Annotated in this window: 49 protein-coding genes, 2 tRNA genes and 3 pseudogenes (2 of these 54 running past the window's edge); 33 read left to right on the top strand and 21 right to left on the bottom strand. The window is 67.4% G+C overall.

Annotated features, from left to right (window positions below; all coding sequences use genetic code 11):
- A protein-coding gene (locus ACZ522_RS04855) for a hypothetical protein (RefSeq protein ID WP_379695409.1) crosses the window boundary here: on the bottom strand, positions 1-489 show its 5' portion. The gene continues 483 nt to the left of window position 1, outside the view; 489 of the gene's 972 nt are visible here — the first part of the coding sequence; it begins with the start codon at positions 487-489; its stop codon lies off the left edge, out of view.
- Between the two features lie 90 nt (positions 490-579).
- Between ACZ522_RS04855 and ACZ522_RS04850 the strand changes: the two genes are divergently transcribed.
- The 3 genes from ACZ522_RS04850 (at position 580) to ACZ522_RS04840 (ending at position 5273) form a co-directional block, all read left to right on the top strand.
- On the top strand, positions 580-2715 hold the full coding sequence (locus tag ACZ522_RS04850) for a DEAD/DEAH box helicase (protein WP_379695411.1): 2136 nt from the start codon (positions 580-582) through the stop codon (positions 2713-2715).
- A 149-nt stretch (positions 2716-2864) separates the two neighbouring features.
- On the top strand, positions 2865-5159 hold the full coding sequence (locus tag ACZ522_RS04845; RefSeq protein ID WP_379695413.1) for a DNA methyltransferase family protein: 2295 nt from the start codon (positions 2865-2867) through the stop codon (positions 5157-5159).
- 40 nt (positions 5160-5199) lie between these two features.
- Positions 5200-5273, top strand: a tRNA-Tyr gene (locus ACZ522_RS04840).
- A gap of 227 nt (positions 5274-5500) precedes the next feature.
- Here ACZ522_RS04840 and ACZ522_RS04835 read toward each other — a convergent pair.
- A complete protein-coding gene (locus ACZ522_RS04835) occupies positions 5501-5899 on the bottom strand; it encodes a hypothetical protein (protein WP_379695415.1) in 399 nt (132 codons plus the stop codon).
- Positions 5900-6138: 239 nt separating this feature from the next.
- Here ACZ522_RS04835 and ACZ522_RS04830 point away from each other — a divergent pair, with 239 nt between their 5' ends.
- The 6 genes and pseudogenes from ACZ522_RS04830 to ACZ522_RS04805 form a co-directional block, all read left to right on the top strand.
- Entirely contained in the window at positions 6139-7479 is a 1341-nt protein-coding gene (locus ACZ522_RS04830) for a DUF389 domain-containing protein (protein WP_379695417.1), read from the top strand.
- A 77-nt stretch (positions 7480-7556) separates the two neighbouring features.
- Positions 7557-7955: an acyl-CoA thioesterase gene (locus ACZ522_RS04825; RefSeq protein ID WP_379699822.1), complete on the top strand. Its 399-nt coding sequence runs from the start codon at positions 7557-7559 to the stop codon at positions 7953-7955.
- A 74-nt stretch (positions 7956-8029) separates the two neighbouring features.
- Positions 8030-8524, top strand: a complete 495-nt coding sequence (locus ACZ522_RS04820; RefSeq protein WP_379695419.1) for a 6-pyruvoyl trahydropterin synthase family protein — start codon at positions 8030-8032, stop codon at positions 8522-8524.
- Positions 8524-9294, top strand: a complete 771-nt coding sequence (locus tag ACZ522_RS04815) for a 7-carboxy-7-deazaguanine synthase QueE (RefSeq protein WP_379695422.1) — start codon at positions 8524-8526, stop codon at positions 9292-9294. The genes ACZ522_RS04820 and ACZ522_RS04815 overlap by 1 nt, the downstream gene beginning before the upstream one ends.
- Before the next feature lie 157 nt (positions 9295-9451).
- Entirely contained in the window at positions 9452-10105 is a 654-nt protein-coding gene (gene queC / locus ACZ522_RS04810; RefSeq protein ID WP_464391829.1) for a 7-cyano-7-deazaguanine synthase QueC, read from the top strand.
- 5 nt (positions 10106-10110) lie between these two features.
- Positions 10111-10422: pseudogene (locus ACZ522_RS04805) on the top strand (DMT family transporter); the annotation flags it as partial.
- A gap of 225 nt (positions 10423-10647) precedes the next feature.
- Here ACZ522_RS04805 and ACZ522_RS04800 read toward each other — a convergent pair.
- Together ACZ522_RS04800 and ACZ522_RS04795 are read right to left on the bottom strand one after the other, a co-directional pair.
- A complete protein-coding gene (locus tag ACZ522_RS04800) occupies positions 10648-11127 on the bottom strand; it encodes an SRPBCC family protein (RefSeq protein ID WP_379695426.1) in 480 nt (159 codons plus the stop codon).
- A 357-nt stretch (positions 11128-11484) separates the two neighbouring features.
- A complete protein-coding gene (locus ACZ522_RS04795) occupies positions 11485-16029 on the bottom strand; it encodes a DUF7997 domain-containing protein (RefSeq protein ID WP_379695428.1) in 4545 nt (1514 codons plus the stop codon).
- A gap of 208 nt (positions 16030-16237) precedes the next feature.
- Between ACZ522_RS04795 and malA the strand changes: the two genes are divergently transcribed.
- Together malA and ACZ522_RS04785 are read left to right on the top strand one after the other, a co-directional pair.
- Complete coding sequence (malA, locus tag ACZ522_RS04790) at positions 16238-18295, top strand: alpha-amylase MalA (protein ID WP_379699824.1); 2058 nt, start codon at positions 16238-16240, stop codon at positions 18293-18295.
- A 136-nt stretch (positions 18296-18431) separates the two neighbouring features.
- Positions 18432-18683: a hypothetical protein gene (locus tag ACZ522_RS04785; protein WP_379695430.1), complete on the top strand. Its 252-nt coding sequence runs from the start codon at positions 18432-18434 to the stop codon at positions 18681-18683.
- 41 nt (positions 18684-18724) lie between these two features.
- On the opposite strand, the gene ACZ522_RS04780 is transcribed toward ACZ522_RS04785, so the two are convergent.
- A complete protein-coding gene (locus tag ACZ522_RS04780; RefSeq protein WP_379695432.1) occupies positions 18725-21049 on the bottom strand; it encodes a DEAD/DEAH box helicase in 2325 nt (774 codons plus the stop codon).
- A gap of 107 nt (positions 21050-21156) precedes the next feature.
- On the opposite strand from ACZ522_RS04780, the gene ACZ522_RS04775 reads away from it, so the two are divergent.
- The 4 genes from ACZ522_RS04775 (at position 21157) to ACZ522_RS04760 (ending at position 24350) form a co-directional block, all read left to right on the top strand.
- Complete coding sequence (locus tag ACZ522_RS04775) at positions 21157-21588, top strand: DCC1-like thiol-disulfide oxidoreductase family protein (RefSeq protein WP_379695434.1); 432 nt, start codon at positions 21157-21159, stop codon at positions 21586-21588.
- Positions 21585-22160, top strand: coding sequence for a GIY-YIG nuclease family protein (locus tag ACZ522_RS04770; protein WP_379695436.1), 576 nt, complete (start codon positions 21585-21587; stop codon positions 22158-22160). Before ACZ522_RS04775 ends, ACZ522_RS04770 begins: the two co-directional genes overlap by 4 nt.
- A 224-nt stretch (positions 22161-22384) precedes the next feature.
- A complete protein-coding gene (locus ACZ522_RS04765) occupies positions 22385-23179 on the top strand; it encodes a helix-turn-helix transcriptional regulator (RefSeq protein ID WP_379695438.1) in 795 nt (264 codons plus the stop codon).
- 46 nt (positions 23180-23225) lie between these two features.
- Positions 23226-24350 carry a pyridoxal phosphate-dependent aminotransferase gene (locus ACZ522_RS04760; protein WP_379695440.1) on the top strand — a complete coding sequence of 375 codons (1125 nt, stop codon included), beginning with the start codon at positions 23226-23228 and terminating at the stop codon, positions 24348-24350.
- 11 nt (positions 24351-24361) lie between these two features.
- On the opposite strand, the gene ACZ522_RS04755 is transcribed toward ACZ522_RS04760, so the two are convergent.
- On the bottom strand, positions 24362-27499 hold the full coding sequence (locus tag ACZ522_RS04755) for an FAD-binding and (Fe-S)-binding domain-containing protein (RefSeq protein ID WP_379695442.1): 3138 nt from the start codon (positions 27497-27499) through the stop codon (positions 24362-24364).
- Between the two features lie 102 nt (positions 27500-27601).
- Positions 27602-29332, bottom strand: coding sequence for an L-lactate permease (locus ACZ522_RS04750; RefSeq protein WP_379695444.1), 1731 nt, complete (start codon positions 29330-29332; stop codon positions 27602-27604).
- Between the two features lie 334 nt (positions 29333-29666).
- Here ACZ522_RS04750 and ACZ522_RS04745 point away from each other — a divergent pair.
- Together ACZ522_RS04745 and ACZ522_RS04740 are read left to right on the top strand one after the other, a co-directional pair.
- Positions 29667-30004, top strand: a pseudogene (locus ACZ522_RS04745) (LUD domain-containing protein); the annotation flags it as partial.
- A gap of 204 nt (positions 30005-30208) precedes the next feature.
- On the top strand, positions 30209-30505 hold the full coding sequence (locus tag ACZ522_RS04740; protein WP_379695446.1) for a PRC-barrel domain-containing protein: 297 nt from the start codon (positions 30209-30211) through the stop codon (positions 30503-30505).
- Positions 30506-30512: 7 nt separating this feature from the next.
- On the opposite strand, the gene ACZ522_RS04735 is transcribed toward ACZ522_RS04740, so the two are convergent.
- Positions 30513-31967: a DHH family phosphoesterase gene (locus ACZ522_RS04735; RefSeq protein WP_379695448.1), complete on the bottom strand. Its 1455-nt coding sequence runs from the start codon at positions 31965-31967 to the stop codon at positions 30513-30515.
- Between the two features lie 151 nt (positions 31968-32118).
- Between ACZ522_RS04735 and ACZ522_RS04730 the strand changes: the two genes are divergently transcribed.
- Positions 32119-32192, top strand: a tRNA-Lys gene (locus ACZ522_RS04730).
- Between the two features lie 483 nt (positions 32193-32675).
- Here the strand turns inward: ACZ522_RS04730 and ACZ522_RS04725 are convergent.
- Positions 32676-33026 (bottom strand): hypothetical protein, encoded by a 351-nt coding sequence (locus ACZ522_RS04725; RefSeq protein ID WP_379695451.1) that lies wholly within the window; start codon positions 33024-33026, stop codon positions 32676-32678.
- 134 nt (positions 33027-33160) lie between these two features.
- On the bottom strand, positions 33161-33652 hold the full coding sequence (locus tag ACZ522_RS04720; RefSeq protein WP_379695453.1) for an Lrp/AsnC family transcriptional regulator: 492 nt from the start codon (positions 33650-33652) through the stop codon (positions 33161-33163).
- A gap of 205 nt (positions 33653-33857) precedes the next feature.
- Between ACZ522_RS04720 and ACZ522_RS04715 the strand changes: the two genes are divergently transcribed.
- The 5 genes from ACZ522_RS04715 (at position 33858) to ACZ522_RS04695 (ending at position 38994) form a co-directional block, all read left to right on the top strand.
- Positions 33858-34817 carry a DMT family transporter gene (locus ACZ522_RS04715; protein ID WP_379695455.1) on the top strand — a complete coding sequence of 320 codons (960 nt, stop codon included), beginning with the start codon at positions 33858-33860 and terminating at the stop codon, positions 34815-34817.
- 290 nt (positions 34818-35107) lie between these two features.
- Positions 35108-35746 (top strand): NAD(P)-dependent oxidoreductase, encoded by a 639-nt coding sequence (locus ACZ522_RS04710; RefSeq protein WP_379695457.1) that lies wholly within the window; start codon positions 35108-35110, stop codon positions 35744-35746.
- Positions 35747-35839: 93 nt separating this feature from the next.
- Complete coding sequence (locus ACZ522_RS04705; RefSeq protein ID WP_379695459.1) at positions 35840-37114, top strand: MFS transporter; 1275 nt, start codon at positions 35840-35842, stop codon at positions 37112-37114.
- Between the two features lie 71 nt (positions 37115-37185).
- Entirely contained in the window at positions 37186-38619 is a 1434-nt protein-coding gene (locus tag ACZ522_RS04700) for an alpha/beta hydrolase (protein WP_379695462.1), read from the top strand.
- 231 nt (positions 38620-38850) lie between these two features.
- Positions 38851-38994 carry a hypothetical protein gene (locus tag ACZ522_RS04695; RefSeq protein WP_379695465.1) on the top strand — a complete coding sequence of 48 codons (144 nt, stop codon included), beginning with the start codon at positions 38851-38853 and terminating at the stop codon, positions 38992-38994.
- Between the two features lie 161 nt (positions 38995-39155).
- On the opposite strand, the gene thrS is transcribed toward ACZ522_RS04695, so the two are convergent.
- Both thrS and ACZ522_RS04685 read right to left on the bottom strand, forming a co-directional pair.
- A complete protein-coding gene (gene thrS, locus ACZ522_RS04690) occupies positions 39156-41081 on the bottom strand; it encodes a threonine--tRNA ligase (protein WP_379695467.1) in 1926 nt (641 codons plus the stop codon).
- Between the two features lie 96 nt (positions 41082-41177).
- Positions 41178-41723 carry an iron transporter gene (locus tag ACZ522_RS04685; RefSeq protein ID WP_379695469.1) on the bottom strand — a complete coding sequence of 182 codons (546 nt, stop codon included), beginning with the start codon at positions 41721-41723 and terminating at the stop codon, positions 41178-41180.
- Positions 41724-41928: 205 nt separating this feature from the next.
- On the opposite strand from ACZ522_RS04685, the gene ACZ522_RS04680 reads away from it, so the two are divergent.
- The 5 genes and pseudogenes from ACZ522_RS04680 (at position 41929) to ACZ522_RS04660 (ending at position 46308) form a co-directional block, all read left to right on the top strand.
- Complete coding sequence (locus ACZ522_RS04680; protein WP_379695471.1) at positions 41929-42861, top strand: endonuclease/exonuclease/phosphatase family protein; 933 nt, start codon at positions 41929-41931, stop codon at positions 42859-42861.
- An 84-nt stretch (positions 42862-42945) separates the two neighbouring features.
- Entirely contained in the window at positions 42946-44433 is a 1488-nt protein-coding gene (malQ, locus tag ACZ522_RS04675) for a 4-alpha-glucanotransferase (RefSeq protein WP_379695473.1), read from the top strand.
- Between the two features lie 79 nt (positions 44434-44512).
- Positions 44513-44686, top strand: a pseudogene (locus ACZ522_RS04670) (mechanosensitive ion channel family protein); the annotation flags it as partial.
- Positions 44687-44762: 76 nt separating this feature from the next.
- Complete coding sequence (locus ACZ522_RS04665) at positions 44763-45674, top strand: DNA-3-methyladenine glycosylase family protein (RefSeq protein WP_379699826.1); 912 nt, start codon at positions 44763-44765, stop codon at positions 45672-45674.
- 208 nt (positions 45675-45882) lie between these two features.
- Positions 45883-46308 (top strand): DUF555 domain-containing protein, encoded by a 426-nt coding sequence (locus ACZ522_RS04660; protein ID WP_379695475.1) that lies wholly within the window; start codon positions 45883-45885, stop codon positions 46306-46308.
- 192 nt (positions 46309-46500) lie between these two features.
- Here the strand turns inward: ACZ522_RS04660 and ACZ522_RS04655 are convergent, their stop codons facing one another.
- Entirely contained in the window at positions 46501-46737 is a 237-nt protein-coding gene (locus ACZ522_RS04655) for a UPF0058 family protein (RefSeq protein ID WP_379695477.1), read from the bottom strand.
- A gap of 206 nt (positions 46738-46943) precedes the next feature.
- On the opposite strand from ACZ522_RS04655, the gene ACZ522_RS04650 reads away from it, so the two are divergent.
- Entirely contained in the window at positions 46944-47351 is a 408-nt protein-coding gene (locus ACZ522_RS04650; RefSeq protein WP_379695479.1) for a translation initiation factor IF-2 subunit beta, read from the top strand.
- Positions 47352-47461: 110 nt separating this feature from the next.
- Here the strand turns inward: ACZ522_RS04650 and ACZ522_RS04645 are convergent, their stop codons facing one another.
- The 7 genes from ACZ522_RS04645 to ACZ522_RS04615 all read right to left on the bottom strand — a co-directional run bounded on the left by ACZ522_RS04645 (position 47462) and on the right by ACZ522_RS04615 (position 52103).
- Positions 47462-47641, bottom strand: coding sequence for a DUF7836 family putative zinc-binding protein (locus tag ACZ522_RS04645; protein ID WP_379695481.1), 180 nt, complete (start codon positions 47639-47641; stop codon positions 47462-47464).
- 285 nt (positions 47642-47926) lie between these two features.
- The gene (locus tag ACZ522_RS04640; RefSeq protein ID WP_379695483.1) at positions 47927-48919 is read right to left on the bottom strand and encodes a transcription initiation factor IIB; all 993 of its coding nucleotides are present in this window, start codon (positions 48917-48919) and stop codon (positions 47927-47929) included.
- A 231-nt stretch (positions 48920-49150) separates the two neighbouring features.
- Positions 49151-50149, bottom strand: a complete 999-nt coding sequence (gene corA, locus ACZ522_RS04635) for a magnesium/cobalt transporter CorA (RefSeq protein ID WP_379695485.1) — start codon at positions 50147-50149, stop codon at positions 49151-49153.
- Positions 50146-50316 carry a hypothetical protein gene (locus tag ACZ522_RS04630; RefSeq protein ID WP_379695487.1) on the bottom strand — a complete coding sequence of 57 codons (171 nt, stop codon included), beginning with the start codon at positions 50314-50316 and terminating at the stop codon, positions 50146-50148. Before ACZ522_RS04630 ends, corA begins: the two co-directional genes overlap by 4 nt.
- Positions 50317-50410: 94 nt before the next feature.
- Positions 50411-51055, bottom strand: coding sequence for a DUF6517 family protein (locus tag ACZ522_RS04625; RefSeq protein WP_379695489.1), 645 nt, complete (start codon positions 51053-51055; stop codon positions 50411-50413).
- Between the two features lie 33 nt (positions 51056-51088).
- On the bottom strand, positions 51089-51520 hold the full coding sequence (locus ACZ522_RS04620) for a hypothetical protein (RefSeq protein WP_379695491.1): 432 nt from the start codon (positions 51518-51520) through the stop codon (positions 51089-51091).
- Between the two features lie 43 nt (positions 51521-51563).
- Entirely contained in the window at positions 51564-52103 is a 540-nt protein-coding gene (locus ACZ522_RS04615) for a DUF8009 family protein (RefSeq protein ID WP_379695493.1), read from the bottom strand.
- Between the two features lie 568 nt (positions 52104-52671).
- Here ACZ522_RS04615 and ACZ522_RS04610 point away from each other — a divergent pair.
- On the top strand, positions 52672-53277 hold the full coding sequence (locus ACZ522_RS04610) for a twin-arginine translocation signal domain-containing protein (RefSeq protein WP_464391795.1): 606 nt from the start codon (positions 52672-52674) through the stop codon (positions 53275-53277).
- A gap of 19 nt (positions 53278-53296) precedes the next feature.
- Here ACZ522_RS04610 and ACZ522_RS04605 read toward each other — a convergent pair whose 3' ends face one another.
- Positions 53297-54559: an arylsulfotransferase family protein gene (locus tag ACZ522_RS04605; protein ID WP_379695497.1), complete on the bottom strand. Its 1263-nt coding sequence runs from the start codon at positions 54557-54559 to the stop codon at positions 53297-53299.
- 235 nt (positions 54560-54794) lie between these two features.
- Here ACZ522_RS04605 and ACZ522_RS04600 point away from each other — a divergent pair, with 235 nt between their 5' ends.
- The 3 genes from ACZ522_RS04600 to ACZ522_RS04590 form a co-directional block, all read left to right on the top strand.
- A complete protein-coding gene (locus tag ACZ522_RS04600) occupies positions 54795-55643 on the top strand; it encodes an NOP5/NOP56 family protein (protein ID WP_379695500.1) in 849 nt (282 codons plus the stop codon).
- On the top strand, positions 55640-56293 hold the full coding sequence (locus ACZ522_RS04595; protein ID WP_379695502.1) for a fibrillarin-like rRNA/tRNA 2'-O-methyltransferase: 654 nt from the start codon (positions 55640-55642) through the stop codon (positions 56291-56293). The genes ACZ522_RS04600 and ACZ522_RS04595 overlap by 4 nt, the downstream gene beginning before the upstream one ends.
- A gap of 109 nt (positions 56294-56402) precedes the next feature.
- Positions 56403-56835, top strand: the beginning of a protein-coding gene (locus ACZ522_RS04590) for a glutamate--cysteine ligase (protein ID WP_379695504.1). The gene runs 644 nt beyond the window's last position; 433 of the gene's 1077 nt are visible here — the first part of the coding sequence; its start codon is at positions 56403-56405; the stop codon falls past the right edge of the window.

Below are 56835 nucleotides of genomic sequence, written 5' to 3'. Positions count from 1 at the left end.
GGCGTACCGCCCGCCGTCGAGTGCGACTCGCCCGGGGCCGTCGTAGAACGTCCGCCGCCCCAGTTCGTCTTCGTCGCGGACGAACGGCGGCGACTCCAAGACGTCCGTGCACGCGCGTGCGCCCGCGTCGTCTTCCACGACGAACAGCGTGAACCGCCCGTTCGAGGCGTCGTTCGACAGGCGCGAGAGGACGAACGTCGGGTCGGCGTCGGCCGTCGGTAACGGTTCGACGCCGACGCGCAGGCCCGTGTCCCCGTCTCCGTTGCCGTCGCCGCCGCCGCCATCGTCACCGTCGCCGCCGCCGCCATCATCACCGTCACCGTTGCTGCCACCCTCGCCACCGTTGCTGCCGCCGCCGTCTCCGTCGCAAACGCCGATTGCGTCCGGGAGCGCACCGCTCATCGGTCGTTCAACCCTGTACCCGGCCCGTTCCAGCGCGGAGACTCCGGATTCGAGGAGTCGCCGCTCGGTTTCTGTGTCCGTCGCCATCCGTGTGGTGTACGGTCCCGAGGACCAATACCGTTGTGCGCCGGTCGGACAGTCGCAACCCGTTTCCGCGGCGGGTTCGTATCGCGCCCAATGACCGAAGACGATGGTCGCGACGCGCCGCCGGCCGACCGCGACGCCGACGGACCCTGTCCGTTGGACCGCCGAGGGAACCTCGGCGACGCCGGTCACGACGCCGCCGAGGACGACCGACCGACCGCGGAGGACCGCGAGGAGTCCGGCGAGGTTCCGACGCCGACGGACGCCGTTCCCAACACCGTCCGCGACGTCCGCGACCGAGACGGTGCCGCCTCGGACGACGAGGAGGACGCCGACGCCGCCGAAAACGCGGACTCTGACCCTTCTGACGACGCTAACGCCGACACCGACGCTGACGCCGACACCGACGACTCTACCGACGAGGACGACATCTCTCTGGACTCCTTCTACGACGCCCTCGAAGCGGAGGGTCGCCCGGTGGTCACCGCCCAACAGGTCGCGCGCCGCCTCCAAACAACGCAGGCCGCGGCGTCCGAGGCCTTAGACGCCCTCGCGGACGCCGGGTCGGTCCAACGGGTGAACGTCGAGACGGACCCGGTCGTCTGGTACCCGACCGAGTGGGGGAAACTGGCGACGCGCGAACGCGTCGTCCTGTTCCCCGAACGGCGCGAAATCGTCGTGGACAGTCCGACGCAGTACACCCGCGCGCGCCTCTCGCAGTTCGCCCACCTCGTGGACACGACCGGTCAGAGGCAGTCGGGCACGCGCGGCTACCTCTACAAGATACGGCAGGAGGACGTCTGGCAGGCCCCGTTCGACGAACTCGGGAACCTCATCGCGATGCTGCGGTCCGTCCTCCCCACCCGGTCGCCACACCTCGAAGAGTGGATAGCGTCCCAGTGGAAGCGCGCCAACCAGTTCCGCCTCTACACCCACGAGGACGGCTACGTCGTCCTCGAAGGCGCGTCCGAGAGCCTCATGGGCAACGTCGCCCGGCAGAAACTCGACGACGAGCAACTCGTCGCGCCCATCTCCGACACGGAGAGTTGGGTGCGCGACGGGGCCGAGGCGCAGATAAAGCGCGTGCTCTACGAGGCGGGCTACCCGGTGAAGGACGACCGGGAGTTAGACGCCGGCGACCCCCTCGACGTGGACCTGCGCGTCGAACTCCGAGACTACCAACGCGATTGGGTCGAGAAGTTCCTAGACCAGAACTCGGGCGTCCTCGTCGGGCCGTCCGGCGCGGGCAAGACCGTCACCGGAATCGGCGCTCTCGCGGAAGTCGGCGGCGAGACGCTGATTCTCGTCCCGAGTCGGGAACTCGCCGCGCAGTGGCGCGAGGAACTCCTGCGGCACACCACCCTCTCGGAGGAACAGATCGGCGAGTACCACGGCGGGCGGAAGGAGGTTCGCCCGGTCACCATCGCCACGTACCAGACGGCGGGGATGGACCGCCACCGGTCGCTGTTCGACTCCCGCGCGTGGGGACTCATCATCTACGACGAGGTCCACCACATCCCCTCGCGCATCTACCGCCGGAGCGCCGACTTGCAGGCCAAGCACCGCCTCGGCCTCTCTGCGACGCCGGTGCGCGAGGACGACAAGGAGAAGGAGATCTTCACGCTCATCGGCCCGCCCATCGGCACCGACTGGTCGAAACTGTTCGACGCCGGCTACGTGCAGGAACCGGAGGTGGAGATTCGGTACGTCCCGTGGGGCGACGACACCGCGCGCAACGAGTGGGCCAGCGCCGACGGGCGCGAACGACACAAACTCGCCGGGATGAACCCCGGCAAGGACGAGGAGGTGCGCCGCCTCCTCCGGGAGCATCCGACCGCGAAAGCCCTCGTGTTCGTCGATTGGTTGGACCAGGGCGAACGCCTCGCCGCGGAACTCGACGCGCCGTTCGTCAGCGGCGAGATGCCGCACTACCGCCGCGAACGCCTGTTCGAGGACTTCCGCGAGGGCGACTTACGGACGCTCGTCATCTCGCGCGTCGGCGACGAGGGAATCGACCTGCCGAACGCCGAGTTGGCCGTCGTCGCGTCCGGTCTCGGCGGGTCCAGACGGCAGGGCGCCCAACGCGCCGGGCGGACGATGCGCCCCGCGGGGAGCGCCCTCGTCTACGTCCTCGCCACCCGCGGCACGAGCGAGGAGGACTTCGCGCAGCGACAGATGCGCCACCTCGCCGAGAAGGGCGTCCGCGTCCGCGAGAATGACCTCGTCTGAGACGCGCCGGGTCGGGCCCGCGCCTCCGTCCCCGTCCGGCCCGTTCTCGCTCCGACCCCGCGAACGGGTACCGTTAAGTCGTTCGTGGCGAATGTCTGTGTCGTATCTCCGTCGTCCCGCCGAGGGACGACTTCGTTCGACTCACTACCATGACAGACGCCGCACGGACGCTCCTCGCCGAGAACGCGGTCCAGCAGTACCGCGCGGCGCTCTCGGACCGCGTTCGGGCGGGCGAGGAGACGGTCGAGGCGACGGCGGCCGACTGGCGGCGGTTCGTCCGGCGGCGGCACGGCGACCTTTTTTCGGCCATCGACGACGAACGACCGGAGGCGGCGGCGCGCGACCTGTTCGTCCAGACGCTCGCCCTCGATTTCCTCCTCGCGGAACTCCTCGACGCCGCCGAACGGACCTTCGACGCGTCCGTGCCGACCCGTCCCGGCGACGGCGCGGCCGTCGAGTTCGACGCCGACTTCGACGCCGTCCACCGCGCCGTCGCCGCCGACCTCTCGGCGACGGACCGCGACCGGTTCCGCGACGCCGCGGAGCGATTCGTGCGGACGGCGGCGTCCGAAGACGTCGCCGCCCTCCACCGGGAGTCGGTCTCGCGTCTCGGTCGGCGGGCGTTCGGCCGGTACGACACCCCGCCGGGACTCGCCGAACTCGCCGTCGAGACCGTTCGCGAGGGCGGTGCGGGCGGGTCCGGCCCGTTCGCGTTCGCCGACGCGACGGTGCTCGACCCCGGGTGCGGCGCGGGGGCGTTCCTCGCCGCGGCGGCCGACCGCAAGCGCGCGGCCATCGCGGACTCCGACTCGGACCGTGACCCCGCGTCGGCGGCGACGCGGATCGCCGAGAGCGTCCGCGGGTTCGACCTCAACCCGGTCGCCGTCCGCGCCTCGCGCCTCTCGGTCCTCCTCGCACTCCGACCGCTTCTGGACGCCGCGGCGGAACCCCTCGATCTGGACCTCCCTATCGTCCTCGGCGACGCACTCGACGCGACGGCCGCGGACCCACCGCTCGCGGGCGCGCGCGCCGACGTCCTCCTCGGGAACCCCCCGTGGCTCACGTGGGACTCGCTCACGGAGCGACTGAAAGACCGGTGGCGCGACGGGCCGATGGCCGACCCGAACCTCGACCTGTTCTGCCACGACGGCCGGAACGCCCGCCTCGGGCACGCCAACGACGACGTGTCCGTCCCGTTCGCGTGGACGTGCCTCCACCGCCTCCTGCGCGACGGCGGCCGCGCGGCGTTCGTCCTCAAGCGCGACCTGTTGACCGGCCCCGCGGGGGAACTCCTCCGCCGCCGCCGCGTCGGCGACCGGCCGATTTCGATGCGTGAAATCCACGACTTCGGAACGCTCGCGCCGTTCGGCGACGAGGTGGACGCCGGGACGGCCCTCTACCGACTCGACGCGGGCGTCGCCGGGGGCGAACCGCCTGCCGTCGATGTGGCCGACGACGACGGTTCGGAGGGCGTCCCGACGACCCGGTGGACGCGGGGAGGAGGCGTGGATGAACGCCCGGCGTTCGACTCCCTCGCGGCGATGCGCCGAACGCTCGACCGCGCGGAGACGACGTACCTCCCGGCGAACCCCGACTCGCCCGCCGGGCCGTGGGTCCACGCCGACGCGGAACGCCGGGCGCTCGGCCCCGCGGACTACCGCATCCGCCACGGCGTGAAAGACGACGCCAAGGCGGTGTACGGACTCGACAGGGACACCGTCGAGTCGCGGAACCTCGAACCCGACCACGTCTACCCGTATCTGAAGTCCAAACACGTCGTGAAGTACGGCCTGTTCGGGTACGACCTCCACCTCGTCCCGCAACGGCGCGCCGGGGAGGAGAACGAGTCGGCCGTCCGCGAGGGGACGCCGAACACGTACGCGTACCTCAACGACCACCGCGAACGCCTCGACGACCGCGGGTCGTCGTGGTTCGACGACGGCCCGTTCTACGGCCTGTTCGGCCTCGGCCCGTACACGTGGGCCGACTACAAGGTGGTCTGGTGCCGCCTCGGGTTCAAGCCGCACTTCGCCGTCGTCTCGACCGTCGAGGACCCGATGCTCGGCGAGAAACCCGTCGTGCCGGGGGACCACTGCATGTTCGTCGCCACCGACGACGGGGCGGAGGCGCACTACCTCTGTGCCCTCCTGAACTCCGCGCCGTACCAGCGGTGTCTCCGGGACGTCTCCTCGGGCGGGAAGTCCAGTCTGTCGAAATCGACCGTCTCGGAGCTCGCACTGCCCGAGTGGGAGGCGACGCCGTACCAGACGGAACTCGCGGAGGCGTCGATGCGGGCGCACGAAATCGTCCCGAACCACGTCGACTGCTCGAAGCGCGCGTACAACGCGAAGACGATTCCCGAACTCGACGCGGTGCAGGCCGGTATCGACCGCGCGGTCGAGCGATTTCTCGCAGACGGCGGCCCCGACGCGAACGCCCGATGAGTAATTCTTAAGTCGGGTGACGGCGGTAGGTGTAACTGGACCGCCCTTAGCTCAGCCTGGTAGAGCAGCCGACTGTAGATCGGCTTGCCCCCCGTTCAAATCGGGGAGGGCGGACTTTTCCTGCGAACGAAGCGAGTAGTGAACAGTCCGTCTCGACTCGATTTTGAGCAGCGAGCGAACGGAGTGAGCGAGTGAGTTCAAATCGGGGAGGGCGGACTCGCTTTCGCGCCGACTGCGACCGAGTGAGTCAGCGGCGAATCTCGATTCATACCCGAGAGTAGCGTCAAAAAAGGCGATACGGCCCGGAACGGCGGATAAAATAGGCGATTCGGGAACGTCCGTTACAGGTTCGTTCTGACCGTGTCGGTCAGGTCGAACGACCCGCCCTGCGTCGTCGACCCAAGTACGGTGACGGCGACCTGATTTCCTTCGATGTCGACGACGTCGCTGATGGAAATCTTGACGACGTTGTCGTTGAGGATGTTCACGTCGCCCACGTCCACGTCGAGGACATCGCCGCCGATGGACACCGTGATGTCGTTCAGCGCCGTGAGGTTGACGTTCTGGACCACCACGGTAATCAACCCGCTCGCCAGAACGCCGCCGCTCTGGCGGGTGAAGTTGAGAGCGTCCCCGATGACTCTCGAACCCTGCCTCTCGCTCCGTTGCGCCGCCGCACCGCCGGCGAACGCCGTCGCACCCGTCGCCGCCGCCCCTACGGCTACAGTCTTTTTCAGCACGTTGCGCCGTGTCTCCTCTGTTTGGTGTTCCCTGGTGACGCACGTCACTAGTGAGAGAGTGTATCACTAAGTGTGCTCCTTGCATTTCCAGCGGGGGAGTTCAGTCACCGTCGTCTGCCCCGAGTCACCCGTCAGAGCGGCGGTCTGAGAGATAGACACCTTTCTCCGAAAGTCACGATACCGGCCGTTTCAGACCATCTGCCCCGAAGCCCTATTCCGTTGTTGTTCGTACGTCCCCTGTGCGACGTATCCAGGTGCTCGTCTCTGACGACCAGTTAGCGGACGTCACCGACGTCTTGGACGACGAGGAGATCGATTACGTTCGGTACCGGGCGCAGATGGGCGACGACGAACAGGAGTGGTTGCTCGAAGTTCCCGTTCCCACCGACGCCATCGGGTACGTGATGGGTCGCCTCGAAGAGGCGGGCCTCGACAGCGACCAGTACACGACCGTCGAGAGCCTCGAAAGCGCGATGTCGCCGCGGTCCGAGCAACTGCAGCAACGCTTCGCGGGCGACTTCGACCCGTTGACGGAGGCGGAACTCCGCTCGAAGGTCCGCGACATGAGCTACGACCCGAAGTCGTTCGTGGCGATGATCTCCCTGAGTGCGGTCATCGCCGCCGGGGGGTTGCTCATCGACTCGCCGGCGGTCATCGTCGGGTCGATGGTCATCGCGCCCATCGTCGGCCCCGTGTTGACGGCGTCCGTCGGCGGGGTGACCGGCGACCGACAGATGCTCGCCAACAGCGTCTGGCTTCAGTCCGCCGGCCTCGTGACCGCCGTCGTCGCGGCGGGCGCGTTCAGCTTCCTCCTCCAGTTTCTCGGGTTCTTTCCGACGACGCTCGACGTCTCGTCCATCGAACTCATCAGCCTCCGCATCTCGCCGGGGTTCGTCACGCTGGTCGTCGGGTTGGCCGCCGGCGCGGCCGGCGCGTTCGGCGTCACGACCAAGGGACCGACGTCGCTCATCGGCGTGATGATAGCGGCCGCCCTCATCCCCGCGGCGGCCACCGTCGGCATCGCCCTCGCGTGGAGCGAGTACCGCGTCGCCGTCGGGGCGGCGCTTCTGCTCCTCGCGACTATCGTCCTCATCAACCTCGGCGCGTTCGTCGTCCTCGTGCAGTTCTACAGTCCCGGCGAGGAGGGCTGGCTCTTCTCCGAGCCTACCAAGCGTGCCGCACTCGTCGCCACGGCAGTCGCCGTCGTCGTCGTCGTCGGCGTCGTCGGCGTCGCCGCCGGCCAGCAGATACTGTTCGAGCGAACGGTCAACGAGGTGGTCGAAGGAACCCTCGCCCAGTCCGAGTACGGGGACGTAAAGCCGGTGTCCGTCACAGTCGAGTACAGCGACGGATTCCTGTCCCGTTCCCCGGAGACGGTGACGGTCGTCGCGAGTCGGACGGCGAACGGGGGTGACCCGCCCTCAGTGGCCGACGAACTCGACGGGCGAATCACCGAGGTGACCGGTCGGCAGGTCCACGTCCGGGTCCGCTTCCAGGAGTACCAACGCTCCGACGCCGGCAACTCCTCGTCGCTCTCGGCCCCCTCGGCCCCGTCGCCGGCGACCCCTCGACCGGCCTGAGGCGTCGGACCGCCGCGAAAGTCCCCCCGACCGTCGAAACTTAACCGCTCGCGGGAGATGGCTCCCCCATGAGCGAACTGCCCTACCGGGCCGAAGTCGACGTTCGGTTTCAGGACTTAGACGCCGTCGGACACGTGAACAACGCCGTCTACGCCACCTACTGCGAACAGGCGCGCGTCGACTTCTTCGAGGACGTCATCGGCCTCCGGAGCACCGACCTCAACATCGTCCTCGCTTCCCTCGAACTCCAGTACCGCCGCCCGATTGAGGGCACCGGCACCGTCTCCGTCGAACTCGACGTGCCCGAGGTGGGCAACTCCTCGTTCACGATGGCGTACGAACTCACGTACGAGGGCGAGGTGGTCGCCACCGGCGAGTCCGTCCAGGTCGTCGTGGACCCCGAGACGCGCGAGTCCGTCCGCGTCCCCGACGCGTGGCGCGAAGCCGTCGGAGCCGAGACGGGTTCCGAGGACTGAACCCTCTCAGGGCTGTTCTCCGCCGCCCGACTCGATGAGTGCCTTTTTCTCTCCCCGACAGGTAATACCGCGAGATGACTGGAAGAACACCCCCGTCTTCTCGGAGCGATACTCGCGGCGGTGACGGAGGCGACGCCGACTCGCCGGTCGCCCGCGCGGGCGAACGCGTCCTCCGCATCGGTTCGGATCGCCCCGTCCGGATCAGCGCGGGTCACAGGCTCCTCCACCACGACGGCAAGTGCAGTCGGCCGCACGGCCACAACTACGAGATTTCGGTCGAACTGGTCGGCGAACTCACCGACGAGGGGTGGGTCGCGGACAAGGGCGACGTGACCGACGTGATAGACGAGTGGGACCACATGTTCCTGTTGGAGTCGGGCGACCCCCTCGTCGAGGCGTTCGACGAGAGCGGCGACGCCGACGCCGCCGTCGTCCTCGACGCGCCCCCGACGGCCGAGGTAATGGCCGTCGTGTTGGAGGGGAAACTCGCCGACGACCTCCCCGACACCGTCTCCGAGGTGTCGGTCGAGGTGCGCGAGACGGGCGAACTCTGCGCGGGGTTCCGCTGATGCCCGTCACCTCGACCGTCGAACGGCCCGACGACGCCCCCGAAGGGCCCGCCCTCCCCGTGAACGAACTGTTCGCCTCCCTGCAGGGCGAGGGGAAACTTGCGGGCGTCCCGAGCACGTTCGTCCGAACCAGCGGCTGTAACCTCCGCTGTTGGTTCTGCGACTCCTACCACACTTCGTGGGACCCGACGCACGCGTGGATGAGCGTCGAGCGAATCGTCGAGGAAGTCGAGGCCCGCGACCCGACCCACGTCGTCCTCACGGGCGGGGAACCCCTGCTCCACGACGCGTCGGCGACGCTCCTCGAACGACTCGCCGACGAGGGCTACCACCTCACCGTGGAGACGAACGGAACGCTCGCGCCCGACGCGCCCATCGACCTCGCCAGCGTCAGCCCGAAACTCTCCACCTCCACCCCGACCCCCGATAACGCGCCGGACGGTACCCCCGGCGAGTGGGAGGCCCGCCACGAGGAGCGACGGATCGACTTCGACGCACTGACGACGCTCCTCGAACGCCACGAGGTGCAACTGAAGTTCGTCGTCACCGGTCCCGACGACATGGACGAGATAGAGTCGCTGGTCGCCGACGTGCGCGAACGCGCCGACGCCGACCTGAACGACGAGGACGTCCTCCTCATGCCGGAGGGGCGGACCCGCGAGGAACTCGACGCGACGCGGAACGTCGTCGCCGACCTTGCCGCGGAGTACGGCTACCGCTACACGCCCCGCCTGCACGTGGACCTGTGGAACGACGCCCCCGAGACGTGACCATCGGTACACCGCTTCCCACGATACCATGACCGGACACGATACCCGAGACTCCGACGGAACCGAATCGACCGCGAACGACTCCCCCGCCGCGGACGACTCCCCCGCCACGGACGAGAGCGACGGCAAGCGCGCCGTCGTCCTCCTCTCCGGCGGGATGGACAGTGCGACGACGGCCTACGAGGCGGCGGCGCGGGGGTACGATCTCTACGTCCTGCACACCTCCTACGGCCAGAATACCGAGACCAAGGAGTACGACTGCGCGACGACGCTCGCCGAGGAACTCGGCGCGGCGGAGTTCCTCCGCGTCGAGACGGACCACCTCTCCCGCATCGGCGCGTCGAGCCTCACGGACGACTCGATGGCCGTCGAGGACGCCGACCCCGAGAGCGAGGAGATACCGACCTCCTACGTCCCGTTCCGGAACGCGAACCTGCTCTCAATGGCCGTCTCCTACGCCGAGGCCAACGACTGCGACGCCGTCTTCGTCGGCGCGCACTCGGAGGATTACGCCGGCTACCCCGACTGCCGTCCCGAGTTCTTCGAGGCGTTCGAGGCAATGGTCGAGACGGGGACGAAACCGGAGACGGACATCGCCATCGAGGTGCCGTTCGTCACCGACTCGAAGACGGACATCGTCCGCCGCGGCGTCGAACTCGGCGTCCCCTTCGAGTCCACGTGGTCCTGCTACCGCGCCGAGGAACCCGCCTGCGGGACGTGCGACTCCTGCGCCTATCGTCTGGAGGCGTTCCGAAACGTCGGCCGCGAAGACCCCCTCCCCTACGCCGAACGACCGACCCGAGCCGACTGACTCTCCCGCTCTTCGAGTACCCGCCGCGGGAGTGGGCGCTGTTTCTCGGCATGGCCGTCGGCCCGGGCGTCGTCGGCCACACCGTCATCAACTGGGCGCTGGCGCACATCGAGTCCAGCGTCGTCTCCGTCTCCCTGCTCGGGGAACCGATCGGGAGCACGCTGTTGGCGCTGATTCTCCTCGGCGAGATCCCGACGCCCGCAACCGTCGCAGGCGGCGCCGTCGTCCTCGGCGGAATCTACGTCGCGGCGGCGCGCCGCCCCGGCGCCGAACCGGAATCCGCCTCCGACGACCGACCCCGTTCGGCGGGCGAGTGACGGGCGAACGGGCGTATCATCTGTGATAACTGGGAGACAACGCTGATAGTCCGCACGCGGCGTGTCGGTGTATGGTCGGCCTCCGCGACGGGGTGACGGTGCTGCACGTGGACGATGAGCCCGGACTCTCGTCGCTCGTGGCGACGTACCTCGAACGCGAGGCCGCGGACGCCGAACTGACGGTCGAGACGACCGAACGCGGTCGGACCCGCCGGAACGAACTAACTACTCCAACACCGCCCTCGCCCGCCGGTGTCGCTCCCGGAACATCGGCTCGAAGCCGACGGAGGCGAACGGCGTCGCGGCGCGTCCGAGAGGCCCGCAGGGGAGTTCGTACTCCACTTCGTCTTCGAGAATCGTCCCCCCGCCGTCGGCGAAGAAGCGGTGGGTGTGGACCCACGACTCGAACGGCCCGCCGACCATGTCGTCGCGGAACATCGCGCTCCCGTCTCCCTCCTCGCGCGCGACGATGCGGGAGGTCCACCGCCGTCTCGGGCCGACGCCGAACGGCCGCGCCGACATCCGAATCTGCGACCCCTGCTCCAGTATCTCCGGGTCGGACTCCCCCTCCGGGCCGCGCACCGCCTCGATTCGGAGGTTCGTCCACTCGGGCGTGAGCGTTTTCAGACCAGAGACTCGCGAGTGAAAGTCCCATACCTCCGAGAGCGGTGCGTCGATGCGCGTTCGACGGGAGTACGTCGCCATGCGCGGGCGTAGGGGCGACCGAAAGAAAAGCCACGCGGGCGGGCCGACGGACGTACGCCGTCGGCGACGCTCTCGGCGATCAGTGTCGAAAGAGAGAGCCGTCCCGGGTGAACGCGCACGCGGACAGGGGTTGGGGTGGCTACGTCGCGCGGAACACCAACTGCGGACGCGACGCGACTGCGCGGGGGGACACCCGGGCGGGCGGCGGCTCGTCCGGCGCTGAACGCGCCGGTCGGGTGTCCACGGCGATCAGAGGGGGGGCTTCTCGCCGCGGGCGGTCTACACGACGGCCGGATGACACTTACGTCTTGTGCCAAATCGGTACCGAACCGCACGACGGGGACCCGCCGTCCGGCCTCAGAGGGTGAACCGGGTGACGTTCGTTCCCGCCGCAGTCAGGTCGCGGTGCGTCGCCGCCGCGACGGTTATCTGGTTCTCGCCGTACTCGATGTCGGGTCGCACCTCGAACCGCCCCTCCTCGGGTTCGAGAAGCACCGTCTCGCTCGGCGTCTTCACCGCGACGACTTCGCCGTCGGTCTGTCCGGAGACGACGAGTTTGTCGCCCATGAATCGGGTGCTGACCTGCAGTTTCGGCGGTTTCGGCCGGTCGGAGTCGAGGTACCGACGGCGGACGAACGCGGGCATCTCGACGGGTTCGCCCGCCTCGACGCCGTGCGCGAGGCGGACGAACTGCGCCATCGACCACGCCAACGGCGTCGCCGCGCCGGTGCCCTCGCCGAACTCCCAGTTGTAGTCGGTCGCGTGTTCGCGGTCCCACACCTGTTCGGCCAACATCCGGCCGGAGTTCGCGAACCCGGCCATCGTCCGGAGGAGGTTCTCGGGGGCCAGCGGTCCGTCCTCGGTCCCGGCGATGAGTTCGTACTCGCCGCGTTCGCCCGTGAAGATGGGCCACAATCTGCCTTTCCCCTTCGACTCGATGGACCACGGCGCGCCCTCGTCGCCGCGTTCGCGTTCGCCGTAGCCGTCGCCGTTGTAGCGGTAGAACGCCGGGCCGTACGGCGTATCGACGCGAATCGTGTCGTCCATCTCGCGGACGGAGTTCTCTATCACCTCGTCGTCCGGGGGCTTGATGCCGAGGCGGGTGAGTTCGAGGAACCCGCCGTCGATAATCTCGCGTTCGTCGAGCGTCGGCCCGTTGTTCGCCAGCGTCCGGAGGTGCCCAGCGTCCGGGTCGCCGTCGCGGGTGACGCGGACGTAGTACGGCGTGTGCTCGTGCCGGTCCGTTCCGGTCGTCGTCGCGCACCACTCCTCGACGCGTTCGGTCCAGTCGTCGGCCAGCGCCAACCAGATGAGGGCGTCGGCGTCGTGCCCCTCGTCGATGGCGATGGAGGCGGCGCAGGCGAGGCCGGCTATCTCCGCGGCGATGGACGAGGGCGAGTAGCCCGCCTCCTCCTCCCAGCGCTCTTGGGCCGTCGGCGGTCCGTTCCGCGCCACGTAGTCGGCGGAGCGCTTGACGTTCACGTAGTCGTAGCCCACGTCGTCCAACTCGACGCCGTTCTCCGCGAGCATGTACGCCATCACCGACGGGAAGGAGATGTTGTCCATCTGCTCGCCGCCCCACCGGGTCCGCCCGTTCAGATAGGTGTTCTGCGGGATGAACCCGCGTTCGTCCTGCTGGAACTCGTAGATGTACTCGAGGGCGTCGACGGCCGTCTGCACGTCGCCGACGGCCTCGAAGACGGTGAACACCTGGTACAGGTCGCGCGACCAGACGAAGTTGTAGCCGTACCCCTTCGCCTCCTCGGCGGTGACCGCCTCGCCCCACGGCACGGACGGCGAGGCGATGCCCGCCCCGAGGAACGTCTTGTCCTCGACGGCGCGGAGCGTCATGAGGCAGGCGCGGTACTGGTTCGCCAACTCCTCGTCGTCGGCGACGGCGGCCGGCAGTTCCTTGTCCGCGAGGAAGTCGGCCCACGAGTCGCAGTACGCCCGGTAGGCCGTCTCGTACCCGCGGGTGAGTGCGCCCGCCGCCTCGCCGAGTGCGGCGGCGGTGTCGGCGTTCTCGGCGAACCCGAGAGCCAGCGTCTCCGACAGTCGGCTTCCGATACCGACGCGGCCGACGAGGACGACGTTCTCGTTGTTCACGCCGTCCTGCGGCGTCGGCAGTTCGCCCTCCCCGAACAGTCCCGTGAGGTGGTCGGACCCGGCGACGCCGACGGTGGCCCAGTCGAACCGGCCGGCGGAGGTCATCGCCACGGCGACGCTGTACTCCTCGCCCTCCCCGTCGATGAGGAGCGGTTCCGTCTCGCCTCGCTGGTCGTACGCGCCGGCGTCGCGGGCGACGAGGTGGTACGTCCCCATCTGGCCGAGGCGGAGTGCGCGGTCGGTCGCGCCCGTGTTCACGAGTGCGGTGTCGGCGACGGAGTACAGTTCGTACTCGTTGTCGTCGCCGGACTCGAAGTTCACGTCCACCAACAGCGCGTCGTGCTCGGGGTCGGTGACGTACTCGACGGTCAGCGTCCACTCGTGGCCGCGCCCGTCGCCCGTCTCGGTGACGGTGTGTCGGAAGCAGAGCGCCTCGTCCTCGACCATCTCGGCGGTGCGTTCGATGGTGTCGGCGTCGTCGTCGCGGCGCGTCTCGTTGTGCGTCCGCGCGGTGTACGTCGAATCCTCGTCGGCGTCCACGACGAGGAAGTCCAGCGTCCGCAGGTTCATCAGGTCGACCCGGGGGAAGCGCACCTCCGTCAACGCCCCCTCGGTCAGCGTGAACCACAGGCGCGAGGGGTCCTCGGACGTGTGGTCCGCGACGGTGCCGACGCCGTACTTCTCGCCGGTCGTCCACCGCGGCCGGTGCTCCGGCCCCGAGGGCGCGGGCTTCGGCGCGGGAAGTGCGTCGTACTCGTGGAGCAACGCCGTCGCGTGCAGGCGGAGGGCGTGCGACCACCCCAACGGTGTCGCGCTATCGAACGTCCCGTCGTCGAACACCTGTTCGGCGAGGTAGCCCGCGGGCGTCGTGAACGGGCCGTCCTCGCGCAGGAGTTCGTACAGGTGGGCGGCCCGTTCGAAGAACTCCCCGGCCGCCGCCTCCCGGTCGTACTCGTCGAGGAGCACTCCGAGGTCGGCGGCGGCGTTCGCCCCCCACGCGGTGGAGACGGACCACAGCTTCTCGTCGTCCTGTTCGGCGCTCCGCCAGTAGTCCTCCTCGAAGCGAATCAGTCCGCGAACCTCGCCGTCGTCGGACTCGCGGTAGAGGTCCTCCAGCGCGATTTCGACGTGCGACGCCAGCCGGTCCAGCGCCTCCTCGGGCACCTCGGCGATTTCGCCGTACTCCGCGACGGCGTCGACCAGCGCGAACGACCCCGAGTCGAGGCGGGAGTCGAGTTCGCCGCCGCGCAGGCGGAGTCCGTACACCCCGTAGCCCTCGTCCCATAGGAGGTCCAGTCCCTCGAACACCGCGTCGGCCTGTTCTCGCGCGTGGGCGGCCAGGTCGTCGTCGACCGGCGCGCGAGCGACGGACGCGTACGCCTGCAGGAAGGTCGCCGCCGTGTGACTGAAGCGGCCGACCATGTTCTCCCACGCGTTCTGGCACTCCTCCGGGAGGCCGTCGTCTTCGAGGGAGTCGTCGAGTCCCTCGACGCCGCGCGCTATCGCCCGTTCCACGTCGCCGGCGAGACTCGCGCCGAGTTCCTCGCGCCGGGAGCGAAGCAGGGAGGCGAGGAAGGCGACGACGCTGGCAGTCTGGTCGGCCTGATACTCCGGCTTCTCGGAGCCTTCGACGCGGGCGTGCGCCCACCCCGGGGCGATGGAGCCATCGACCGCCCACGCCCGCTGGGGCCACGTCCCGTCGTCGAGTTGCGTCTCGCAGAAGAAGCGCGCCGTCGTCGCCAGACTCCCGGTCAGGTCGAGGTCCAACAGGTCGTCCGCGCCGAGGAGGTACCGCGACAGTTCGGCGTCGTCGCGGAACCACGTGTAGCCGTACCCGCCGGTGTGCGAGTAGAAAGGATCGAACTCGGGGGCGGCGATGTGCGACCCCGAGGGAGCCGTCAGGAGCGACAGGGCGCGGAGGTCGGAGCGCACTATCCCCTCGCGCGGGACGTGTTCGGGGACAGACACCTCGGCCCGTTCGCGCGCCGCCGCGCGGATGTCGTCGGCGGTGGAGTGCTGGAGCGCGCAGTTCCGAAGGTCCTCCAACGCCTGTTCGCGCGACAGTTCCCGGTGGTTCGACAGTTGGGTGACGAGCGTGGTCTGTGCGCCCCGCCCGGCCCGTTCGAGGGGGGCGGAGACGACGATGTCGCCGCTCAGGTGGGTGTCCTCGTACTGTTCGAGGACGGCCTCGCGGGGGAACTCGAACACCTCCTCGGAGAGCACCTCCTCGAACCGTTCGGGAACCTGCCCGCGAACGTCGTCGAGACCCGTCGAGGCGGTGACATAGTCGTGTTCGTCGCGGTGGAACACCTCGACTGCCTGCTTGCCCTCCGGACCGCCCCGTTCGTGGATGAGGCGACCGACGCGCGTCTCCCGGCCCTCGGGCGCGAACGTGAGGAACGCCGTCAGGTGGGCGTCGGTCGGAATCGCGCCGCGGAGTTCGACGTGGGTGACGTGCGCCCGTCCGAGCGTCAGGTCGTACTGGTGGACGGTGAACTCGCCGGCGTCGTACTCCGTCTCCACGAGGGTGGACTCACGGTAGTAGTGCTGACGAACCGGTTCGAGGTCGTCGAACCAGCGCGTCTCGCCGTCAGCTTCGATGCCGAACCGAGACCGATCGATGCCGTACAGACCAGAGAGGGAAGACGAGTAGTCGCGGAGGGACCCGTCGTCGCCGACGTAGACGAGTCTGTCCCCGTGACCGGAGAACGCGCCATCGGCGGTGGGACACTCCTCGGGGAAGCGCCGGTCGCCGCGGTCGCGCTTATAATCGTTGAGCGCGGTCCGAAGTCTCATATGATGTGCAGGCGTCCGCCCCGGACATAAGTATTGGCTGGTACTGTACGTTCGGCGAGAGTTTTCGGCGACCCCTCCGACGCCCCCGAAAAATCGGACGGTAACGTTCCGTCACTCTGGCTGTGCAACAATTCTTCGAACGGGAGTAAAGACAAAGGGCCGACGTGTCGTTGGTACTGCTATGCACCACCCAGGTCCGCCGCGGTTCATGGCCGTGGGCGAGACGGTACAACTCGCGCCGCGGGACCCCGACCCGGACGCGTCGTACCGTTGGCGAGTACAGAGCGCGCCGGTCGGCAGCCGACTCGAACTCGGCGACGAACCGGTCCTCGATTTCACCCCCGACGCCGCCGGGAAGTACGTCGTCGAACTCGACGCCCCCGACGGGGCGCACGAACTCACGCTCCGCGTCTTCCAAGGCGACAAAGTCCCCGTCGGCGGCGGCACCGGGTCCTCGGGGATGAGCGGTTCGAGCGGGTTCCAGAGCGGTTCGGCCGCGCCGCCGAACCGAAGCGGCGGCGTCTCGGGGTCCGGTTCGACCGGCGGGTCCGACGGCGGCGGTGGCGGCGGCCGCCCGCGCGTCCAACTCCACGGGTCGGTCGAGGGCGACCACCTCGTCGTCAACGCGGACCCGCAACCGAACCCCGAGAGCGACACCGACCGCGAGGACTTGGTCGTGGAGTTCCTCGTCGACGACAGAGACGACGTGGACGAGTCGGACGTGGAGATATCCGGGTGGGAACTCCGCGTCCCCCTCTCCGCCGTCGGCGACCGCCTCCGCGTCCACGCCGTCGCACTCGCGGACTCCTACAGCGTCCCCGACAGCGTGGAGTTCACGCGCGATGCGATGTCTGACGGGGGTGAGCGCGCAAGCGCGCGAACCTCGTCAGAACTCGCTTCCGACGGCGGTTCCGACTCGGTAGAGTCGGAAGCAGGCCGGGCGAAGCCCGACGGTGGAAGCGAAGTCGAGTCCGTGTCGGCCCCCGACGAGGACGCCGTCACCGTTTCCCGGCCGAACGACCCGCCGGAGTGGGCAAAGGAGGTGACGCTGTACGAGATCTACGTCCGCGGGTTCGCCTCCGACGACGACGAGGCGGAGACCACGTTCGAGGCGTTGGAGAAGCGCCTCGACTACCTCGCCGAACTCGGCGTGGACTGCCTGTGGTTGACGCCCGTCCTCCAGAACGACCACGCGCCGCACGGCTACAACATCGTCGACTTCTACGAGATAGCGGCTGACCTCGGGTCGCGCGAGGACTACGAGGCGTTCGTCGAGGCCGCCCACGACCGGGGGATGAAGGTGCTGTTCGACCTCGTGTTGAACCACTCCGCGCGGGACCACCCGTTCTTCCGGGACGCGTACGAGAACCCCGACTCCGAGTACTACGGCTGGTACGACTGGCAGGAGAACGGCGAACCGGAGACGTACTTCGACTGGGAGTTCATCGCCAACTTCGACTACACCACCTTGGAGGTCCGCCGCCACCTACTGGACGCCGTGGACCGGTGGTTCGAGATCGCGGACGGCTTCCGGTGCGACATGGCGTGGGCCGTCCCCGACACGTTCTGGCAGGAGGTCCGCGACCGGGTGAAGTCCCGGGACCCGGAGTTCCTCCTCCTGGACGAGACCATCCCGTACGTCGCGGACTTCCACAACGGGATGTTCGACATGCACTTCGACACGACGCTGTACTTCACGATGCGGCAGGTCGGCCGGGGCCACGAACCCGCCGAGGCCGTCTTGGACGCCGTGGACCAACGCGCCGAGGTGGGCTTCCCGCCGCACGCGGCGTTCATGCTGTACGTCGAGAACCACGACGAGACGCGCTACATCGTCGAGTGCGGCGACGACGCGGCGATGGCCGCCGCGGGCGCGTTGTTCACCCTCCCGGGCGTCCCGATGCTGTACGGCGGGCAGGAACTCGGCCAACGCGGCCGACGGGACGCCCTCGCGTGGGACCACGCCCGCGAGGACATCCGCGAGCACTACGAACGACTCATCGACGTTCGCAACGAGACGCCCGCCCTCGGGTACGACGGGGCGTTCCGCCGAATCGACTACGACGCCGACACCGAGAAGGCCGTCGCGTTCGCCCGCGAGGGTCCCGAGGAGACGTACGTCTGCGCACTCAACTTCGGCGAGGAGGCGGCCACGGTCACCGTGGACGGCCTCTCGGTCGATTCGACCGACGTCGTCACCGGCGAGGACGTCGCCGCCGCCGACGGCCTGCGCGTCGAGAGCGTCGCCGTCCTCCGCGTGGAATGACCGCCGAACCGCGATCGCCGAACCGCAATCGCCGAACCAAACCCGTCTCCGTCACCGTCGCCGACTCGTTCTCGCCCCGCCCGCGACGCCGTTCGGTCGTAAACGTCGTGTACGTGCGCGTCCCAATACCCTCGTAGTGACCGATACGTACGTGTGCCCGTACTGCGGCGCGACCGAACACCGCGAGTACCGCGTTCGACTCATCCTCCTGACCTGCCCGGAGTGCGGCGAGAACGGGCGGTTCCTCAACGAGGAACTCGTCGAAGTCCTCGACGAGATTCCGGAGGAGGAGGTACCCGAGGAGTGGTCCGAACTCCCCGCCGACCAGCGACTCCACCGCGCGATGGAGCGAGGGTTGGTCGATTCGGACCGCCTCCGACTGCTGTAACTCGCGGCGAGGCGGCGTACGCGACTCCTCGCGGGGACGGCTCAGTCCCCCGTGAGCGCGGCGAGTAACCGCACCGCCTCCGCCTTCGAGAGCGGGTCGTTGGCGTTGCCGCAGTGCGGCGACTGCACGCAGGCGGGACAGCCGTCCTCGCAGTCGCAGTCGGCTATCATCTCCCTCGTCCGCCGCATCAGCGTCTCCACCTCGCCGTACCCGCTCTCAGTCAGGCCGACGCCGCCGGGGTAGCCGTCGTAGACGAATATCGTCGATCGGTCCGTGTGCGGGTGGTGCGGCGTCGAGAGGCCGCCGATGTCCCCCCTATCGCAGAGGAACGACAGCGGAAACAGCGAAATCATCCCGTGTTCCGCGGCGTGGATGCCGCCGTTGAAGCCGTACTCCCCGCCCGATTCGCGCATTTCGATCTCGACGTCCCGCGGGACGGTGAAGTAGAGCGCTTTCGTCCGGAGCGTCGTCTCCGGCAGGTCCAGCGACTCCCGGCCGATGGCCTCGCCGCGCTTGGGGTCTCTGCGCTCGAACCCGGTAATCTGCTTGCGCATCGTCACCTCGGCGAACCGGACTTCGGTGTCGGGCCGGGCGGGCAGTTCCTTCCGGCGTAAATCCTCCTCGACGGTGATGGTCTTGTCGTGGAGGACGCGCGTGTAGTAGTCCGCCCACGTCGGCTGCAGTATCGCCGTGTCGCGGTCCAAATCCAGTTTCGTCACCTCGTAGGACTGTCCCTGGTGGTGGTATATCGCGCCGCGGTGGGCGTCGCGCAGGGCGTCCTCGAACGACAGGGAGGCGATGACCTCGTTCGACCGGCCGTCGAGTAAGTCCACCTCCCGACTCTCGATGGTCCGCAGGCTCATCTCGTGTTGCGGGCTTCCGTCGCCGGAGTGCGTCCAGCGCATCCCCTTCTCCGTCTCCCGCCGGGCGAGTTCGCCCGCCGACTCCAGCGAGGAAACCACGTCGGGGAACGTCTCACCGAAGTGCGCCTCGTCCGCCCGCGAGAGCCAGTTCTCCGCGGCGGCGCTCTTCACGTGGTCCGGCAGGAGTTCCTCGTTCTCGGGGTTCGAAATCGCGCGCTCGGGGTCGCCCTCCCAGAACTCCTCGGGGTGGTTCATCAGGTACTGGTCGAGTTGGTCCTCGCCGCCGACGAGGACGACGAGGGCGTCGTCGTCGCCGCGCCCGGCCCGGCCCGCTTGCTGGAACGCGGACATGCGCGTGCCGGGGTAGCCGTCGACGAGCACGGCGTCCAACCCGCCGACGTCCACGCCGAGTTCGAGTGCGTTCGTGGACCAGACGCCGGTGACGCTCCCGTCGTGGAGGCCGGCCTCTATCTCCCGGCGTTTCTCGTGTTTGAGGGCGGCTTGGTACGCCGAGACGCCGGCGGCGGCCGCGCGTTCACCGCGTTCGCGCAGGTCGTTCGCGCTCTCGGTGGCGTAGCGTTCGGCCGCCTGTCGGGCGCGGGTGAACGCCAGCGTCTGGTGGCCGCGCGAGAGGAGGTCCACGAACAGGTTCTTCGTCTCGACGTGACTGGAGCGCCGCCGTCCGCTTCCGCGGTTCTCGTCGCGGTACTCCGGCGGGTTCCACAGCACCCAGTGCGTCGCGCCCGTTCCGCTGGTGTCCTCGTCCACGAGGCGGAACGACGACTCCTCCTTGCCGGTGACGCGCGCGGCGTGTTCGACGGGGTTGCCGATGGTGGCCGAACAGCAGACGTACTGCGGGTCGCTCCCGAAGCGTTCGCAGACGCGGTTCAACCGCCGGAGCGTGAGGGCGACGTGGCTACCGAAGACGCCGCGGTAGCCGTGCACCTCGTCTATCACCACGGTCTCAAGCGAGGAGAAGAACCACTCCCAGAGGCGGTGGGCGTGCGGCAGAAGCGCGTAGTGGAGCATGTCGGGGTTCGAAAGCACCACCGTCGGGCGGCGCTTCCGAACGTCGCGCTTCTCGGACTTCGAGAGGCGACCGGTGTACTGTTCGACGGAGACGCGACTGCCGAAGCCCAACGCGCGGGCTAAGTCCGAGAGGGTCTCGGCTTGGTCGGCGACGAGGGCGTTCTGCGGGCCGAGATACAGCGTCCGGCCGCCACGGTCCATCGCGCGTTCGAACGCCGGGACGGTGTACGCGAGGCTCTTTCCGCTGGCCGTCTGCGTCGCCAACACGACGTTCTGGCCGTCGCGGACCGCCTCGATAGCCTCGGCTTGGTGGCGGTACAGGCGGTCGATGCCGTCGGCTTCCAGCGCCGACGCGAGGCGCGGTTCGAGGTCGATGTCGGCGAACTCCGGGTCGCGCGCCTCGACCCGTCGGTGGTCGCGTATCTGCCCCTCGTAGTACGGTCGGCCGCGGAGCCACTCGACTAGGTCGTCCACACGCCTCCTCGGACCGAGGCCGCCCTGACGCTTTCGGTCGCGGGGGGCGGAATCGACCGCCTCCGTCGGTCCAGCACGGTTTTGTCCGCGCGGGCCGAACGCGGCCCATGGACGAGTACGACGCCGTGCTGATATACGACGGCGAGTGCGCCTACTGTTCCATCGCGGCGAAGGCGCTCCGACGACTGGACCGCGTCGGCGCGATTTCGTGGTACGACGATGCGTCGCAGGCGTTCTTGGAGGCGCAGTTCGGTGAGACGCCGTTCGCCATGTTCCTCGTGGACCGAAACGAGGGGCAGGTGTACGCCGGCGGGGCCGCAGCGCAGGAACTGGCCGACCGCGCCGGGACGCCGGGCATCGTCGGCGCTCTCGTCCGCGACAACTACGACCGCATCGCCGGCGCGGTCGGCGCGGTCAGCGGTCGGAACCGCGACCCCGACGACTACCACGAGACGTATCCGCTGGAGGAAGAGGCGGAGGACCTGTTCGAGGAACTCGTCGAAGAGGCTGAGGAACGCCCGGAAGCCCTCTCGGGATGACCGGCGCGGCGGACGGGCCGGTCGTCCTCAACCCGGCGGCGATACGCGCGGGCGAGGACGGACTCGGAATCGGCGACGGCGACGCGCCGCCGGGAACCTACTCGCTCGTGTACGAACTGAGAGAAGACGCGCGCGTCGAAGTCGGCGCGTTGGGCGAGTACGAGTTCCCAGCGGGCGCGTACGCCTACGTCGGTAGCGCGCACGGGTCGAACGGACTCGGGCGGGTCGAACGCCACTGCCGCGTCGCGGCGGGCAACCACGGGATCCGTCACTGGCACGTCGATTATCTCGGCGGCCACCCCGGCACCGACCTCGCGGCCGTCGTCGCGTCGCCGGACGACGAACTCCGTTCGTTGGGCCGCCGAGGAAACCTCGGCGATAGCGAATGCCGTCTCGCGCGTCACCTCGGCGGTTCGTCCGACGCCTCCTCGCCTGCGGCCGAACGTCCCCTGTCGACCCCCGTCTCCGGATTCGGGTCGTCGGACTGCGACTGCGACGCCCACCTCGTCTCCGGAGCGGACGTACAGACGATTCTCTCGGTGGTCGTCGAGTTCTTCGAAGGGAAAGAGTAGAGAGTCCCTTCAAACCGACGCCTCAGTCCGGGCAGGCTGAGAGCGTCGGCGTTGCCGGTTGAGTCAGAGGCACCCCGGCACCCGGTATTTACGTTCCGACCGTATTTAATTCATCTGTCGGCGTTATTCGTCAGTATCTGGTTATAGCATATAAAAACTTCGGCCGTTTATATGCTGTATTACCTTCGAACGTTTTTATAAACTCGCTGTCGAATTCGGCCAGTATGCGGTCGGAGGATATCTCGGAGACGCTCAGGTTGCTCTGTCGCCGCGAGGGCGTCCTTCGGCGCGTCGATTCCGAGGGGAGTCGCAAGCGTGACCTCATCGAGGAGCTCGCCGTCTCGCGGTCCACCGTCGACCGTTCGCTCCGCGAACTGGTCGACGCCGGCCTCGTCTCCCGGTCCGGCGGCGTCTACCGCCGAACGCTGGCGGGCGAGTTGGCGTTAGAGGAGTACGACCGCATCTCACGCCGACTCGACGGCCTGATGGGGTCGCCCTCCTTCCTCGACGGACTCCCCGCCGAGAGCGACGCGGACCCCGTTCTGTTCGACGGCGCGACGGTCTCGGAGGCGGAGCGACAGTCGCCGTCCGCGCCGATCCACAGCTTCACCGAGCTCTTGGAGCGGTCGTCGTACGTCGTCGGATTCGCCTCGGCCGTCTTCCCCGCGGAGGTGGAGACGTACCGCGAACAGCTCCGGCGCGGCGAGTTGGTCTCGCGGATGGTCGTCACCGACTCCGTCTGCGAACGACTCGTCTCCCAGTACGGGGACGCGGTCCAGGAGGGACTGGAAACCGGTCGAATCGACGTCAGGCGCGCGCCGGACCTGCCGTCGTACACCCTGGTCGTCGGTTCGACGACCGACTGCGCGGAGGTGGGACTCGTCTCTCACACGTCGAACGGAGTCCGGGGGGTCCTCCGAAACGACGACCCGGAGGCCGTCGAGTGGGCGCGGCGGCGAATCGCGACGTACTGGCGCACCTCGGAAGTGGTCTGCCCGCCCGCTCGCGGCGACGACTGACTGCGCTACCCGAACACCTTACTCCCCCGACGGGGAAGTTCGCCCGATGTTCCCGACGCTCCCCTACCTCGAGTGGATCGACGGCCGCACGGAGGCCGCCGAACACGACTTCGGGTCGAGCGACCTCCGGTCGTCCGCCGACGACGGGGCCGTCGTCCCCGACCCCCTCCGCGGTCGTTCCGCGCCCGACGACGCGTCCCTCCGCGCACAACTGGCCGCCGAGTACGACGTGGACGAGGAGAACGTGCTCGTGACCGCGGGCGCGACGCAGGCGAACTTCCTCGTCGCCGCGGCCGCGATAGACCTCGCGACGACTTCGGAGACGGGCCGCAAGCCGCAGGTCCTCGCCGAGAAGCCGGGCTATCAACCGTTGGTCGTCACGCCGGAGGCGTTGGGCGCGCGCGTTGACCGCTTCCTGCGTCCGGACGAAGAGGGGTTTCGGCTGGAACCGAAGCGCATCTCGAACGCCGTCTCCGACGCCTTCGCACTCGCGGTGGCGGCGAACCGCCACAATCCAAGCGGGAACCTCTCGGACCGCGAAACGCTCGCCGAGGCGGCGCAGGCGTGCGCCGACGCCGACGGCTACCTCCTCGTGGACGAGGTGTACGCGCCGTACGTGCGCGACGCCGACGAGGGGGAGTCGCCCGTCCGCGCGTTCGGCGGACCGACCGCCGCGGGACTGCCGAACACCGTCGTCACGGGGTCGCTGACGAAGTTCTACGGCCTCGGCGGCCTCCGAATCGGGTGGCTGATAGGGCCGACGGAGGTGGTCGAACGCGCCCGCGAGGTGGCGCGCCACCTCGCGTCCGTCGCGGAACCGAGTCGCCGCCTCGCCCGCCGCGCGGTCCACGACGCCGCCGAGTTGACCGCCTCGGCGCGGGATCGCCTCGCGCGGAACCACGAACTCCTCGAATCGTTCGTCGCGGAACGCGACGCCCTCTCCGGGAGCGTCCACCCCGGGGGCTCGTTCGCACTCCTGTCGCACGCGGGGGCCACCGGCGACGCCTTCGCGGAGGCGGCGTGGGACGAGGGCGTCCTCGTCGTCCCCGGCCGCTTCTTCAACCGGCCGGACCACTTCCGACTCGCACTCGGCCGACCGCCCGAGGAGATGGCCGCCGGACTCGACGCCCTCTCCGAGGTGGTGGCGTCGGTTCCGGAGTCCGGAGCGTAGGGGACGCCGGCTCAGACCAACGCGTCGGCCAGCATCTCGACCGGATGCGGCGGGTCCTCGTTCTCGCCGTCGAACTCGCCTATCTGCGACCGGCAGGACGCGCCGGGCGCGACGACCGTATCGCCGTCCGACGCCGCCACCTGCTCCGAGAGCAGTTCGCCGATGGCCTTCGACATCGAGTAGTGCTCGGCCTCGTAGCCGAAACTCCCGGCCATGCCGCAGCACGTCGAGTCCAGCGGGTCCACCCGGTAGCCCGCCTCGTCGAGGACGGCCACCGCGTGGTGGTCCTTCTTCGTTGATTTCTGGTGGCAGTGGCCGTGGTACGTGAGCGTCAGCGAGGGGGCGTTCGGCTCGACGGGGGCGTCCGCCAGGAGGTCGAACGTATCGAAGTACTCCATCACGCCGTAGGTGCTCACCGCCACCCGTTCGACGCTCTCGCCGGAGAGTAGATCGAGGTAGTCGTGCTGGAACATCACGGCGTCGGACGGTTCGACCACGACCACGTCCCACCCCTCGGCGACGAGGGGCGCGAGTGCCTCCACGTTCCGTTCGGCGGCGCGGCGCGCCTTGTCGACGAAGCCCTTCGAGTGGGCCGGGCGGCCGGAGTCGGCGACGCCGTCGGGAATCCGGACGTGGACGCCGACGGCTTCGAGGGCGCGAACCGCCGCCTTGCCCGCATCGGGGTGGTTGTAGTTCGTGTACGTGTCGGGGAACAACAGCACCTTGCGGTCGGCCTGCGCCTCGGAGACGTCCGACCGGCCCCGCTCTGCCCGCGCCTTCCGCGCTCGCTTTTCCGAGGCGGCCGCGCCGCCTCGCTTCTCGAACCACTCGACGAACGTCGCGCGGTGGAACGTCGGCAACTCGCGTTCCTCGGCGATGCCGAGCGTCTTCTCCATCACCGTCCGCGCGCCGGGCACCTTCGAGGCGACGTTCGAGAGGGGCGCGAGGGCGCTTCCCACCTTCGAGAGCGTCTCGATGTTGGCGAACATCCTGTCGCGGAGCGACGCCCCGTTTCGCCGGTGGTGCTCGTGGAGCACCTCCGTCCGCATCTTCGCCATGTCGACTTCGCTCGGGCAGTCCTTCGTACAGCCCTTACAGCCGATACAGAGGTCCAACACCTCGTGGACGAACTCGTCTTCGAACATCTCCTCTTCGGGCAGGCCGCCGCTCATCGCCTGCCGGAGCATGTTCGCCCGGCCGCGCGTGGAGAGAATCTCCTCCTCCTCCGCGCGGAACGTCGGGCACATCACGCCGCCCGTCGTCTCCTGCGGGCCGCGGCACCCGGCGCACCCGTGGCAGAGTTCCGCCATGCCCTGAAAGCCGTTCTCGTTCTCCCAGTTCAGCGAGGGGTCGAACCCCGCGTCGAACTCGTAGTCGGGCGAGAACCGCAGGTTCTCGGTCATGTCGTGGTCGCCGCAGACGTTCCCCGGATTCAGTATCCAGTCGGGGTCGAACGCCGACTTCAGGTCGCGGAACGTCCGCCAGAGGTCGTCGCCGTACAGTTTGCGGTTCCACTGGGTGCGGGCGCGGCCGTCGCCGTGTTCGCCCGAGACCGACCCGCCGTACTTCACCACGAGGTCCGTCATCTCGTCGGCGATGGCCTCGAACTCCGCCAGTCCCTCGACCGTCTTGGTGTTCACGAGGGGGCGGATGTGGAGGACGCCCGGCCCGGCGTGCGCGTAGTAACTGGCGAACGTGTCGTACTCGTCGAGGATGTCCTGCACGTCGGAGACGTACGCCGGGAGGTTCTCCGCCGGGATGGCGGTGTCCTCGATGTACGCGACGTGTTTCTCGTCCGTCGTCCGCGAGAGGAGGATGGGGAGGCCGGACTTGCGCATCTTCCAGAACTTCGCGCGCGTCTCGGCGTCGTGCGCCTCCATCGCCGTCAGCGCCGTCGGCGGCTTCCGCGTCGTCTCCGCCGCGCCCTCCGCGGGGTCCGCGACGGAGTCCGCCGCCGGCGCGCGGTCGGCGACGAGGTTCGCCACCTTCTCCCTCCCGTCGGCGTCGTCCTCGGCGTAGAACTCCACGAGGAGGACGGCGTTCGTCCCGTCGGGGAGCATCCCGACCACGTCTTTGAACTCCGCGGTGTTCCGCGCGAGGTCCAAGAGCACGTCGTCCATCACCTCCACCGCCGCGGGGCCGTGTTCGAGGATGGGTTCGACGTCCTCCATCGCGCTCACGACGTCGGGGTACGTCAGAAGCGCCACCGACGCGGTGTTCGGGATGGGTTCCAGCGACACCGTCGCCTCCGTGACTATCGCGAGGGTGCCCTCGGACCCGGCGAGCAAGCGCGCGAGGTTCACCGTCCCCGGTTCGCTGTCGGGGTCCACGCCGGAGTCGTCCGGCAGTCGTCGTTCGCCCCGCATCTCGTCCACCAGCATGTCGAGGTTGTACCCCGAGACGTTCCGCTTCAGGTCGGGGTACGCCTCCGCTATCTCCTCGGCCTCCTCGTCCAAGACGCGCGCGACTTCGGCGTAGATGCGCGCCTCCAAGTCGCCCTCCGGGTCGCCCTCCTCGTGGAGCGTTTCGACCGACACCTCGCCGAAGGTGGTGACGGTGCCGTCCGCGAGGACGACTTCCGCCTCCTCGAGGTAGTAGTCCGTCTTGCCGTACTTCAGCGAGTGCGACCCAGTGGAGTTGTTCCCGATAGCGCCGCCGAGGGCGGACTTGTCGCCCCACGCGGGGTCGGGCGCAAACTTCAGTCCGTGCGGCTTCAGTTCCGCGTTCAGGTCGCCGAGTCGGACCCCCACCTGCGCCCGCGCCGTCCCGGCGTCGGGGTCTATCGACCGAACCTCGTCCATGTGCTTCATCAGGTCCAGCACCACCGCCTCGTTGACCGTCTGCCCGGCGAGACTCGTGCCGCCGCCGCGCGGGAGGACGGGAATCTCCCGCCTCGCGCAGTACTCCACGACGGCGACCACGTCCTCGGTGGACCTCGGCATCACCACCCCGATGGGCGTCTTCTCGTACGCCGAGGCGTCGGTGGCGTACTGCTGTCGGGTGTAGGAGTCGAACCGGACGTCGCCCGCCACCAGTTCTTCGAGGTCCGAGACGAGGCCCGACCGGTCCACGTCGTCGCTCACGTAGTCGTAGTTCGCCCTCTCGTCGGCCGACGGGTCACCGACGGCGTCGCGCGTGTTCGATGCCATCTCTCTCTACCGGCGTGTTAGTCGGTGTCGTATAAAAACCCGAAGCCGCGCCGCCGGGGCGGACGCCCCGCGACGTTCCCAATTTCCGACGGGTCGATCCCGTCAGAACACGCCCGGGAAGAGGACGTAACTGAACAGCAACGCCAGCAGTCCCGTGAACGTCGCGTAGTACACCAACGGGATGAGTTCCAGTCGGATGACCCGACCCTCGTGGCCGACGAGTCCGACGACGGCGAGGGCCGCGACGACGTTGTGGACGGCGATGAGGTTACCGATGGCGCCGCCGACGGCCTGCGCGCCAAGCATGACCGTCTTCGGCGTGCCGATGCTGTCGGCGACGCCGTACTGGAACGTGCCGAACAGGATGTCGGAGACGGTGTTGGACCCGGCGAGGAACGCGCCGAGTGCGCCCACCCACGGCGCGAGGAACGGGTACAACGCGCCGGTGAAGTCGGCCATCGTGTTCGACAGGACGATGAGCATCCCGTCGGAACCGGTCGCCGTGCCGGACTGCAGCATTATCTGCACCGTGGCGACGGCGAACAGCAACGCGACGACGGCGGGAGCCATCTTCTCGAACGTCTCCATCCACGCGTCCTTGATTCCCTCCCCGTCCATGTCGTGGAGCGGAATCGTCACGAGGTGGACGGCGAGGAACATCGCGCCCGGCAGGTACAGCAGTTGGATGTTGTCGCCGAGACTCGTCCCGAGGATGTCGCCCCACTCCAAGACGAGCGTCGTGGTGAGGAAGCTCGTCAGCGGCTCCCACACCCGCGTGAGGACGAGAAGCGCGGCCAGTAGCGCGTACGGCGTCCACGCCTTCACGAGCGACATCCGCTCTCCGTGGCCGCCCCGAACGACGCCGCCGTCGGCGGCGACGCCGACGTCTCGGTCCTCCTGCGTCTCTCCCGGTTCGATGTCGCCGACCCAGTGGTCGGGCCACGTGTCGCGGGAGCCGAAGTCCCAGTCGTCGTTCGGGTGGAAGTAGCCGGCCTTCAGAGCGCCGACGGTCACCACGAGTCCGACCATCGACCCGAGGAGCCCGGGGAACTCCGGTCCGAGGAAGTAGGCCGTCAACCAGTACGGCACGGCGAACGACGCCCACGCGAACAGCGTCAGCGGAACGACTTCGAGCGCCGGTCGAATCGACCGTTCCTCGCCGAAGAAGCGCGTCATCATCGCCACGCCGATGAACGGGACGGCGATGCCGACGATGACGTGGTAGGTTGCGGCGAAGACGGCGATGTTGCCGACCCACTCGGCGACGGTCATCCCCTGCGCCTGAACCGCCTCGTTGACGAAGCTGACGTCCCCGAAGACGTCTATCATCCCGATGATGAGGGGCGTCCCGACCGCGCCGAACGTGATGGCCATCAGGTTCCCCGTCAACGCGACGACGACGGCGGCCAACGGCGGGAAGCCGAGGCCGACGAGGAGGGGGCCGACGATGGCCGCGGGCGTCCCGAACCCGGCGGCCGCCTCGATGAACGACCCCATCAGGAACACCAGAAGGACGACCTGCACGCGCCTGTCGTCGCTGATGGAGGCGAAGCCGCGGTTGATGGCGTCGAACGCGCCCGTCTGCTTCAGCGTGTACAGGAGCAGTATGGCCCCGAAGACGATGTAGAGGATGTTCGCGGCGGTGATGAAGCCGAGGATGCTCGACGCGGCGATCCACGTCGGCGACATCCCCCACCCGACGAACCCCGCCGCGATGGCGACTATCCACGCCACGGGCATCGCCCGCGTCGCCGGCCAGTAGAACCCGACCATCAGGATGGCGATGGTCGCGAGGGGGAGCACCGCGAGCAGCAACTGCGTCGCCGTCGCCATCAGCGCCCACCTCCGCCGTCTCCTTCGACCGGTTCGGTCGCGCCAACCGAGGTCGGTTCCACTCCGTTCGTGAGTCTAGGTAACATCGATCTATGTAACTGTCGTTAATGATAAATCTCTGTCGTTAACGGTCGCTAATTTGATTGGTAAGCAATGAGAACGAAAGTCGCTCCGGCGACGGCGCTTCTCCCCGAACCGGGGCGTCCGAAGGCGTCCCGTTTTCGAGCCGACCCGAGGAAACGATTATCCGGGTTTGCAAGCCACTCTCACGGTAACAGGCACGGTTGCGACGTTCGAGGAATCGCTCGAACGTCTGGAAGTCGGCTGGACGCGCGCCGCCGCCGGCGGAGAGGGGGTCGCCTACCAGAGTCACTGCCAGCACCGGACGCTCGGACTGGAGGGGTACACGGAGGCGGTGCTCGAACGCCTCGGCTACGACGTGCTCACGTCCGACACCGAGTGCTGCGGGATGGCCGGGTCGTTCGGCTACAAGTCCCAGTACTACGACCTCAGCGTGGACGTGGGCGCGGAACTGAAGCGGCAGTTCCGGACCGAGGAGGCGCGTGACCGGACCGTCGTCGCCTCCGGCCGTCCCGTCTCGACCAACTGGACTCCCTGCTAGGGCGACCCAGCGGACACCCCGTCGAGTTGGTCGCGCCGGACCGCCCGTAACGCCGTCCCGGTGCGACCGACCCTCGTCGGCTTCGTCCCCCGGTCGCCCTCGTCAGGAGTGCGCGTCGCCGTTTGCGGGCGTTCGAGGGTTTCTGAGGGCATTCGGACGGTGTCTGACGAGCGTCTGCCGCAAGTCGTCGCGTCGTCGGCTGACGCGGTCGAAGGCTACGAACTATTAAGTCGGATGACTTCAAGAGAATGCACATGGACGGGACCCCCGAAGAGATAACGACGCTTGTCGGCCGCGAGGTCTACTCCAACAACGGGGTGTTCGTCGGGGAAGTCGAAGACATCCGACTCGACCTCGACCGACAGTCTGTCACGGGACTCGCACTCACGGCACTCAACGACGAACTGTTCAGAAACCGCATCGACCCCGGGAAGGGCGTGCTCATCCCGTATCGCTGGGTGCGCGCCGTCGGCGACGTCATCCTCATCAACGACGTGGTCGAACGCCTGAAGGACCCCGAAGAGGAAGAAGAGAGCTCGGTCGTCGCCTGATTCGGTCTCAGCTTCCGTTACTGCTCTCGGAACTCTCGACGCCCATCGCCTCGAAGAGCTTTCTGCGGACGGCCTCCTCGGTCAGCTTCAGCAGGGTGCCGCGGTTGTCCTCGTTCGTCTCGATGCCGGTGAAGATGCCGAGCGGAATCTCGACGGACCCCTGCGTCGAGTGGCCGCCCGCGTCGCCGATGTCCTCGAAGGCGTCCTGCAGGACCTTCCCGATGTTCATCCGGATGTCCTTCGACCGAGCGGAGAGGTAGATTTTCTCGTCGGCGATGCCGAACACCGCCGTCGTCGTGATGCCTTCGAGCTTCAGGAGGTGTTGGGCGGCCTGCCCCAACGCGTCCCTGTCGCGGATGAACCCCGCGTTCGAGACGAGGTGGCTCCCCTGCACCTCGCGGTTCTGAATCGCCTCCGCCAGCACGTCCAGCGTCTCGGCGGACATCGAGGGCGACTCCACCTGTTCGAGGGTGTCGTGGTTGGCGAACGGGTAGAGGTACGCCGCCGCGGTGAGGTCCGCGGGCGTCGTCTCGCGCTTGAAGTCGAGCGTCTCCGAACGGATGCCGTACAGGAGGGCCGTGGCGACCGCTTCGCTCGGGCTGAGGTCGAACTCCTGGATGTACTTCGTGAGGATGGTCGAGGTGGAGGAGACGTTCGGCCGCACGTCCATGAACGCCGCGCCGATGTCCTCGTCGGGTTCGAAGTGGTCGATGAAGACGTCTATCTCGGCCGTGACCTCCGGTTCGGAGGACTTCATGTGGTCTACGAGGGCCACCGCGCCGTACTTCGAGAGGGGCGGCGCGTCCGCGAGTCGGACGAGTTCGATGCCGAGGAGGTTGACGAAGGCGCGGTTCTCCTGGTGGCCTATCTCGCCGTCGTAGAGGATGTCCGATTCGAGGTTGTACTCCGCCGCGATCGCTTGCAAGGCCACGGCGCTGGCGATGGAGTCGGGGTCGGGGTTGTCGTGTGTGAGGATCGCCAGTCCGTCGTCCGTCCCGTCGAGGAGGTCGGCCAACTGCCGCGCCTTGTACTCCAGTTCGCCCGATTCGAGCGACCGGAGCGCCGAGTCGGCGATGACCTCCGAGGGGTTGATGACGACGTCCGCCCCGAGCCCGGAGAGCTCGTCCTCCGAGACGGGGTCGGAGGCGCGGACGACGATGAACTGCTCGCCGCCGTTCTCCCGAATCGCGGAGACGGCGGCCTTGTTCGCCTCCACGTCCGAGGAGAGGATGAGGACCACGTCGCGGTCCGTGACCACCTCCGCGACCGCGGGGTCGGCGATGTCGGTGGTCTGTGCGTTCAGGTCTTGGTCGCGGAGCGCCTCGACCCGGCTCTCGTCCTTGTCGAGGATGAGCACGCTCTTGCCCTCCTCCGCTAACTCCTCGGCCACCGCGTGCCCCACGCTCCCGCATCCCAAAATGGCGTAGGTGGACATCGAGGAGATAGTGACCCCAGCACTCATGTTACTTGCAATTCTGTCGGACGACACTTAACAGCACTCGTTTCGGCGAGTGCCGTCCGCGCCGTCGGCCGCTCTCGGCGGGCCGAATCGCCGTCCGCGCCGGACCGAAAGGAAACACATTTAGTTACCCCTCCGTTACGAGAAATTGCGAGGGCCGGTAGCTCAGTTAGGTAGAGCGTCTGACTCTTAATCAGACGGTCGGGGGTTCAACTCCCTCCCGGCCCGTTCCAGATCGTTCGCGAGCGAAGCGAGCCGACGGTCGAACCACGAGGGAGGAGCTGAATCGGGGAGCGAACGGAGTTCGCGACCGAGGTTCAACTCCCTCCCAGCCCGTTCCCATCGTTCGCAGGTGACGCCGCGCTCTTCACCTCCTCTCGGTCGGTCGCACGCCGAGCGTCCGCCCCGCGCGATGCACACCGCGTTTCCAGTAAAAATCGCAAGACTGCGGCGCGTACGGAACGACATACCCCGCCGTCGAATCTCCCGCGGGCGGTGCGACTCTCACGCTTCCCGATACCTTCGACTGATCTAGGTGTCCGTCCGGACGATAGGCGGGTAATACCGCCAGAGGATAGAACGGGAGTCGTCCTTCTCGCCGTCGCGGCCGCACTCGTCGCCGTACTCGGCGCGGTAAAGGGCGTCAACGAACGCCTCGTCTCCGCCGCGGCGGCGGAGGCGTCACTCACCCCGTCTCTGAGCGCGGTTCCGTCAGGCTTGGGCAGCTTCGCGCTGCTCGTTTACCTCGTCGTCGGGAGCGTACTTCTGCTCCGCGCGGTACTCCGTCCGTGACGACGCGTCCGTCGTCCGACGGTCGTCTACGAGCTCCACCGCGCGCCACGCGTTGCCGCGCATGCCGACGGACTCCATCTTCAGCGGAAGCGTCGTGCCCGCGGGCAACCGTTCGAGCGTCTTCCGTACCTCCGCAGACTCGCACTCGACCACCTGCCGCACCTCGTTCTCCGACTCGACTCTGACCGTCATCGCGCCGTGGTCGTTCATCGGCCAGACGATGCGAACCGCGCGCACGTCTCCTGTCGCCGGGGTGATGTTTTGGCTCATACTAGTCTCTGTCGGCAGCTACCGCCATAAGCTCTCTTTTGGCCATCGCGGGTTTATTCGAAGAAATTAATAATCGCTGTAACGATCATCATGAAATCTGAGCAACAACTCAGAAAACCGAGAGACGGACGGCGCTACCCCTCATCGTCCAGTAGTTCGTCCAGGAGCGTCTCCAAACTGTAGTTCTGTAGCACCCGGTGACTGTCCCGGAGCGTCGAGATGACGAACGTGGAGTTCGTCCGTTGGACCTCCTCTATCGTCTCGAAGTCGGTGATGAGTCGTTCGACCATCTCCCGCCCCGAGAGGTGCGCGACGACGATGAAGTCCGTCTCCCCCATGGTGAAGTACGCCTGCGTCACGCCCTCGACGTCCAGTATCTTCTCCTCGAAGTCGTGGTGGGACCCGCTGTAGTCGGCGAGAATCTCGACGAGGACGGTCACGCCGAGTCCCACCTCCTCGACGTCGATGTCGTAGAGGTCGTTCTCGATGATACCCGCCTCGCGGAGGTTGTTCAGTCGATAGTGGATGGTCGAGACGGGGATGTCCGTCTCCTCGTGGAGTCTCTCTGGACTCCCCGTCTCCAAGTCGGCGATAGCCTTCAGCAGGCGGATGTCGCGTTCGTCCATAACCGGGTACGCGACGATTCGTCTCCGGTCGCTTAACACCCACCGCTCTGGAACGGCCGACACTCGATTGCGGGTTTCTCTCACGCACGACTATTGTATCGATTTTTCAGTAACCATCTCGGGTTTGATTGTATTCAGATTCAATTCAAAGCAATCTGTTGTAGTCAGGTTTAACAATCGCCGTCTCAGATGGAGAAATAACTCGATGAATCCGCTCTCCCGATTCGGTTCTGCAGGACGCGACGCGGCGTTGTTTCTCACGCTCGCGTGCTTCTGGGGCACCTCGTTCGTCGCTATCGAAGTCGGACTACCGTACTTCCCGCCGATGCTGTTCGCGGGCGTTCGCTACGCGGCGGCGGGGGCGATTATCCTCGCGTACGCCGCCGTCACCGCGGATCGGTTGCTCCCGCGCGGGCGTGACGAGTGGACGAGCGTTCTCGTCGCGGGCGGCCTCATCATCGGCGCGTACCACGGCCTCCTCTATCTCGGACAGATGCACGTTCCGGGTGCCGTCTCGTCGGTGGTCGTCAGTCTCTCTCCCGTGTTGACCGCCGTCTTCGCCGCCGTCGTCCTCAGCGAGTCAATGGACCGCTTCGGCGTCCTCGGCTTTCTCCTCGGCATCGCGGGCGTCGTCGTCGTCGCAGACCCCGACCCGGCGAACCTCCTCTCGGCGGACATCCTCGGCGTCGGTCTCGTCTTCCTCGGGTGCGTGACGTTCGCCCTCGGCGCGGTTCTCACCCGTCCTCTCCGCGTCACTCTCCCGACGGAGTCGATGCAGGGGTGGGCGATGCTCCTCGGAGCGGGCATCCTCTTCGTGGCGTCGTTCGCCCGCGGCGAGTCGCCCGCGAGCATCGAGTGGACGCTCCCCGCCGTCGCCTCACTGGCGTACCTGACGCTCGTCTCCGGCGTCGTCGCCTTCCTCATCTACTTCACGCTGTTGGACCGCGTCGGAGCCACGGAGGTGAATCTCATCGGCTACCTCGAACCGGTCGTCGCCGCGACGGTGAGTTGGGCGGTCCTCGACCACGTCGTCGGCGCGCAGACCCTCGTCGGGTTCGTCGCCGTCTTCGCCGGGTTCGCACTCGTCAAGCGCGACGCACTCCGCGCGCGCCTCGGACTCGGCGACCCCGCCGCCCCCGCGTCGCACGGGTACGACGCCGACTGAGGGGCGAACGGTCGCCGTCTCTTGTCTTCGAACTGTTCTCGAAATGACGATTTCAGCCGTTACCGGGCCTGAATTAGCCGGTTGACCGAGACCACGTCCGGACCGTTCTCACCGTTCGGCGGTAGCGAGTAGTAGACCGTCGCGCCCGATGGCACCGATGTAACTCGGTCGTCTCTGCGCTCGCTAACGTATATGGAACTCACGACCGAAGACCGAGTGTGAAGGTGTAACCGGCAGTGCGGACGCCCTCGCGCATCGTCGGACGACTATCGACGACCCCCACTAACACGATGAACGTACTACTACTCGGTGCAAGCGGACGAATCGGCCAACGAATCGCGAACGAACTCCTCGAACGCGACCACGGGGTCACCGGGGTCTCCCGAAGCGGTGACGTCGGCGGAATCGACGACCCCGACTTCGAGGCGGCCGCCGGCGACGCGACCGACTCCGACGACATCGCCGACCTCGCAGAGGGTCACGACGCCGTCGCGTCCGCCCTCGGTCCGAGCGAGGGTCAGGACCCGGACGTACTCGTGACGATGGCGAAGGCCGTCGTCGAGGGGATGCGGGACGCGGGCGTCGACCGACTCGTCTGGACGGGCGGCGCCGGCGGTCTGAAGGTCGGCCCCGACACGCGACTCGTAGAGACCGAGGACTTCCCCGAGGAGTGGGAGCCGGTGGCTCGCGCCGCTATCGACGCCTACGAGGTGATTCGGGACGCCGACGACCTCGAGTGGACGTACCTCGCGCCCGCCGCACTCATCGAACCCGGCGAACGGACCGGCGAGTACCGGACCGCCGACGGTGAACTCGTCACCGACGAGGGCGGCGATAGCTACATCTCGATGGAGGACTTCGCGGTCGCGTTCGTCGACGAACTCGAATCCGGCGACGCCGTCCACACCTACCTCGGAACCGGTTACTGAGCCGCGCTGACCGCCCACCGCCCGCGGTCTCTCGGAGTTCAGACGGGTCCTTCGAACCGAAACTAACTTTCTCGGGTCGGGTGCATCTCCGGCGTGAACCGGGATACGCTGCAGTTTTACTCGCTCTACCTCACGCGGTTCGCCGGCGGGTTCGGCTTCATCACGCTCGTAACCCTGCTGGGAAAGTACATCAACGTCCTCGACCCCTCGGCGGTGACGATTATGGGAGTCACGCTCGGCGCGGGGTTCGTCATCGGGATGTTCACGACGGGGTTCACACTGGCGCAGACGGTCACCGTCGTGCCCCTCGCGTGGGCGGGCGACCGCTTCGACAAGCGGACCGTCCTCCTCGGAACGCTCCTCCTCGGCGCCGTCGCGTACGGCCTCTTTCCGCTGGTCGATTCGAGCCTCTCTTTCGTCCTCGCGCGGGCGTTGCAGGGCGTCGCCGTCACGGGTGCGAGCCTCATGTCTCTGGCCCTCGTCGGTGAACTCGCGGCGACCGGGACGCGGGCGAACCGCATCGGGAAGGCCAACGCCGCCGCCTTCGCCGCCTCCATCGTCGGCAGCATCTCCGCCGGCCTCCTGTACGACGCCCTCGGCTTCTCGCCCGTCTTCTCGATAATCGTCGCTCTCCTCTCCGTGGCCACGGTCGGCGTCTGGTTCCTCCTCGACCCCGACGAGACGACCATCCGCGGTTTCCCCTTCTCGGACCTCGCCCTCAACCGGCGCATACTCACGATAGCGACGTTCCGGACGCAGTACGCCGTCGCGGTCACCCTCGTCCGGACGTGGGTGCCCATCTACGCGGGCGTCGCCGCCGCAAGCGGCGGACTTGCCTACGGCGGTCTCGCCGTCTCCGTGACCGTCGTCGCCGAGAAGTTCACCAACATGCTGTTCCAACCGACGATGGGCCGATACTCCGACGAGTACGGCCGCGCGGCGTTCGTCTTCGTCGGCGGCGGCTTCTACGGACTCGTCGCCCTCTGCGTCCCGTTCTCGCCCGCCATCGGCGCCCTCGGCCTGCCGGACGCGCTCCCGGTTCTCGGTCCCCTCTCGCCCGCGTTCCTCCCCCTCGTCGGCCTCTCCGGACTCCTCGGCGTCGCCGACAGCCTGCGCGAACCCGCGAGCATGGCGCTGTTCGCCGACGAGGGAACCGAGGACGGCGGCGTCGCCTCCTCGTTCGGCATCCGCGACCTGCTCTGGCGGCCGGGAAGCGTCGCCGCGCCCTTGCTCGGCGGCTACCTCATGGCCGACGTAGGCATGGAGTGGGTGTTCTACGTCGGCGGTCTGTTCGCCCTCACCGGCGTCCTCACCTTCCTCGCCGTCCTCGTCCGCGACTTCGGCGCGGGCGCACTCACCGAGTGGTGACGGTCGGGAGGGTCGCTCCGCCCGCCCCCTCTCGGGCCTAGTGTCAATACGCTCTCAGCCGTAGCGGACGTATGGACCGACTCAGCACTCCCGCGAGGCAGCGACTCCTCGCGTCGCCCCTCGGTGCGGCGGCGGCGACTCGGCCGTTCGAGTCGTTGAAGACCCGTTCGCTCCCCCGCAAGTTCTCCGGGTACCGCGCGCGGGCGGCGGCGGACGTGGCCCTCGGGTCGGGTCCGGCGGCGTACCTCCGCGAGGCGGACGCGCCGCCGGCCCCCCACCTCCACGACAGAATCGAGACGGCCCTCGCGCGGTACGCCGACGTCCGCGAGGCGTACGAGGAACTGCTCGAACGCTGGGAGGCCGTCTTCTGGGGCGACGTGACCGCCGGCCCGGACCAACGGGTCGAACTCGAACGCGAGCGACGGCGAATCTCGGAGGCGCACGCCCGCCCGGACGACGTGTTCGGGTTCCTCGCGCGGGACCACTACGTCCCGCCGGTGAAGTACGACGTGCCGGACCCGGACGCCGCCGCGGAGAAGTGGGCGCGCGAACTCGCCGAACCCGAACGCCTCTACGGCTTCTCCGACGCCACGGTGACGGAGGCGCTTCCGCGCGTCACCCGGTCGGCGACGGTCACCGGCCCGGGGACGACGGAGTTCAGACTGCGCTTCGAGACGCCGGCGCTCCACGTCGGCGACACTGCCACCGCCCGCGTCTACGAACCCGACGACGCCGAGGGCGCACTGCCGACGTTCGTCTTCTACTCCGAACTCGCGTCGCTCGGCGACCTGCTCCGCTACTGGCCCGAGGAGGAGGCCGTCGGCCGCCGCCTCGCCCGCGAGGGGTACCGCGTCGTCCTCCCCGACGCGCCGTGGCACGCCCACCGCGAACCGCGCGGGGGGTACAGCGGCGAACCGTTCCTCGCCCGCGCGCCCGTCGGGATGTTCGAACTCTACGCCGCGGCGTCGAAGGAGGCGGGCGTCCTCGTCGATTGGGCACGGACGGAGGGCGCGCCCCGCGTCGGCGTCGGCGGTATCGGACTCGGTGGCACCGTCGCCCTCCACGTCGCCGGTCGGTGCGACCTGTGGCTCGAGTCGATGCGCCCGGAGTTCGTCGCGCCCGTCGGCGCGCCGGGCGCGGTGGACCAGACCATCACGTCGAGCGATCTATTCGAGGCCCTCGACGTGGGCGATGCCCTCTCGGCCGCCGGGTGGACAGGCCGCCGCCTGCGCGAGTTCGCGCCCCTCCTCAACCCGCCCGCGGAGCCGGCGTTGGACCCCGAGCGGATTCTCGCCTTCTACGGTGCGGCGGACGAAACCGCCCCCGCGGAGACGACGGAGGCCCTCGTCCGACGGTGGCGACTCCCCCGACGGAACGTCACCGAGTGGGACTGCGGCCACGTCGGCGTCCGCACGCGCCTGATCCGAGGCGACTCCTACCGACGAGCGGTGACGCGCGAACTCGACCGACAGACGATGCAGACGGAGACGGGCGCGACGGCCTGAGAGTCGCTGAGAGCGACGGCTACGACCCGATCCGCCCCCCGCTAAGTTCTCCCTTTGAAACTGTTTCACCAGCTAGCGCCGGCGTAATCGCAGGATGGGGGCGGGGACGCCCCGGGCGGGTGACCCCTGCGTTTCGACCGTTTCAATCGTCCAACCGTCGGCGACGTTTATCCGGCTTCTCTCCCATGTGAGGAGTACACAGCCCCGGTACGGATCCGGGAGGTGCCCCGAATGCAAGAACACGAACGACCCACGGAACGTCGGACGGTGACCATGGTCTCGGAAATCAAACGCCACCTCCGGCGAGCGCTCGCGAAGGCGTGCGTCGCGTTGACCGGGTTGACGCTCGCCTTCCTGCTTGCGCCGGTCTGGTGAACGACGCCGGAACGGACCACTCGTCCCTCCGGGTGGGACGAGACGAACGGAGCGACGGGCGGCACGCCTCGAACTGAGGGTGCGGTCCCGTCGAAACGACTTCCGCGGCGAACCGCCGCAAGGACGGTAGCGAACGAGGCGAATCCGACCGCTCGACGGGGTTACTCGTCGAGGAAGTCGGGTTCGATGCGCTTCTCCTCGTACTCCGATTCGAGGTGGCTACGGAACTCCTCGACGGAGACGTCCTGTTCCTCTCGCTCCTTCCGGTCGCGCACGGAGACGGTTCCGGCCTCCTCCTCGTCGCCGCCGACGATTATCATGTAGGGGACGCGGTCCTCCTGCGCCTCGCGAATCTTCCGTCCGAGCGTCCACGACCGGTCCTCGACTTCGACGCGGAAGTCGCCGAGTTCGTTCTTCACGCGGTGGGCGTAGCCGAGTTGGTCGTCGCTGATGGGGAGGATGCGCACCTGTTCGGGCGCGAGCCAGTACGGGAACTTCCCGTTGAAGTGCTCTACCAGCACCATGAAGAAGCGCTCGTAACTGCCGTAGAGCGCGCGGTGGATCATCACCGGGCGGTGTTCCTCGTTGTCCTCGCCCGTGTAGGTGAGGTCGAACCGCTCGGGCATGTTGAAGTCCACCTGCACCGTCGGGCCGTCCCAGTGGCGGCCGAGGGCGTCCTCGAACGAGAAGTCTATCTTCGGCCCGTAGAACGCGCCGTCGCCGGGTTCGAGGTCGTAGTCGATGTTCTGGTTCTCCAGCACCGAGCGCAGTTGCGTCTCCGCCTGCCCCCATATCTCGTCGCTGCCGACGGACTTCTCGGGGCGCGTCGCGAGTGCGACGTGCGCGTCGAGTCCGAACGTCTCCAGCACCTCGAAGATGGAGTCCATCACCTGCCGGATCTCCTGTTCTATCTGCTCGGGGCGGCAGAACAGGTGGCCGTCGTCGATGGTGAACGACCAGACGCGGGAGAGGCCGGAGAGTTCGCCGCGTTGCTCCTTCCGGTACACCTTCCCGTCCTCGAAGTAGCGCACCGGCAGGTCGCGGTACGACCACGAGTGCTGGTCGAAGATGGTCGCGTGGCCCGGGCAGTTCATCGGTTTCAACCCGTACTCCTCGTCGTTGACGTCGAGGAGGAACATGTCGTCCACGTAGTTGTCGTAGTGGCCCGACTGCTTCCACAGTTCCGTCCGGAACAGATGCGGCGTCTCGACCGGTTCGTAGTCGGCGTCGAGGTTCAGCGACTCGGCGTAGTCGGACAGTTCGTTGAGGATGCGCTTGCCGTTCGGGTGGTAGAGCGGAAGCCCCGGCCCCGTCACCTCGGGGATGGAGAAGAGGTCCATCTCGCTCCCTATCTTCCGGTGGTCGCGCTCTTTGGCCTCCTCGCGCCGTTCGAGGAACCGATCGAGGTCCGATTCGGACTCGAACGCCGTCCCGTAGACGCGCGTCAGCGTCTCGTTGTCCTCGTCGCCGCGCCAGTACGCCGAGGAGATGTTGAGCAGTTCGACCGCGCCGATTTCGCCCGTCGATTCGACGTGCGGGCCCTTACAGAGGTCCTCGAACTCGCCCTGCACGAAGAAGGAGACGGGGTCCTCGTCGGCCGCCTCGTTCTCCAAGATGTCGCGCTTGTACGGGTTGTCCTCGTACTTCTCCAGGGCCTCCTCGCGAGAGAGCAGTTCGCGCTCGATTTCGAGGTCCTCCTCCACGATGCTCTCCATCTCGTCTTCTATCTCCGCGAGGTCCTCCTGGTCCAACTCGACGCCCGTCACGTCGTAGTAGAAGCCCTCGTCCGTCGGCGGGCCGATGGCGAGTTTCGCCTCCGGGTACAGTCGCTGAAGCGCCTGCGCGAAGACGTGGGCGGCGGAGTGGCGGAGGACGTCGAGATACTCGTCGCTCTGGTCCGTGACGATGACGACGGTGGCCCCGTCGCGGACCGGCGACGCCTTGTCCACGAGTTCGCCGTCCACGACGCCCGCCACGGTGTCGGCCCCGAGGCCGGGTCCGATCTCGTACGCGACGTCTTCGACCGTCGCCCCCTCCTCGACGGGTAACTCCGTGCCGTCGGGGAGCGTCACAACGATTTCACTCATACCCGGTGGGAGTCGGAGCGGACGAATAAGTGTTTTTGAGTGCCGCTACGGGTTCCCACGGCGCGACCGAGACGCGGACGATGCGGTTCCCGTCGGTCAGTCCTGTCCGGTTTCTATCTCGACTCCCTCGAACGTCGTCTCCACCGTCTCGCCGTACCGGTTCCCGTTCGTCTCGTCGTGGCGCTTGAACGTCGGCGGCGCTATCTCGACGTGGAGGTCGTACGTCCCGTCGCCCGGCAGTTCGACGTTCGCCCCGTAGTGGTGGACGCCGGGGTGCCACAGGAACGGCGTCTCGACCGGTCCGACCGTCTCCCCCTCGCCTTCGAGCGTCACCGTCACGTCGAGGTGGGGGACGAACCGCTTGTCCGCGCCGTCGGTGACGACGATTTCGACGTGGCAGTTCTCCTCGTCGGGTTCGACGAACTCGAACTCGCCCTCGTCGCGGAGTTCCCACATGCCCTCGGCCTCCTCCTGCGCGAACCCGACGTAGTAGTCGCCGACCCGCGTCACGTCGCCCGTATTTGCGACGCTCGTCATCATGTAGGTGGCCGACGAGTGGTACGCCTCGCCCTCGGTGCGGGCCATCTGCAGTTGGTTCCTGTCCACCTCGTCGCTCGGCTCTTTCTCGGGTTTCTGCGGCATCGTGAAATCGCGTCCAAAGTGGTGCGGAACGCGCGTAAGCGTGCTGGCCTCCCGCCGGTTCGAGGCACCGTTCGGTCCGTCGAACCGGTACCCTCGGTCGAAGGTGTGACCCTCCGTACCATCTCCCCGGACTGAGATACTCGCACTCAGCGAGAAGACTTTAGACGGTGAAAAGACACGAACAATCGTTATGGATGTCGAACGAATGTCACGACGCGAAACGCTCGTCGGAGCCGGTGTCGCTGTGGGTGCAGTCGGCGTGCCGGGCCTCGTCGGGAGCGTCTCGGCCGAGGAGACGACGACCGAGGAGGCGGCAGACGAGGAAACGACGGAGTACGAGCAACCGGACGAGGAGGGAACGCTCGCGGCCTGTTCGTTCAACGTTCGGTACGACAACCCGGAGGACGACTATCCGTGGGAGGCGCGCCTGCCGCGAGTCGTCGAGGTGGTGGACCAACTCGACCCCGAACTCCTCGGTATCCAAGAGGCGCAACCGAACCAGTTCGCCGACCTGCGAGAGACGGTCACCGACTACGAGTGGTACGGCGTCGGCCGCGAGGGCGGCGACGAGAGCGAAGCCGTCCCCATCGCATGGGTGTCGGACCAGTTCGAGGAACGGGACAGAGGGGTGTTCTGGCTCTCGCCGACGCCCGATGAACCGAGCATCGGGTGGGGTGCCGAGAACCCGCGAATCTCGACGTGGGCGAGTCTGACCCACGGCGAGACGGGCACCGACCTCTGGTTCTGCAATACGCACTTCTCCCACGTCGACCCTGAGGCCCGCCGCGAATCGGCCAACATCATCCGGGAACGGGCGATGGAACGTTCGGAGAACGGCGAGATGGTCGTCATCACGGGCGATCTCAACTCCATCCCGACGGAACCGCCGTACCACATCATCGCGGGTCGGACGGGCGCCGGTCCGAGTCCCGTCGTCGACGGCCGTCGCGAGGCCGGAACGAATTCGGTGTACGGTCCGTGGGGCACGTTCCACGGCTTCACCGACGAGTTGAAGGACCGAATCGACTACGTCTTCACCCCCGAGGAGGCCAAGGTACTCCAGTACCGGACCCTCGGAATCCGTGAGGGGGCGTACCGGTCGGACCACCTACCGGTCATCGCGCACTTCGAACCCTGACGGGACGGGCGGTCGTCCCCGCGGTCGGGTCTCCGCCGAGTGGCCCGACCACACGCTTAACTGTCGCGCCGCGGAGATTCGGATATGCGATTCGACAGACAGAGCGGCGTCTTCATGCATCTGACATCGCTCCCCGGGCCGCACGGCATCGGCGACTTGGGGGACGGTGCCCGGACGTTCGTCGATTGGCTCGACTCGGCGGAGCAGTCGCTGTGGCAGTTCTGTCCGCTCGGTCCCACGGCGTCGGTCCTCGGCAACTCGCCGTACCAGTCGTACTCGGCGTTCGCCGGGAACCCCCTGTTGGTCAGCCTCGAACGACTCCGAGAGCGGGGGTACCTGACGGACGACGAGTTGGAACCTGTCCCCGACTTCTCCGACCACGAGGTGGAGTACGACCGCGTCGGCGACTACAAGCGCGAGAAACTCCGCGCGGCGTACGACCGATTCGAGGAGGCGGCGACGGGCGACGAACGCGAGGCGTTCGAGGCGTTCCGCGAGCGAGAGTCCGCGTGGTTGGACGGGTACGCCCTGTTCATGTCGCTCCGGACGAAGTACGACGGCGCGTGGGTGGAGTGGCCCGAGGAGATACGCACCCACGACGAGGACGCCATCGAACGCCACCGAGAGGAACTGAGCGAGGAGATACGCTACCGCGAGTTCGTCCAGTTCGTCTTCGACAGGCAGTGGCGCGACCTGAAGGAGTACGCCAACGAACGCGGCGTGCGGTTGGTCGGCGACCTCCCCATCTACGTCGCCCTCGACAGCGCCGACGTGTGGGCCGCCCCCGAGGCGTTCGACCTGACCGAGGAGAACGAACCCGCCGTCGTCGCGGGCGTCCCGCCGAACCCCGGCGACGACGGCCAGTCGTGGGGGAACCCGCTGTACGACTGGGAGTACCTCCGCGAGAACGACTACGACTGGTGGATGGATCGACTGAAACGCCTCTTCGAACTCGTCGATATCACCCGCATCGACCACTTCAAAGGGTTCGACGAGTACTGGGCCATCCCTGCGGGCGAACCGCCGTCCGCGGGCGAGTGGCGGGACGGGCCGGGCGCGGACTTCTTCGAGGCCGTCGAACGCGAACTCGGCGACCTGCCGTTCGTCGTCGAGGACCTCGGCTTCCTCGACCACGGCGTCGTCTCCCTCCGCGACCGGTTCGACTTTCCCGGCATGCGCGTCCCGCAGTACGCGGCGTGGTGCGAACAGGGCCACATGTACCAACCGATGCACTACCCCGAGAACTGCGCGGCGTACACTTCGACGCACGACACGGACACCCTCGCGGGCTACCACGAGGACCTGCCGGACGACCAGCGAGACTGCCTCCACTACAACATCGGCGCGGACGGGTCGGAGATTCACTGGTCGATAATCGACGCCATCTGGCGGTCGAACGCCGTCCTCGCGTTCACGACGATGCAGGACGTCCTCGGACTCGGGTCCGACGCCCGGTTCAACGTCCCCGGCACCGCCGAGGGGAACTGGCGGTGGCGGTGCACCGAGGAGGGGTTCGACGCCGACTGCGCGAACCGCCTCGCCGGTCTGACCGACGAACACATCCGCGACTGACCGCCGAAGCCGTCGGATCTTCGGACGATGCGCGGGATTATCTGACAGACCGCCGTAGGCCGCGGCAGTGACTCGACGTGACCGACCGACGGTGAACGTCGTCCAGACGGAGTCGTGGGTCGAACTCCACCTGCGCTTCCTCTCGCACCCACGCCGCGTGACGAAGACCAGAAACGCCCTCTACGAGCGCATCTTCGAGGAGTTCAACGAGCATCCGGAACGGGTGAAGTTCCCCCTCGGGCGCAACCGCTGAGGCGTCGGCCGCCGCGCCCCCGACTTGCGCATCGAAACCCCGAAACGGGCCGCGGCCCTCTCGCGGCACGATGGAGTTGGAGACAGGTGCCCTCCCCTTGGCGGACGTGGACGGCCCCTTCGACCTGCAGGCGACGGTAGAGAGCGGCCAATCGTACCTCTGGGACCGCGCGGACGGTCGGATGTACGACTCGATAGACGTCCACGGCGGCGACGCGTGGTACGAGACGGTCGTCCCGCCGATAGACGGCGTCTGCGACGAGCGAACGGTCGTCCGCGTCCGACAACTCGGCGACAGGCTGGAGTGGGAGGCGACGGGCGACGCCGTCCCGATTCTCGGACACCTCCTCCGTCTGGACGACGACTTGGACGCGATTCTCGACGCGACGTCCGACGACCCGCTGCTCGAACGGGCTTACGACGCCTACGAGGGGATGCGCATCGTCCGCGACCCGCCGTTTCCCTGCCTGATCTCGTTCATCTGCTCCGCGCAGATGCGCGTCTCCCGCATCCACGGGATGCAGATGGCCCTCGCGGAGGCGTACGGCGACGAAATCGAAGTCGGGGGGCGGACGTTCGACGCGTTCCCCGCGCCGGACCGCCTCGCGGAACGGACGGAGGCGGAACTGCGCGGGTTGGGCCTCGGGTACCGCGCGCCGTACGTCCAGCGAACCGCCGAGATGGTCGCAAGCGGCGAGGACCCCCTCGACGCGACGGAACTGGGGTACGAGGCGGCCCGCGACAGACTCACCCGGTTCGTCGGCGTCGGCGACAAGGTGTCCGACTGCGTCCTCCTGTTCTCGCTCGGGTTCCTCGAAGCCGTCCCACTCGACACGTGGATCAAGTCGGCGATAGCCGACCACTACCCCGACTGCGGCCGGGGAACGTACGCCGAAACCTCGCGGGCGATTCGGCGGCGACTCGGCGGCGAGTACGCCGGATACGCGCAGACGTACCTCTTTCATTACCTCCGCGGAGGCGGCGAGTGAGAGGTCGAGAGCGAGGCGGACGGAGCGAAGCGGACGACCCTCGCGGTGGGTGTGAGCGGCGGAGTTCGCGACGTCTCTCCCCGGCGGTGTCCGGTCGTCCCGCCGTGGATCTCTCACTCTGTACCGGACTCTCTCGGCGTCTAGAGACTCATTTCGCGTGAAGCGCGGGCGAAGTTTCTTGCCGCAGGCAACGCTACGTTCTACTGTCATGGATTGCAGAGTCGTCGTCGAGGCCGCAGTTCCGGTGTACGACGTCGAGACGCCCGACGAAGCCATCCGCATCGGCATCTCGAAGACGGGCGAGATGCTCAATCCGGACCTCAACTACGTCGAGATAAACATGGGGTCGCGGACCTCCCCGTCGGGCGAGGAACTACCGCCCGCGTTCATCGCCGCAGACGAGGCGCTGGTCGCCCTCGAACTGGAGATGACCGTCTTCAACGTCGAACAGGAGGAACACGCCTCTCGAATCGCGCGGAAGGAGATCGGCCAACTCCTCGAGAACGTCCCGTTGAAGATTCTCCGAGTCGAAGAGCTGCCGGACGAGGAGGACGATCACGAGGAGTCCGACACCGCGGACGACGGTGACGACGACCTCATCCCCGAGTTCGAGGACCTCGTAGACGACTCCTGACGCGCCTCCGCGGCGACTCCCTCATCCGCTCTTCTCCCGAACGTGCCGTTAAGAAGGGTATAACGAAGCGCGCTCCGCTCTGCTATCGTATCGGTGCGGCACCGTGCGACTCTCGACGCACGGTCTTTCCGCGCGCCGATAGTAGTCACTCGTAGGTGTAACTGACTGGGAGTAACTGCGTTGGTTGTTCTCTCAGTCGGCCTTCGGAGCAACGGGTTCCTGCGTTGTCTCCTCAAGCGACGAGGTGATTCCTTTCGCCAGTTTGAACACGGCCGCTTTGTGGTCTGTCTTGGACTTGTGGATGGACGTCGGTCGGACCCCAAGTTCGTTATACGCAGTAAGTGGAACGTCGTCTTCTTCCCACTGTTCTACGTGACTGTGGACTTCTGCGAGCAGGCCGTGCAGGTGGATGAGCTCCTGCTTCTTCATGAGCAGCAGTTTGTTACAACCGGAGGATTATATTACTATCTTGACTCGCGTTAACACACGCCTTTCAAAATCGGGTGGATTACCCGGTCAATTCAGGCGTTTTTAACGTCTTCAATAGTGAAGGTTATCATCTGTTATCAGCCACATAACGGCGTGTCGAGCGATTGGCGTGAACGTTTTAGGGACCGCGTCCCCTCACGTCAGGTATGGACTACGAGGATACTCTCGACCGGGCGCTCGAGGAGACGCCGGACGTCGCGGAGGGCGAACACCGCTTCGAAGTCCCCGACCCGACGATTCGGCAGGAGGGTAACGCGACGGTGTACGAGAACTTCGAGGACACGTACGACCGCCTCGCGCGCGACCCGGACCACCTGCTGAAGTTCCTGCAGACGGAACTCGGGACGAGTGCGAACGTCGACGCTCGGGACCGCGCCCGGTTTACGGGGTCGTTCAAACAGCGTCGGGTCGCCGACGCGATAGACGAGTACGTCGATTCGTTCGTTCTCTGTAGCGAGTGCGGGTCGCCGGACACGCGACTCGTCGAAGAACAGGGCGCGACGGTGCTGAAGTGCGACGCCTGCGGGGCGCTCTCGCCGGTCCCCGACCAGTAACGCCGGTCGCGACACGCCGACTCCTTCTCGCCGCATCGCGCGCTACCGAACTCGATAGCGGTCGCTCCGTTACCGAGCGTCTGATTCCCCCGTTTCACCGAGTAACGAGGCTACTGAAACTGTTTCACCGTTTCTAGGTCGCGTTCGGTCCGCATGAACTCCGACAGTCGCCGGGTCGCCCCGCACCCTTCGCACGTAAAGTTCTCCTTCGGGTCGAACAGATCAGTCGGCGCAGACTCCCAGTCCTTCCGACATTCGGGACACAACAGACGGACAAAGGCTTCGACCATGTGGTCAGGTGACATTTGGCACGTCAATAAATGTTTCCGCGAATATAATACGCGCCGGCGGACGGCGACGGTCGGCACGTCTTCGGCCGAAATACGGCGATAAACCGCCGGTTATCGGCTCTCGGCGTTCGAAAAAAGCCCGGAAAGGGAGGTGTGGATAGAGTTACGGGACGCGTCGGAGACGCAGAGACGAGAGGAGAACACGGAGAGAAGACGGAAAGAGAGAGAAGAGAACCGTGGGCGGTTGTCGTCGGCGTCACCAGAGTCCCCGCACCGCTGAGCGATTTACGCGAAGATTCCTCGGTCGTCCGCTTCGAGGAGTTCCTTGTAGCGGTTGCGGATGGTGACCTCCGAGATGCTCGCCACGTCGCTCACCTGACTCTGCGTCACCTTCTCGTTGGTGAGCAGGGCGGCGGCGTAGACGGCGGCGGCCGCGAGGCCGACCGGCGACTTCCCGGAGTGGATGCCGGACTCCTTCGCGTTGCGCAGCAGTCGACGCGCCTCTCTCTCGGCCTCGTCGGAGAGGTCGAGGTCCGAGGCGAACCGCGGGACGTACTGCTCGGGGTCCGCGGGCTCGATTTCGAGCTTCAGTTCGCGGACGACGTAGCGGTACGTCCGGGTCAGTTCCATCTTGTCGACGCGGGAGACGCGCTCTAACTCGTCGAGCGAGCGGGGGGTGCCCGCCTGCCGCGCCGCCGCGTACAGCGACGCCGTCGCGACGCCCTCGATGGAGCGTCCCGGCAGCAGATCGTCGCTGAGCGCGCGGCGGTAGATGACCGAGGCCGTCTCGCGGACGTTCTCCGGCAGACCGAGCGCCGAGGCCATCCGGTCTATCTCGCCGAGCGCCTGCTTCAGGTTGCGCTCCTTCGAGTCGCGGGTGCGGAACCGCTCGTTCCACGTGCGGAGGCGCTGCATCTGTTCGCGCTGGCGCGCGGACAGGGACTTCCCGTAGGCGTCCTTGTTCTGCCACCCGATGTTGGTCGAGAGACCCTTGTCGTGCATCATGTGGGTCGTCGGCGCGCCGACGCGGGACTTCGAGTCGCGCTCGGAGGAGTTGAACGCGCGCCATTCCGGGCCGCGGTCCACGGAGTCCTCCTCGACGACGAGTCCGCAGTCCGTACAGACGGTCTCGCCGTGTTCCTCGTCGGCGACGAGGTCGCCGCCGCACTCGGGACAGGTCTCTTCTCGTTCGGTCTCGTTCGTTCGTTCTTCCGTCTGCTCGTCGGTCGTTCGCTGGCGGTTCGTGCTGACGTACTCTCGGATTGTTGTATCGCTCATGGTGTTGGGTGTTGACGCAGACTCGCCCAGGCCGGTGGAAGAGGGGAGAAAGAAGATGCCCGGACCGGCTGAGTCCTTACCCTTAGTAAGGCGGGAGACTACTTAAACCTTTGCTCGATTTCGGAGCGGCAAAACCGACTCACCACGCCTCAATAATCGTGAAATCAAGCGATTAGGTGAGTCTGGCGTTCGGGCAGAAGGGTGTCTTATACCTTTCGACACGATTATTCGTTACATCCAGCCCTCGCGCTGGAAGTGCACGAGGAGGATGAACGAGACGAGGGCCATCCCGACCATCACCGCGGGGTACCCGAACGCCCACTCCAGTTCGGGCATGTTGTACGGACTGTTCGCGAAGTTCATGCCGTACACGCCGACGACGAACGTGAGGGGGATGAATATCGTCGCCACGACGGTGAGGCGCTTCATCACCTCGTTCGTGGACTGCGAGAGTGCGTTGAGGTAGATGTCGCGGGCCCCGCGCGCCAGGTCGCGGTACGTCTCCGTCAGGTCCACCACCTCCACGAGGTGGTCGTACACGTCGCGGTAGTAGCGTTCTGTCTGTTCGCGGACGTGGACGGCGTCGCCGCGCGAGAGGACGCCGATGGCCTCCCGCGTCGGCCAGACGACCTTCCGGAACGAGAGGAGGTCGCGTCTGACCGCGTTCAACGACTCCAACACGTCGTCGTCCGGGCCGTCGAGGACGCCCTCCTCGACGTCTTCGATGGTGTCCTCCACGTCGTCTAAGAGGTCGAAGTAGTCGTCCACCACGCGGTCGACGACCCGGTAGGCGGCGAAGTCCGGGCCGTACCGGAGCGTCCGCCCGTCGCGGTTCTCCACCGACTGCCACACCTGCGACACCGCGCTGACCGGTCCCTCCTCGTCGGTTATCGTGACCAACCACTCCGGACCGAGGAACAGTCCGACCGGCCGCGTGCGAACCTCCTCGTCGAACGTCGTCTCCCCCCGTCGAAGCATCGCCGTCTTCACGAGGACGAACGTGTGCGCGGGGTACTCCTCGGTCTTCGGCCGCACGTCGTTTTGGATGTCCTCGACCGCGAGGGGGTGGACGCCGAACACGTCGATTATCTGCTCCAGTTCCGCGTCCGTCGGGTCGGCGACGCGCACCCACGTCGTACCGGGCGCGTCGCGCGCCTCCCGGAGGTCCGTCTCCGACTCGACTCTGACCTCGTTGACGTCGCCGGCGTCGTAGACGAGCGACGAAATCATTCCGCGACGTCCCCCTCGATGCTCCGGCCGATAGAGTAGAGCGTAACCCCGACCATCACGCCGATGACCGACGCGGAGCGACCAGGATACGCCTCGACGGTTCCGAGGACGTACCCGACCACTCCCAAGACGGTCAGGGCGATACCCGCGGCCCGCAACCTGTTCATGTCCGATTCTTTCCCGCAGGGGAGAAAAGCGTTGTTCGGTCGGCGGCGGTCCGATTTCCGGACGGAGCGTTCGCGTCCGGGCGTCGTCCGCCGGCTACGCGGGGTGCTGGATGGCCCGCATCATCGAGAGGACGTTCTGCTGTTCGCCGTTCAGCGGTTGCGGGTAGATGCCGATGGCGACCACGAAATCGTCGCCGTCGCGGTACTTCGTGACGTGGACGTACACGTCCACCTGCCGTCCCCGGACGTTCGCCTTTCCGGCGAACTTCGTCACTTCGGTCTCCGTCCCTTGGACGGTGATGGTTCGCGAACTCACCTCTCGAACGTCGGAGAGGCCGCTGTATCGGTTCTGCACGAGTTCAACGAGGCGCGCGTTCGAGTAGTCGCCGATGGGGTTGAGCGTCTGTCCGGCGACTTCGACGGCGGGCGTCGAGACGACGGTGAAGACGCCCACCTTCGCTTCGACGACCGCGAGGTCCAGCGACTTCTCGTACGTCGTCATCTTGTTCTCGGCGACGACCGTTCGCTCCTGCCCGGCGACGCTGAACGTGCGGTTCACCTCGACGGTTCGAGTCCCGTTCGAGGTGTAACCGGCGTTCGACGCCACGGACTCCTCGACGACGGCCGGGTCGGCGGAGACGGTGAGCGGTTTCTCACCGGTGAGGACGCCCACGCATCCGCTCGTCGAGACGAGCATCGCGACTGCGAGAAGGACGGCTACTGTACGGCGGATTTTCATAGTGTGCGACCGTTTCGCGCCGACAGAAATAAACTACGTGGACCGCGCCGGACGGTCGTCGGACGCGCCTCGTCCGTCGTCGGCGTCGTCTGCGTCGCCCACGCCGCGGGACTCGTTCGCCCGCCGGACGACGCGCCCGCTGTACCAGTAGTAGGCGAGTGCGACGAACGGGAGGGTGAAGGCCGCCCCGAACCAGAGGTGCCGGGAGTGCCCCCAATCGACGCCCTGCCGCCGGAGCGACTTGATGTCGGCGCGAATCAACCCGGCGAAGAAGAGGTGGGTGACGAGGACGACGGCCAACGCCCCCCGCAGGTCGAACCAGCCGACGACGAGGAACAGGACCGCGCCGATTCCCCAGATGACCGGGAGGATCGGCCGGTAGACGCCGCTCACCGACGGATCGTCCCGCTCTCGTTCGACGTCGCGTCCCCGCCTGTAGCCGTCGCCGCTCGAACCGCGACTCATCTCGTCCGTTCTACTCGGCGCACACGGTAAAAGGTCGTCGCGGTCAGCCGAGGTACCGAACCTCGACGGTGTGGGGTTCGCCGTCGAGCGAAATCGTAACCGCGTCCGCGAGTGAGTCTCGGACCGACGCGCGCCACCGTTCGACGGCCTCGGCGTGCCGCGCCCTGTGTCGCTCCCGCGTGTACGCCTCCTCGGACGCCCGCAGTTCGTCCCCCGTCCGGTCTACGGTCGGATACGGCAGGTCCTCGGCGAGAAACGCCTCGGGGCCGACGTGAAGCGGCGTCACCTCGCCGTCGTACTCGCCCTCCCCGCCTTCGACGTGCAACCGCGCGCGCATCCGCCCGGCGAACGGCGGCGTCACGCGGAGGACGGCGTCCGTCCCGCGCCGTTCGTTCGCCTCCAACGCCGTCACCACGTCGTCCGTCGTCACCGCGAGCGAACGGACGACGCGGGGGTCGGCGGACCCTCCGGCGTCGGCACTCTCGGACGCATCTCCCGACACGTCGCCGGGCGAATCGCCGGACGCGTCGCTCTCCGCCGCGCCGTCACCGCCCGACCGAGAGCGTTCGCCGTCCGCGCCCATCGGTCAGTCGCCCGCCGTCACCCGCGGTTCGGCGTCCGGCCCGAGTTCGCCGCCGCAGTCCGGACAGTTCGCCCGGAACGAGCCCGGAGAAACCCGTGCGCCACACTCTCGACAGACGAATGACACCCGTTCACTCATTTGTACGACGCCACGTTAGTCGTTCGCATTGTTAAGACTTGCCGTGGTATCGGGGACGGCCGATATCTGCGGCCGGCGAGTCAGAGGGCGGGAAGGAGGGTGCGCCACCCCGATGAACCGCACCTCGCAAGGTCCGCACTGACCCCTACCGAGACCGCGGTACGGCGCGGAGGTCCTCCGCCGGCGACGGTACGACGAGTTCGCTCCCGACCGGTCGCCCGCCACCGTTGCCGGTTTCGACTCCTCCGGGCCTGCATGCGGTGCTCCGTAGACCGGGAGACGGCCGAGGGGCGCGTCGGAACGGAGCGATGCGACGAATGTAGCACCGATTACAATTTCCGGCTACCGTATCACTCAAACTTCCTAAAACTCGGCGAGATGCCGTCTAATGCAACCAAATGGTCTACGGACGTAATGACAATGTAATTATGTGGGCCGCGATGGTCCGAGACCTACTATGGATGGAAACGAGACAGACGGTAGCGGTGATTCGCGCAGAGACTTCATGAAGAAGGGTGCACTGGCCTCGGGGGCGGTCGCGCTCGGCCTCGGAAGCTCCGGGAGCGCTGTCGCGCAGGAAGACGGTGGGGACGACGACGACATCCTCCTGAACGACGAGAAGATGGACTGCATAATGTACCAGAACGACTTCCGCCCGGAGGCGGAGTTCATCATCACGACGCCCGTCGTCGACTGGACGCCGAACGCGCCCGCGAACCTCGGAAGTCCTTTCGAGGGGTACAACACTCGGATGATAAGTTACCGTAACACGGGTGATAAGGTGCTGTTCTTCCAGGCACAGGACGCCCAGATTCCGAACTACAGCGAAGAGGCGGGCTACGTCGTCGACGACGACGAGTCGTTCGGCGAGAACGAGTTCACCCAGCCGGAAGTGTACTCCCTCTGGAACGAGGCGAGCTTCTACGAGGGGACGAACCGGCTCGTGAAGGCCAACTTCAGCCCGGTCGAAGAGGACTACGAGAACAGCCTTTTCGAGGGCGAAGGCTTCGACGAGAACGACGGCTGGCTCTGGTAACGCACCGCGGTCAGCACCGTCAGTCTCCCTTTTTTCGGCCAGTCCAGACGAGAGCCGCTTCGACCGCCGCCCACCCGACGACGACGAGGAGTTGGAACAGCATCCCGACGGCTTCGGCCGCCGAAACCCACCCGGGAAGCGCGAAGAGCGCGCCGTTGAGGATGACGCTCGGGACCAGCGAGGTGACGCGGACGGTCAGCCACGACGCCGGCCCGTCCGCGAGGGTGACTCGGCGGTCGGCGTAGTCGAGTCGCGCGGCGCTCTCGCCGCCGGTGCTCTCGTCGCCCGTCGGAAGCACCTCCGCGTCGTACACCCCGTCGGGAACGTCCGCCCGCCAGACGACGCTCCCCGTCTCGTTCACCGCGAAGATGCGGTTCCCGTGCGAATCGACGAGGACCGTGTTCCCGTTCGGAAGTCTGTCCGCGTCGCGCGGCCAGCGGAGTCGCGCGTCCCGCCACCGCCACGTCCGCGTCCACGTCCCGTTCTCTCGTTGGTACTCCACGATGCGGTTGTTCTCCGAGTCCGCGACGACGACGGCGGGGCCGCCTCGCTCCCTCGGGATGTAGTCGGGGTTGTGCTGTTCGTAGAGGATGCTCCGGTTATCATCCTCGCCGAGCGTCCAGTTGTGGAGCATCCCCTCTCCGGGCTCTATGAACACGACTTCGTCCATGTTCCGGAGGCTTGCCATCACGCGGCCGTCGTCGAGGTACTCCACGTCGTTGAGGTGCGACCAGTCTCCGGGGTACTTCCCGCCGCTCTCCTTCGCGTACGCCTCTCGGACTCGCCACTCCCAGATGACCTCGTCCGTCGTCGTGTTCACCATGTACACCCCGTCTCTGCCCGTCCTGATGTCAGCGACGAGCAGCACCGACTCGTTGACTCGGTCCACGTCGTGAATCTGCGATGACCCGACGCGGGGACTGACGACCGAGTACAGTCGCTCGGACTCGCCCGTGGTGAGGTTCACCCGCCGCACGACGTTCCTGATGCACTCCTCGGCCGCACACCGCGACGGGTCGACGCCCTCGCTGGCGACGTACGTGACCGTCCGCGCCCCCTCGGAACTCGGGTCGACGTCGTGGTAGATGTCGAACGTCCGTTCCCGGTAGATTCGCTCTCCGTCGGGACCGTACGCGACGAGTTGGCTCGGCCCCGTCGCGTCGATGGTGTACGCCGTCACCGCCCCGGGCCCCGACTCCATCGAGGGGTCCGTCGTCCGGTCGGCCTCCGCGGCGGTCGCCGTCAGAACTGGAACCGCACCGACGAGTAGTAACGAGAGCACGACCACCCTGAACCGACGCCGATTCCGTCTCACCGGTCCTAACATCTTCTGTGGTCTCGACCTGATGTCGTAGGTCGGCTCTGAACCTGTTGACTATTGTGGCTAGGGAACCGGTACCGGCGTCACCGCCGACGAAAAACGGGGAGTCTACGGAGGCGGTGCGCCGAGGCGCGGGGCCGACGGCGGTGCGACCGCATCGAGAACGCATATACAAGGCCGACGTGAAGGAGTGCGTATGACCGACGGAACCCCCGCGGAGGCGGGATGGTTCGAAAACGCGGACGCCGGCGACGGCGCGGCGGCGACGGCGATTCGGGAGGGCCGCGCGGAGACGCCCGCCGACTGGCCGACGCGGGCCGTAGACGCCGGGTTCGCCGCCGACGAGGCGGACTACTACGAGAAACTCCGCGCCGCGGCTATCGACGCGGCGCGCAACTCCGCCGCCGAACGCGAACGCGCCGACGACAAGCAACTGGTCCACGCTGTCCGGGCGATGGACGACGCCGAACGCACGGCGAACGAACTCGCCGAACGCCTCGCGGAGTGGGCCGGGACGCTGTACGACGACGCGGGCGTCGGCGTCGACGGCGCGCGCGACATCGCCGAGAGGGAGGCCGAGACGCCGGTCGAGGAGCGAGTCGTCTCCCTCGCGGAACGCGTCGCGGACCTCGCGGACGAACGCGACGACCTGCGGGCGTTCATCGAGACGCGCGCGCCCACCGTCGCGCCGAACCTCTCGGAGATGGCCGGGCCGGTCCTCGCGGCGCGACTCGTCGCCCTTGCGGGCGGCCTCGAATCGCTCGCGAAGAAGCCCTCCGGGACCGTGCAGGTCCTCGGCGCGGAGGACGCCCTCTTCGCGCACCTCCGCGGCCGCGGGTCCTCGCCCAAGCACGGCGTCATCTTCACCCACGAGTACGTCCGCGGGACGCACCCCGAGAATCGGGGATCCGCCGCCCGCGCGTTCGCCGGGAAACTCGCCATCGCCGCCCGAATCGACCACTACGCCGGCGACTTCCGGCCGGAACTCCACGAGGAACTGCGGGAGCGAATCGAGACCATCCGGGCGCGGGAGGCGGGCGAGTGAGCGACTCCCTGCCCGCGGGCGTCGAACGCCGCACGTTCGACGGCCGAGAGAGACTGGCGACGCGGGGGGCGACCGTCTACGGCGAACCGACCGACGAGGGGTGGCGCGCGTGGGACGCGGGCCGGTCGAAACTCGGCGCGATGCTCGAACTCGGCGTCGAGACGCGGTTGGAGGGCGGCGAGACGGTCCTCTACCTTGGCGCGGCCTCCGGAACGACCGTCTCGCACGTCGCGGACTTCGCCGGGCCGACGTACGCCGTCGAGTTCGCGCCGCGCCCCGTCCGCGACTTGGTCGGCGTCGCCGAGGACCGCGAGAACCTCTTCCCCCTGCTGAAGGACGCGCGGAAGCCCGAGACGTACGCGCACGTCGTTGAGGCGAACGTGGACTGCATTGTCCAAGACGTGGCGACGCGGGGGCAGGCGACCGTCGCCCTCCGGAACAGGCGGTTCCTCGCCGAGGGCGGCCACCTCCTCGCGGCGGTCAAGGCCAGAAGCGAGGACGTCCTCGAAGACCCCGATGACGTGTTCGAACGGGTCACCGACGAACTGCGCGAGGGGTACGAGATTCTGGAGACGGTGCGCCTCGACCGGTACCACGACGACCACCTCGGCGTCGTCGCGAAACCGCGTTTTGCGGACCGTAGCATGTAACGCTGCGACGTCGCCCGCCCGAAGTGAGGTCGGACGGCCGCGCGCGTTCGATCGTCCCCCTCGCCGGGGTCCACGACATATTTAATCGACCGTCTCGAACGACGGAGCGATGGAGCTAGGGTCCGCGGACGCGTTCGACCGGATGGGTACGCTCGGCGTCGAAGAGGAGTTCTACATCGTGGACGCCGAGGGCTACCCCACCTCGGGCATCGCGGACTTGATATACGACCACGAACCCTCGGGGATACTCGAAGGCCGTTTGGACCACGAACTGTTTCAGTTCACCATCGAGACGCAGACGCCCCTCATCGAACACCCCGACGAGGCCGAAGAGAACGTCCGCGCCGTCCGCGAGGCACTCGTCGAACACGCCGCCGAGTACGGCTACCGCATCGCCGGGGCGGGTCTGCACCCCGCCGCGAAGTGGCGGGAACTCGACCACGCGACGAAACCGCGGTACAAGGCGCAACTCGACCGCATCCAGTACCCGCAGCACCGAAACACGACCGCCGGCCTCCACGTCCACGTCGGCGTGGACGACG

The sequence above is a fragment of the Halopelagius fulvigenes genome (genome assembly GCF_055398025.1).
This window is presented reverse-complemented; position numbering and strand designations above follow the sequence as displayed.

Excerpts from the sequence above, each read along its gene's own strand:
- ACZ522_RS04850 (WP_379695411.1), top strand. The coding sequence starts at position 580 with ATGACCGAAGACGATGGTCGCGACGCGCCGCCGGCCGACCGCGACGCC.
- ACZ522_RS04845 (WP_379695413.1), top strand. The coding sequence starts at position 2,865 with ATGACAGACGCCGCACGGACGCTCCTCGCCGAGAACGCGGTCCAGCAG.
- ACZ522_RS04820 (WP_379695419.1), top strand. The coding sequence starts at position 8,030 with ATGACTGGAAGAACACCCCCGTCTTCTCGGAGCGATACTCGCGGCGGT.
- ACZ522_RS04815 (WP_379695422.1), top strand. The coding sequence starts at position 8,524 with ATGCCCGTCACCTCGACCGTCGAACGGCCCGACGACGCCCCCGAAGGG.
- queC (WP_464391829.1), top strand. The coding sequence starts at position 9,452 with ATGGACAGTGCGACGACGGCCTACGAGGCGGCGGCGCGGGGGTACGAT.
- ACZ522_RS04800 (WP_379695426.1), bottom strand. The coding sequence starts at position 11,127 with ATGGCGACGTACTCCCGTCGAACGCGCATCGACGCACCGCTCTCGGAG.
- ACZ522_RS04795 (WP_379695428.1), bottom strand. The coding sequence starts at position 16,029 with ATGAGACTTCGGACCGCGCTCAACGATTATAAGCGCGACCGCGGCGAC.
- malA (WP_379699824.1), top strand. The coding sequence starts at position 16,238 with ATGGCCGTGGGCGAGACGGTACAACTCGCGCCGCGGGACCCCGACCCG.
- ACZ522_RS04775 (WP_379695434.1), top strand. The coding sequence starts at position 21,157 with ATGGACGAGTACGACGCCGTGCTGATATACGACGGCGAGTGCGCCTAC.
- ACZ522_RS04770 (WP_379695436.1), top strand. The coding sequence starts at position 21,585 with ATGACCGGCGCGGCGGACGGGCCGGTCGTCCTCAACCCGGCGGCGATA.
- ACZ522_RS04765 (WP_379695438.1), top strand. The coding sequence starts at position 22,385 with ATGCGGTCGGAGGATATCTCGGAGACGCTCAGGTTGCTCTGTCGCCGC.
- ACZ522_RS04760 (WP_379695440.1), top strand. The coding sequence starts at position 23,226 with ATGTTCCCGACGCTCCCCTACCTCGAGTGGATCGACGGCCGCACGGAG.
- ACZ522_RS04755 (WP_379695442.1), bottom strand. The coding sequence starts at position 27,499 with ATGGCATCGAACACGCGCGACGCCGTCGGTGACCCGTCGGCCGACGAG.
- ACZ522_RS04750 (WP_379695444.1), bottom strand. The coding sequence starts at position 29,332 with ATGGCGACGGCGACGCAGTTGCTGCTCGCGGTGCTCCCCCTCGCGACC.
- ACZ522_RS04740 (WP_379695446.1), top strand. The coding sequence starts at position 30,209 with ATGGACGGGACCCCCGAAGAGATAACGACGCTTGTCGGCCGCGAGGTC.
- ACZ522_RS04735 (WP_379695448.1), bottom strand. The coding sequence starts at position 31,967 with ATGAGTGCTGGGGTCACTATCTCCTCGATGTCCACCTACGCCATTTTG.
- ACZ522_RS04725 (WP_379695451.1), bottom strand. The coding sequence starts at position 33,026 with ATGAGCCAAAACATCACCCCGGCGACAGGAGACGTGCGCGCGGTTCGC.
- ACZ522_RS04720 (WP_379695453.1), bottom strand. The coding sequence starts at position 33,652 with ATGGACGAACGCGACATCCGCCTGCTGAAGGCTATCGCCGACTTGGAG.
- ACZ522_RS04715 (WP_379695455.1), top strand. The coding sequence starts at position 33,858 with ATGAATCCGCTCTCCCGATTCGGTTCTGCAGGACGCGACGCGGCGTTG.
- ACZ522_RS04710 (WP_379695457.1), top strand. The coding sequence starts at position 35,108 with ATGAACGTACTACTACTCGGTGCAAGCGGACGAATCGGCCAACGAATC.
- ACZ522_RS04700 (WP_379695462.1), top strand. The coding sequence starts at position 37,186 with ATGGACCGACTCAGCACTCCCGCGAGGCAGCGACTCCTCGCGTCGCCC.
- ACZ522_RS04695 (WP_379695465.1), top strand. The coding sequence starts at position 38,851 with ATGCAAGAACACGAACGACCCACGGAACGTCGGACGGTGACCATGGTC.
- thrS (WP_379695467.1), bottom strand. The coding sequence starts at position 41,081 with ATGAGTGAAATCGTTGTGACGCTCCCCGACGGCACGGAGTTACCCGTC.
- ACZ522_RS04685 (WP_379695469.1), bottom strand. The coding sequence starts at position 41,723 with ATGCCGCAGAAACCCGAGAAAGAGCCGAGCGACGAGGTGGACAGGAAC.
- ACZ522_RS04680 (WP_379695471.1), top strand. The coding sequence starts at position 41,929 with ATGTCACGACGCGAAACGCTCGTCGGAGCCGGTGTCGCTGTGGGTGCA.
- malQ (WP_379695473.1), top strand. The coding sequence starts at position 42,946 with ATGCGATTCGACAGACAGAGCGGCGTCTTCATGCATCTGACATCGCTC.
- ACZ522_RS04660 (WP_379695475.1), top strand. The coding sequence starts at position 45,883 with ATGGATTGCAGAGTCGTCGTCGAGGCCGCAGTTCCGGTGTACGACGTC.
- ACZ522_RS04655 (WP_379695477.1), bottom strand. The coding sequence starts at position 46,737 with ATGAAGAAGCAGGAGCTCATCCACCTGCACGGCCTGCTCGCAGAAGTC.
- ACZ522_RS04650 (WP_379695479.1), top strand. The coding sequence starts at position 46,944 with ATGGACTACGAGGATACTCTCGACCGGGCGCTCGAGGAGACGCCGGAC.
- ACZ522_RS04645 (WP_379695481.1), bottom strand. The coding sequence starts at position 47,641 with ATGGTCGAAGCCTTTGTCCGTCTGTTGTGTCCCGAATGTCGGAAGGAC.
- ACZ522_RS04640 (WP_379695483.1), bottom strand. The coding sequence starts at position 48,919 with ATGAGCGATACAACAATCCGAGAGTACGTCAGCACGAACCGCCAGCGA.
- corA (WP_379695485.1), bottom strand. The coding sequence starts at position 50,149 with ATGATTTCGTCGCTCGTCTACGACGCCGGCGACGTCAACGAGGTCAGA.
- ACZ522_RS04630 (WP_379695487.1), bottom strand. The coding sequence starts at position 50,316 with ATGAACAGGTTGCGGGCCGCGGGTATCGCCCTGACCGTCTTGGGAGTG.
- ACZ522_RS04625 (WP_379695489.1), bottom strand. The coding sequence starts at position 51,055 with ATGAAAATCCGCCGTACAGTAGCCGTCCTTCTCGCAGTCGCGATGCTC.
- ACZ522_RS04620 (WP_379695491.1), bottom strand. The coding sequence starts at position 51,520 with ATGAGTCGCGGTTCGAGCGGCGACGGCTACAGGCGGGGACGCGACGTC.
- ACZ522_RS04615 (WP_379695493.1), bottom strand. The coding sequence starts at position 52,103 with ATGGGCGCGGACGGCGAACGCTCTCGGTCGGGCGGTGACGGCGCGGCG.
- ACZ522_RS04600 (WP_379695500.1), top strand. The coding sequence starts at position 54,795 with ATGACCGACGGAACCCCCGCGGAGGCGGGATGGTTCGAAAACGCGGAC.